General features: G+C 71.6%; 50 protein-coding genes (2 of these 50 only partly in view). 25 read left to right on the top strand and 25 right to left on the bottom strand.

What is annotated here, in order from left to right; all coding sequences use genetic code 11:
• The 5 genes in view from GQQ95_RS19615 to GQQ95_RS07730 are tightly spaced (at most 45 nt apart) and all read right to left on the bottom strand, a layout consistent with a single transcriptional unit that may run on beyond the window.
• A protein-coding gene (locus GQQ95_RS19615) for a hypothetical protein (RefSeq protein WP_157427081.1) crosses the window boundary here: on the bottom strand, positions 1-812 show its beginning. The gene continues 2,320 nt to the left of window position 1, outside the view; only the first 812 of its 3,132 coding nucleotides appear in the window; it begins with the start codon at positions 810-812; its stop codon lies off the left edge, out of view.
• Positions 809-1,381, bottom strand: coding sequence for an orotate phosphoribosyltransferase (pyrE, locus tag GQQ95_RS07715; RefSeq protein WP_157427082.1), 573 nt, complete (start codon positions 1,379-1,381; stop codon positions 809-811). The genes GQQ95_RS19615 and pyrE overlap by 4 nt, the downstream gene beginning before the upstream one ends.
• A gap of 45 nt (positions 1,382-1,426) precedes the next feature.
• Entirely contained in the window at positions 1,427-2,809 is a 1,383-nt protein-coding gene (locus GQQ95_RS07720; protein ID WP_170297007.1) for a threonine/serine exporter family protein, read from the bottom strand.
• Between the two features lie 5 nt (positions 2,810-2,814).
• Positions 2,815-4,173, bottom strand: coding sequence for an anaerobic C4-dicarboxylate transporter family protein (locus GQQ95_RS07725; RefSeq protein ID WP_157427084.1), 1,359 nt, complete (start codon positions 4,171-4,173; stop codon positions 2,815-2,817).
• Positions 4,170-4,910: a Type 1 glutamine amidotransferase-like domain-containing protein gene (locus GQQ95_RS07730; RefSeq protein WP_157427085.1), complete on the bottom strand. Its 741-nt coding sequence runs from the start codon at positions 4,908-4,910 to the stop codon at positions 4,170-4,172. The genes GQQ95_RS07725 and GQQ95_RS07730 overlap by 4 nt, the downstream gene beginning before the upstream one ends.
• Before the next feature lie 438 nt (positions 4,911-5,348).
• On the opposite strand from GQQ95_RS07730, the gene GQQ95_RS07735 reads away from it, so the two are divergent.
• Positions 5,349-6,317 (top strand): LysR family transcriptional regulator, encoded by a 969-nt coding sequence (locus GQQ95_RS07735; RefSeq protein WP_157427086.1) that lies wholly within the window; start codon positions 5,349-5,351, stop codon positions 6,315-6,317.
• A gap of 61 nt (positions 6,318-6,378) precedes the next feature.
• Here GQQ95_RS07735 and GQQ95_RS07740 read toward each other — a convergent pair whose 3' ends face one another.
• A complete protein-coding gene (locus tag GQQ95_RS07740; RefSeq protein ID WP_157427087.1) occupies positions 6,379-6,765 on the bottom strand; it encodes an SHOCT domain-containing protein in 387 nt (128 codons plus the stop codon).
• A 295-nt stretch (positions 6,766-7,060) separates the two neighbouring features.
• Between GQQ95_RS07740 and GQQ95_RS07745 the strand changes: the two genes are divergently transcribed.
• Positions 7,061-9,715, top strand: a complete 2,655-nt coding sequence (locus GQQ95_RS07745) for a winged helix-turn-helix domain-containing protein (RefSeq protein ID WP_170297008.1) — start codon at positions 7,061-7,063, stop codon at positions 9,713-9,715.
• Here the strand turns inward: GQQ95_RS07745 and GQQ95_RS07750 are convergent.
• Positions 9,687-9,905 (bottom strand): hypothetical protein, encoded by a 219-nt coding sequence (locus GQQ95_RS07750; protein WP_157427089.1) that lies wholly within the window; start codon positions 9,903-9,905, stop codon positions 9,687-9,689. The two genes, GQQ95_RS07745 and GQQ95_RS07750, sit on opposite strands and share 29 nt — an antisense overlap.
• A 230-nt stretch (positions 9,906-10,135) precedes the next feature.
• Positions 10,136-10,609, bottom strand: a complete 474-nt coding sequence (locus GQQ95_RS07755; RefSeq protein WP_157427090.1) for a DUF6325 family protein — start codon at positions 10,607-10,609, stop codon at positions 10,136-10,138.
• A gap of 183 nt (positions 10,610-10,792) precedes the next feature.
• Here GQQ95_RS07755 and GQQ95_RS07760 point away from each other — a divergent pair, with 183 nt between their 5' ends.
• The gene (locus GQQ95_RS07760; RefSeq protein ID WP_157427091.1) at positions 10,793-13,162 is read left to right on the top strand and encodes an arylsulfatase; all 2,370 of its coding nucleotides are present in this window, start codon (positions 10,793-10,795) and stop codon (positions 13,160-13,162) included.
• Positions 13,163-13,219: 57 nt separating this feature from the next.
• Positions 13,220-14,005 carry an enoyl-CoA hydratase/isomerase family protein gene (locus tag GQQ95_RS07765; RefSeq protein WP_157427092.1) on the top strand — a complete coding sequence of 262 codons (786 nt, stop codon included), beginning with the start codon at positions 13,220-13,222 and terminating at the stop codon, positions 14,003-14,005.
• Positions 14,006-14,147: 142 nt separating this feature from the next.
• Here GQQ95_RS07765 and GQQ95_RS07770 read toward each other — a convergent pair whose 3' ends face one another.
• From GQQ95_RS07770 to GQQ95_RS07810, 9 genes are all read right to left on the bottom strand, one after another.
• Complete coding sequence (locus GQQ95_RS07770; protein WP_157427093.1) at positions 14,148-15,647, bottom strand: CoA-acylating methylmalonate-semialdehyde dehydrogenase; 1,500 nt, start codon at positions 15,645-15,647, stop codon at positions 14,148-14,150.
• Positions 15,648-15,704: 57 nt separating this feature from the next.
• Positions 15,705-17,027 carry an aspartate aminotransferase family protein gene (locus GQQ95_RS07775; RefSeq protein WP_157427094.1) on the bottom strand — a complete coding sequence of 441 codons (1,323 nt, stop codon included), beginning with the start codon at positions 17,025-17,027 and terminating at the stop codon, positions 15,705-15,707.
• 136 nt (positions 17,028-17,163) lie between these two features.
• Complete coding sequence (locus GQQ95_RS07780; RefSeq protein ID WP_157427095.1) at positions 17,164-18,315, bottom strand: ABC transporter substrate-binding protein; 1,152 nt, start codon at positions 18,313-18,315, stop codon at positions 17,164-17,166.
• A 19-nt stretch (positions 18,316-18,334) separates the two neighbouring features.
• Positions 18,335-19,183: an ABC transporter permease gene (locus tag GQQ95_RS07785; RefSeq protein ID WP_157427096.1), complete on the bottom strand. Its 849-nt coding sequence runs from the start codon at positions 19,181-19,183 to the stop codon at positions 18,335-18,337.
• Entirely contained in the window at positions 19,183-20,115 is a 933-nt protein-coding gene (locus GQQ95_RS07790; RefSeq protein ID WP_157427097.1) for an ABC transporter ATP-binding protein, read from the bottom strand. The genes GQQ95_RS07785 and GQQ95_RS07790 overlap by 1 nt, the downstream gene beginning before the upstream one ends.
• A complete protein-coding gene (locus tag GQQ95_RS07795; RefSeq protein ID WP_157427098.1) occupies positions 20,112-21,005 on the bottom strand; it encodes an ABC transporter permease in 894 nt (297 codons plus the stop codon). The genes GQQ95_RS07790 and GQQ95_RS07795 overlap by 4 nt, the downstream gene beginning before the upstream one ends.
• Entirely contained in the window at positions 21,002-22,018 is a 1,017-nt protein-coding gene (locus GQQ95_RS07800) for a TIGR03842 family LLM class F420-dependent oxidoreductase (protein ID WP_157427099.1), read from the bottom strand. Before GQQ95_RS07800 ends, GQQ95_RS07795 begins: the two co-directional genes overlap by 4 nt.
• Positions 22,019-22,139: 121 nt before the next feature.
• Positions 22,140-23,576: a dihydropyrimidinase gene (gene hydA, locus GQQ95_RS07805; RefSeq protein ID WP_157427100.1), complete on the bottom strand. Its 1,437-nt coding sequence runs from the start codon at positions 23,574-23,576 to the stop codon at positions 22,140-22,142.
• A 99-nt stretch (positions 23,577-23,675) separates the two neighbouring features.
• A complete protein-coding gene (locus tag GQQ95_RS07810) occupies positions 23,676-24,524 on the bottom strand; it encodes a nitrilase-related carbon-nitrogen hydrolase (RefSeq protein WP_157427101.1) in 849 nt (282 codons plus the stop codon).
• A gap of 262 nt (positions 24,525-24,786) precedes the next feature.
• Between GQQ95_RS07810 and GQQ95_RS07815 the strand changes: the two genes are divergently transcribed.
• Positions 24,787-26,181: an aminotransferase-like domain-containing protein gene (locus GQQ95_RS07815; RefSeq protein ID WP_246205260.1), complete on the top strand. Its 1,395-nt coding sequence runs from the start codon at positions 24,787-24,789 to the stop codon at positions 26,179-26,181.
• Here GQQ95_RS07815 and GQQ95_RS07820 read toward each other — a convergent pair.
• Entirely contained in the window at positions 26,175-30,260 is a 4,086-nt protein-coding gene (locus GQQ95_RS07820) for a Calx-beta domain-containing protein (RefSeq protein ID WP_157427103.1), read from the bottom strand. The two genes, GQQ95_RS07815 and GQQ95_RS07820, sit on opposite strands and share 7 nt — an antisense overlap.
• 236 nt (positions 30,261-30,496) lie before the next feature.
• On the opposite strand from GQQ95_RS07820, the gene GQQ95_RS07825 reads away from it, so the two are divergent.
• From GQQ95_RS07825 to GQQ95_RS07835, 3 genes are all read left to right on the top strand, one after another.
• On the top strand, positions 30,497-31,564 hold the full coding sequence (locus GQQ95_RS07825; RefSeq protein WP_246205262.1) for a 2-phospho-L-lactate transferase CofD family protein: 1,068 nt from the start codon (positions 30,497-30,499) through the stop codon (positions 31,562-31,564).
• 106 nt (positions 31,565-31,670) lie between these two features.
• Positions 31,671-34,613 (top strand): PKD domain-containing protein, encoded by a 2,943-nt coding sequence (locus GQQ95_RS19760; protein ID WP_157427105.1) that lies wholly within the window; start codon positions 31,671-31,673, stop codon positions 34,611-34,613.
• Between the two features lie 49 nt (positions 34,614-34,662).
• Positions 34,663-35,136, top strand: coding sequence for a nucleoside/nucleotide kinase family protein (locus GQQ95_RS07835; protein WP_157427106.1), 474 nt, complete (start codon positions 34,663-34,665; stop codon positions 35,134-35,136).
• A gap of 312 nt (positions 35,137-35,448) precedes the next feature.
• Here the strand turns inward: GQQ95_RS07835 and GQQ95_RS19315 are convergent, their stop codons facing one another.
• Entirely contained in the window at positions 35,449-35,592 is a 144-nt protein-coding gene (locus GQQ95_RS19315) for a hypothetical protein (protein WP_170297009.1), read from the bottom strand.
• Between the two features lie 184 nt (positions 35,593-35,776).
• On the opposite strand from GQQ95_RS19315, the gene GQQ95_RS07840 reads away from it, so the two are divergent.
• The 4 genes from GQQ95_RS07840 (at position 35,777) to GQQ95_RS07855 (ending at position 39,760) form a co-directional block, all read left to right on the top strand.
• Positions 35,777-36,793 (top strand): putative F420-0 ABC transporter substrate-binding protein, encoded by a 1,017-nt coding sequence (locus tag GQQ95_RS07840; protein ID WP_157427107.1) that lies wholly within the window; start codon positions 35,777-35,779, stop codon positions 36,791-36,793.
• Positions 36,793-37,887: a putative F420-0 ABC transporter permease subunit gene (locus tag GQQ95_RS07845; protein ID WP_157427108.1), complete on the top strand. Its 1,095-nt coding sequence runs from the start codon at positions 36,793-36,795 to the stop codon at positions 37,885-37,887. Before GQQ95_RS07840 ends, GQQ95_RS07845 begins: the two co-directional genes overlap by 1 nt.
• Positions 37,884-38,852: an ABC transporter ATP-binding protein gene (locus GQQ95_RS07850; RefSeq protein ID WP_157427109.1), complete on the top strand. Its 969-nt coding sequence runs from the start codon at positions 37,884-37,886 to the stop codon at positions 38,850-38,852. The genes GQQ95_RS07845 and GQQ95_RS07850 overlap by 4 nt, the downstream gene beginning before the upstream one ends.
• A 131-nt stretch (positions 38,853-38,983) precedes the next feature.
• Positions 38,984-39,760: a hypothetical protein gene (locus GQQ95_RS07855; RefSeq protein WP_157427110.1), complete on the top strand. Its 777-nt coding sequence runs from the start codon at positions 38,984-38,986 to the stop codon at positions 39,758-39,760.
• A 63-nt stretch (positions 39,761-39,823) separates the two neighbouring features.
• On the opposite strand, the gene fgd is transcribed toward GQQ95_RS07855, so the two are convergent.
• From fgd to cofE, 4 genes are read right to left on the bottom strand one after another with little or no spacing between them, the layout of a single operon-like run.
• Positions 39,824-40,858, bottom strand: a complete 1,035-nt coding sequence (gene fgd / locus GQQ95_RS07860; protein ID WP_246205263.1) for a glucose-6-phosphate dehydrogenase (coenzyme-F420) — start codon at positions 40,856-40,858, stop codon at positions 39,824-39,826.
• Entirely contained in the window at positions 40,855-41,517 is a 663-nt protein-coding gene (gene cofC / locus GQQ95_RS07865; RefSeq protein WP_157427112.1) for a 2-phospho-L-lactate guanylyltransferase, read from the bottom strand. Before cofC ends, fgd begins: the two co-directional genes overlap by 4 nt.
• On the bottom strand, positions 41,514-42,512 hold the full coding sequence (locus GQQ95_RS07870; protein WP_246205267.1) for a TIGR03557 family F420-dependent LLM class oxidoreductase: 999 nt from the start codon (positions 42,510-42,512) through the stop codon (positions 41,514-41,516). The genes cofC and GQQ95_RS07870 overlap by 4 nt, the downstream gene beginning before the upstream one ends.
• Positions 42,513-42,565: 53 nt before the next feature.
• The gene (cofE, locus tag GQQ95_RS07875; protein ID WP_157427113.1) at positions 42,566-43,462 is read right to left on the bottom strand and encodes a coenzyme F420-0:L-glutamate ligase; all 897 of its coding nucleotides are present in this window, start codon (positions 43,460-43,462) and stop codon (positions 42,566-42,568) included.
• A 5-nt stretch (positions 43,463-43,467) separates the two neighbouring features.
• Between cofE and GQQ95_RS07880 the strand changes: the two genes are divergently transcribed.
• From GQQ95_RS07880 to GQQ95_RS07905, 6 genes are all read left to right on the top strand, one after another.
• Positions 43,468-44,001 carry a DUF6328 family protein gene (locus GQQ95_RS07880; RefSeq protein ID WP_157427114.1) on the top strand — a complete coding sequence of 178 codons (534 nt, stop codon included), beginning with the start codon at positions 43,468-43,470 and terminating at the stop codon, positions 43,999-44,001.
• A 42-nt stretch (positions 44,002-44,043) separates the two neighbouring features.
• Positions 44,044-44,880, top strand: a complete 837-nt coding sequence (locus GQQ95_RS07885) for an exodeoxyribonuclease III (RefSeq protein ID WP_157427115.1) — start codon at positions 44,044-44,046, stop codon at positions 44,878-44,880.
• Between the two features lie 28 nt (positions 44,881-44,908).
• Entirely contained in the window at positions 44,909-45,727 is an 819-nt protein-coding gene (locus tag GQQ95_RS07890; RefSeq protein WP_157427116.1) for an alpha/beta fold hydrolase, read from the top strand.
• A gap of 51 nt (positions 45,728-45,778) precedes the next feature.
• On the top strand, positions 45,779-47,152 hold the full coding sequence (locus GQQ95_RS07895; protein ID WP_157427117.1) for a serine/threonine-protein kinase: 1,374 nt from the start codon (positions 45,779-45,781) through the stop codon (positions 47,150-47,152).
• The gene (locus GQQ95_RS07900) at positions 47,149-47,586 is read left to right on the top strand and encodes a hypothetical protein (protein WP_157427118.1); all 438 of its coding nucleotides are present in this window, start codon (positions 47,149-47,151) and stop codon (positions 47,584-47,586) included. The genes GQQ95_RS07895 and GQQ95_RS07900 overlap by 4 nt, the downstream gene beginning before the upstream one ends.
• 273 nt (positions 47,587-47,859) lie before the next feature.
• Positions 47,860-48,012, top strand: a complete 153-nt coding sequence (locus GQQ95_RS07905; RefSeq protein WP_157427119.1) for a hypothetical protein — start codon at positions 47,860-47,862, stop codon at positions 48,010-48,012.
• On the opposite strand, the gene GQQ95_RS07910 is transcribed toward GQQ95_RS07905, so the two are convergent.
• Positions 47,979-48,815: an SDR family oxidoreductase gene (locus GQQ95_RS07910; protein ID WP_157427120.1), complete on the bottom strand. Its 837-nt coding sequence runs from the start codon at positions 48,813-48,815 to the stop codon at positions 47,979-47,981. The genes GQQ95_RS07905 and GQQ95_RS07910 overlap by 34 nt on opposite strands.
• Positions 48,816-49,332: 517 nt before the next feature.
• On the opposite strand from GQQ95_RS07910, the gene GQQ95_RS07915 reads away from it, so the two are divergent.
• The 5 genes from GQQ95_RS07915 (at position 49,333) to GQQ95_RS07935 (ending at position 54,854) form a co-directional block, all read left to right on the top strand.
• On the top strand, positions 49,333-50,307 hold the full coding sequence (locus tag GQQ95_RS07915) for an ABC transporter ATP-binding protein (protein WP_157427121.1): 975 nt from the start codon (positions 49,333-49,335) through the stop codon (positions 50,305-50,307).
• Positions 50,308-50,363: 56 nt separating this feature from the next.
• The gene (locus tag GQQ95_RS07920; RefSeq protein WP_157427122.1) at positions 50,364-51,401 is read left to right on the top strand and encodes an aliphatic sulfonate ABC transporter substrate-binding protein; all 1,038 of its coding nucleotides are present in this window, start codon (positions 50,364-50,366) and stop codon (positions 51,399-51,401) included.
• 12 nt (positions 51,402-51,413) lie between these two features.
• Positions 51,414-52,343 carry an ABC transporter permease gene (locus tag GQQ95_RS07925; protein WP_157427123.1) on the top strand — a complete coding sequence of 310 codons (930 nt, stop codon included), beginning with the start codon at positions 51,414-51,416 and terminating at the stop codon, positions 52,341-52,343.
• Entirely contained in the window at positions 52,340-54,388 is a 2,049-nt protein-coding gene (acs, locus tag GQQ95_RS07930) for an acetate--CoA ligase (RefSeq protein WP_246205274.1), read from the top strand. Before GQQ95_RS07925 ends, acs begins: the two co-directional genes overlap by 4 nt.
• A 169-nt stretch (positions 54,389-54,557) precedes the next feature.
• Entirely contained in the window at positions 54,558-54,854 is a 297-nt protein-coding gene (locus GQQ95_RS07935) for a DUF4190 domain-containing protein (protein WP_157427124.1), read from the top strand.
• 95 nt (positions 54,855-54,949) lie between these two features.
• On the opposite strand, the gene GQQ95_RS07940 is transcribed toward GQQ95_RS07935, so the two are convergent.
• Positions 54,950-56,443, bottom strand: a complete 1,494-nt coding sequence (locus GQQ95_RS07940; RefSeq protein ID WP_157427125.1) for an MFS transporter — start codon at positions 56,441-56,443, stop codon at positions 54,950-54,952.
• A 77-nt stretch (positions 56,444-56,520) separates the two neighbouring features.
• Between GQQ95_RS07940 and GQQ95_RS07945 the strand changes: the two genes are divergently transcribed.
• Positions 56,521-57,138 carry a TetR/AcrR family transcriptional regulator gene (locus GQQ95_RS07945; RefSeq protein ID WP_157427126.1) on the top strand — a complete coding sequence of 206 codons (618 nt, stop codon included), beginning with the start codon at positions 56,521-56,523 and terminating at the stop codon, positions 57,136-57,138.
• A gap of 91 nt (positions 57,139-57,229) precedes the next feature.
• On the top strand, positions 57,230-57,291 hold the 5' portion of the coding sequence (locus GQQ95_RS19320; protein WP_170297010.1) for a GNAT family N-acetyltransferase. 403 nt of this gene lie beyond the right edge of the window; 62 of the gene's 465 nt are visible here — the first part of the coding sequence; it begins with the start codon at positions 57,230-57,232; the stop codon falls past the right edge of the window.

Raw genomic sequence — 57,291 nt, forward strand, 5'->3', positions numbered from 1 at the left:
TCGGGCGCGACCGGCGCGGGAGACGGGACCGGGGCGGCAGGGGCAGCGGCGGCCGGGGCAGCGGCGGCCGGCGTAGCCGCGGGCTGGGCTGGAGCGACGGGCGCGGCCTGCTGCGCCGAGTCGGGCTGCGACAGGCGGCGGAAGGCGTCGCGAAGCGCATCCTCAGCGCTCGGTTCGGGCTGGGCCGGGGCGTCGCCCCAGGTCAGGGCGAACGACGCGGTCGGCGTGGCCGGGCCCGGGATGCCGCGGCGGTCGGGTTCGTGGCCCACGATCGGTGCCTGCGAGCGACCGACGGGCGGCTCGACGCTCAGCGGCGCATGCGCCGCGGCGGGCGGAACGTACGCGCCGGGCGGAGCGAACGCCGGCCCCGAGGGTGAGGCAGGTGCCTGGACCACGGGGATGGAGCGTGCCTCGGTGCGCTCCCACGGCTGGGCGGTCGGCGGGACGACCGGCAGTGCCCGCGTCGCGGTCTGCTCCCAGGACTGTGCCGCCGGGGCCGCGGTCGACGCGGGAGGGGACTGCCGCGGCGGAAGGGCGTCGCCCACGACCGGGAGCGCCCTCGTCGCGGTCTCCTGCGCCGGGGGCTCCGCGAGGGAGAACCAGTCGAGCGACTCCTCGCTCCGGGCGGCGCGCCGGCCTTGCGAGGCTTGGGTGCTCGACTGCGGGTTCGCGTACTGCGGCTGGTCGGACGGCATCGGCTGGGCCCGTGGCACCGGTGTCTGCGAGGGCTGCGACGGCGCAGGGGAACCCCCTGCGGCGAGCTGCGCCAACAGCCAGTCGGCGTCGTTGCCGCCCAGTCGATCCGCCGTCATCCGGCCAGGCCCAGGTCGTCCAGGTCGATCGCCGCGAGGTACTGCACGCCCGCAGCCTCGATGACCTCGCGAGCACCGGTCGCGCGGTCGACGACCACCGCGACGGCCACGACCTCGGCGCCGACCTTGCGGAGCGCCTCGATCGCCTTCAGCGGAGAACCGCCCGTGGTCGACGTGTCCTCGAGCACGACCACGCGCTTGCCCGCGAGGTCGGGTCCTTCGACCTGCTTGCCGCGGCCGTGGTCCTTCGGCTCCTTGCGCACGACGAACGCGTCGTAGGCGAGCCCGCGGGCGGCGCCCTGGTGCAGGATCGCCGATGCGATGGGGTCCGCGCCCATGGTCAGGCCGCCCACCGCCGCGATGTCGGGCAGGTCGGAGATGAGGTCGATCATCACCTGGCCGATGAGCGGGGCCACGCGGTGGTCGAGGCTCACCTTGCGCAGATCCACGTAATAGGTGGCCTTCTTGCCGCTGGTGAGCGTGAAGTCGCCGTGGAACACCGCATCGGCCGAGATGAAGTCGATGAGCTGCTGACGGACGTCTTCGCTATGGGGGTCTGGGAGCGTCACCCGAACACTCTACGACGCAGACGCCTGAGAGGAAGGTCCGGATTCTCAACGGCGACCGGGCGGACGGGCGTCGGGCGCGGCATCCGGTGCCTCCGGCACGCGACGTCCACCCCAGAACGAGCGCGGCGTGCCCGGCAGCATGCGCGCCCAGAACGGCGGCTGCTCCGTCGCCACGAGCGCCGCCGGGACCTCGATGTGGAACTGGGCGAGCTCCTCCGCGCCGTGGTGCGCGAACCGGTAGAGCGCCGTGCCGATGAGCACGCCGAGGGCGATCGACATGACCGACGTCAGCGCGGCGGTGAAGTCGTCCATGCCCTGGCTCGCACCGACCGCCTCGGTGAGCCCGACGAGGCCGGCGGCACCGGGCACGAGCAGCCAGAAGGCCGGGAGGAAGGTCAGCTGCGACGGCACGCCATGGCGCAGGGTCCCGATCCACAGCACGACGGGCGTCATCGCGAGGGCACCGATGAACCCGCTGATCGACGCGCCGATGAGCACCGTGCCGAGCTGCTGGCCGGTGTAGGCGACGACGAGCGCGAGGAGCACCCACCCGAACGTCGAGGCGGGAGCCGAGAAGTGCAGGTAGTTGCCGACCGCGAAGAGCAGGACGCCGACCATCGCCGTCCACCACGGGAACGGTGCCGTCACCTCGAGCGCCGTGTACTCCGAGCTCTCCACGCCGACGACCGTGCCGGCGGCGAGGATCCCGAAGGAGAGGAGTGCGAGCTGCACGAGGCCGAACACGAGCCTCGATGCGCCGGAGATCATCTGGCCGGAGGCGAGCTCCACGGTCGCCGTCGTGAGCGCGCCGCCGGGGAGGAAGGTGACCAGCGGCGCGATGAGCAGGGTGAGCGGGTCGCCGATCTCGATGTACGGCGCGAGGAGGAAGACCGCGAGCGCGCAGACGAATGCCGCGAAGATCGGGAAGACGATCTGCAGCGTCGGCGAGCGCACGAGCTTCGCGAGCCCGATGAACGCGCCGAGGCAGAACGCGACGAGCGCGCCCTGCCAAGTGGGCGCGAGGAGGAGAGCCAGCCCCGTCGTCAGCACCGCATGACCGAACGTCCGGAGGAGCCATCGGTGCGCGGGCTGCATCGCGCCGATCTCGTTGAGCCGGCGGATGCCCTCGGCCGGGTCGACCGCGCCCCGCTTGGCCTCCTCGACGAGCGGGTACAGCGCGGCGATCTGGTCGAAGCGGAACGACGCGTTCACGGCGGACCGGATCGCGACCCGGCCCTCCTCGCCGCGCCCCGTCTCGACGAGGATCACGGTCGGCAGCAGCACGAAGTCGGTGTCCTCGCGACCGTACGCGTGCGCGACGGTGACCATCGTCTCGTGGATGCCGCTCACGGGCTCGCCCGCCGCGTTCATGCCCTCGGCGAGCCCGAGCAGGAAGCGGCGGAGTGCTGCGCTGTCTTCGAACACCATGGGGCTCACGCCACGACGACCAGGGAGAGGAGGCATCCGACCGCGATCGCGACGACGATGTAGACGAGGTTCGGCAACTGGAACGAGTGGTCGAACACGAACCGGCCCATCTTCGTCGTCCCGGTCTGGTCGAACGCGACCGTCGCGACCTGGCTGCCGTTGGCGGGCAGCGTGTAGATGCCCATCGCTGCGGGCCAGAGCCCGACGAGCAGGGATGCGGGCAGCCCGATCGTGATGCCGATCGGCACGATGGCGTTCGTCGCACTCGACTGGCTCGTCGTGAGCATCGCGACGAGGAACAGGGCGAGCGCGAAGAGCAGCGCACCGAGGAACGCCGACGAGCCCGACACCAGCGACCCGAGTCCGTCCACGATGAGCTGGTTGTTCGCGGCGACGAAGGTGTTCGCGAGCCACGCGATGCCGAACAGCGCGATGGCCCCGACCATGCCCGCCGGGAAGGTCGACTGCTTCGGGACATCCGCCGCCTTGACCTTGCAGGTCACGAAGATGAGCGCCGCGATGACGCCCATGACGACCTCGATGATGACGGTGATGCTGACGCGCACGGGGTCGCCCGCGTCATCCGTGCCGATGACGGGTCGGATGCCGTCGAAGAGGCCGAAGAGCACGATGACGCCGACGCCCGCGAGGAAGATCGAGGCGGAGAGCACGGCACTGCGGGGCAGCTTCGTGTCGCCGTCGACGACGACTGCGGGCTTCACGAGGTGCTCGGCGAGGCGCCGCTGGAATTCGGGGTCGTCCTCGAGGTCCTTGCCGTGGCGCACCATGACGAGCGCGGCGACGAGGAGGCCGGCGATCGAGGCGGGCCACATGATCAGCAGGAGCGTGCCGAGGTCGATGCCCTCCGGCGCGAGCAGCACCACCATCGAAGCGGTCGCCGCCGAGACCGGGCTGCAGAGGATGCCGACCTGCGAGGCCACGGCCGAGACCGACAGCGCGCGCTCCGGCCGGATCCTCTGCTGGTAGGAGACGTCGTAGATGACGGGCAGCAGCGGATAGAAGATGTTGCCGGTGCCGGCGCCCACCGTGAACAGGAAGGACATGGCCGGCGCGAGGAACACGACCGACTTCGGTCGACGCTTGATCACCTTCGCCGCGACGGAGACCATCCAGTCGATGCCGCCCGCCGCCTGCATGACGGATGCCGCGGTGATGACGGTGATGACGATGAAGACGGCGTCGACCGGGGCGCTGCCCGGCGCCTCGCCGAAGACGAACACGAGCACGGCGACGCCGACGAGCCCCCAGACGCCGAGGCCGATCCCGCTCGTGCGGGTGCCCATGTAGATCGCCAGGATGACGACGATGAGCTCCGCGACGAGGATCCAGACGTTGTCGTTCACGAGGAGGGACCCCTCGTGATGGAGCCGGTCGCCGCGAGCACCTGCACCGGGAGCGGGGTCTCGACGATGCGGCCGTCGACCGCCTCGACGCGCAGCGCGAGCGAGTCCTCCACCGGACTGACGGCCGTGATGAACTCGGAGCCCTCGAAGTGCAGGGACTGCAGGTTGCCCACCGCGTAGCCGGTCGAGAGCTCGCCGCTGAGCAGCGATGCGTGGAAGAGCGGCCGGCGCTGGTCCTCGGCGTCGTAGTGGGGGCAGAAGCTCCCGTGCAGGAACCCGAGCCCCTCGGGCAGTACCTGCAGGGTGGGACCGTAGCTGTCGGTGGTGCCGCCCTCGAACCAGCAGATGCCGCCGGCGCTGCCGCCCGTGAACACCGTGTTCGACGCCGGGTCCTCCCACATCTCGCGCATGATCTCGTCGAGGCCCTGGCGCTTCCAGACATCGAGCATGTTCGCGGTGTTGCCTCCGCCGACGTGGATCACGTCGAAGCCCCTCACGAAGCCGGCGAGGTCGTCGACCGAGCGATGGAAGAGCGGGAGGTGGTGCGGCGCGCACCGATCGGAGTCGTAGGTCGCGTAGAAGCTGACGACGTACGCGGGGTCATCGCCGGTCGCCGTGCCCACGAAGAGCACGCGCGGGCGCTCCTTGCCCGTGAGTCTCAGGATGTATTCGTGCGTCGGGTCGTTCCGCCGCTCCATCATGGCCTTGCCGGCCCCGGTCGCCACCACGTGCGCCATCGATCCCCCTCGTGTCGCGTACGGGGCTCACGGTAGCGAACGGGCCGACGGGCGGGAAGGTCGAACACGCCGGGGACGGCGAACGGCGAACGGCGCCCGGAGACGATGAAGGGCCGCCCGACGGAGTGTCCCTCTCCACGGGCGGCCCTTGATCCCGGCGATGCCGGGTGATTCGCGCGACTAGAAGGTGCGCGCGAAGGTCTGCCGCGGCTGGCGGCGGTAGCCGTCGCGGGCGGTGAGCACGATCGTGCCGACGAGACCGGCGACGGAGGCTGCGAGAACGAAGATGAGCGTGGCCATGATGGCTCCTTCACGAAAGATGGTTGGCGGGGACCGAACGGGTGATGCGCCATTGCATGCCTTCGACACCTCTATGATCCTCTCCAAAACCATTCAGCACAAGCTCACAAAACTACACTCACTGTGTAGGCTGGCTACATGGACGTGAACCGGCTCGACCTCCTGCGCGAACTCTCCGAACGCGGCAGCGTCACGGCCGTCGCGGAGGCCACCGGTCGCACGCCCTCGGCCGTCTCCCAGCAGTTGAAGGTGCTCGAACGCGAGGCCGGCATGCCCCTCACCGAGCGCAGCGGCCGCGGCCTCGTCCTCACGAGCGCGGGCCACGCCCTGGCCCGCAGTGCGACCGAGGTGGCCATCGCCCTCGAGCGGGCGAACGCCCTCTGGGACCAGTTCCGCAATCACCCGAGCGGCGAGGTCTCCCTCGCCACCTTTCCGACCGTGGGCGCGGCCCTGCTCCCCGGCGTCCTCGCCGACCTCTCCCAGGTCGCCGGGCTCGTCGTGCACTGCACCGACCTCGACCCCGACCTCGCGGGGTTCGCCGACCTGACCTCCGAGTACGACATCGTGCTCGCGCACACCATGCCGGGCGTGCTGCCCTGGGGTGGCCGCGGCCTGACCGTCGTGCCGCTGCTCACCGAGCCGCTCGACGTGGGCGTGCCGATCGGCCATCGGCTGGCGGGCCGCTCGAGCGTGACGAGCGCCGACCTCGTCGACGAGACCTGGCTCGGCGTGCCGCCCGGCTTCCCGTTCGAGCGCATCCTGCACGTCATCGAGCAGCAGGGCGGCAAGCGGGTGCACGTCGCGCAGCGGTTCAGCGACATGCGCATCATCGAGGCGTTCATCGCGGCCGGCCAGGGCGTCGCCTTCGTGCCCCGGTTCACCTCCGGCACGGTTCCGGCCGACGTCGTGCTGAAGCCGATCCGCGGCGTGGCGTCGGCGCGTCAGATCGTCGCCCTCGTCCGGCCCGACGTCGCCGAGCGCCTGGCGGTACGCACGGTGCTCGACGTGCTCACGACGCGGGCGGCACGCCTCGAGCAGGCGCACGACCATCCGTCACGCGGCAGCTCGGCCGCGCACACCCCGGAGGACTCCGCCGAGCGGTCCTGACTCGGGCACGACGATGGGCGGCGACATCCGCCCTCCGGATGCCACCGCCCATCCGAGGCGATCAGGCGTTGGCCAGCGCCTTCGCCTTCAGCGTCTCGAACTCCGCGGCGGTGATGGCGCCGGAGTCGAGGAGGCGCTTGCCGGACTCGATCTCGGATGCCGCCGAAGCGGGCGAGGTCGCGACCGACCTGATGTAGTCGTCGTTCTGCGCCCTCGTCGCCTGCACCTCGGCGACCCGCCGCTCGGTCATGCTGCGCCCGCGGGCGATGAGGTAGATCAGCGCGGCCAGGAAGGGCAGGAAGACGAGGAAGATCACCCACAGCGCCTTCGCCCACCCGTTGAGGGTCGGGTCACGGAAGATGTCGATGAACACCGTGATGAAGATCCAGATGCACGTGACGACGATGTAGAACCAGAAGAGCCAGACGAAGAAATCCCAGACGTTCACGATGATCCTCTCGACCGGGTCGTGCCCATCACGCCCGCTGGCACGAAGGTACTGACCTCGCGGTCCGCACCGCATCACCCCGAACGGATGACTCCGGGAGGCCCCGGCCGGGGGCCCGCCCCGCCGAGTCCGCCGGCGGGGCGGAATCGGGCCCTGCCATGCCCCCCGATCGGGGGGTCTGCACCCCGGAGCGCCGCGGCATCCCGGTGCCATACTGGCCGGGAGCCGATCGGCACTCGCCTGACTGGGGGGCGAGCGGTCCCGACCGGCAGGTTGGTCGTGCATGGTCGAACACGTGTCATCGGAGGTCCTCGTCGACCGGCCAGCCCTGGTCGGACGGCTCGCCGAGGTGCTCGGATACCCGCTCACGATGATCGTCGCCCAGGCCGGCGCCGGGAAGACCGTGCTCCTCCAGCAATGGGCCGACACGGTCCCCGACCTGCCGATGGCGTGGATCGACGTCGAGCCCGAGGACGACGACCCGATGCGGTTCTCACGGCGTCTCCTCATGGCGCTCTCCTCGATCAGGCCCGAGGTCGCCGGGCTGGCGCACATGTCCGCGCTCGGCGGGGGCGGCCTCGGCGGCCCGCTGCTCGAACGGCTCGGGACCGCGTTCGCGGCCTTCCCCGAGAGCGTCATCGTCCTCGACGACCTGCATCACCTCTCCAACGGGGCGCTCATGGCAGACCTCGGCCGACTCGCCGCGGTGCTTCCCCCGCAGGTGCATCTCGTGATCTCGACACGGGCCGATCCACCGATCGCCTGGAGCCGCCTCCGGCTGCGCCACCGCATCCTCGAGCTCCGTCAGGCCGACCTGACCATGACTCGCGCGGAATCCGCGACCCTCCTCGCCAAGATCACGGGGCGCGAGTTCGAGTCCGACCTGGTCGACACGATCGTCACGCGGACCGAGGGGTGGGCGGCGGGCCTGCAACTGGCCGCCCTCACCCTGAAGTTCCAGGAGTCGCCCGCCGAGTTCGTCGCCGAGCTCAGCGGGAGCGAACGGCTCATCGCCGAGTACCTCGCCGAGGAGGTCCTCGACGCACTCCCCGAACGGGGCCGGATGCTGCTGCTCCGAATGGCGCCCCTCGACGTGATGACGGCTGAGCTCGTCGACCACGTGCTCGAACGCAGCGACGCCCGGCAGGTCTTCGAGCGGCTCGAGCACGAATCGCTGTTCCTCGTCGCGATCGACCCGCAGCGCACCAGCTTCCGATTCCACCACCTGTTCCGTGACCTCCTCCGCTACCGGCTCCGCTCCGAGGATCCGGCTGAGAAGCGGAGGCTGCTCGGCCGCGCCGCCGATTTCCACCTCGCACGCGGCGAGCTGACGCCGGCGATCGAGTACCTCCTGCGCGCGGCCGACTGGGATCGCGCGCTCGACGCGATCATGACGCGCGGCAGCGACATCTTCGAGCGCGGCGAGATGCGCACGGTGATCCGCTGGATCACGAGCGTTCCCGAGCACGTGCGGGCCGGACGGCTCGACGTGCAGCTGGAGCTCGGCATCCTCGTCGGCATGGCGGGCGAGACCGTCCGAGCGGTCGATGCGCTCGACCGGGTGGCCAGGCACCCGAACGCGACGAGCGGCGAGCGGGTGACCGCCGACGCGTGGATCTCCGCGACGGCGCAGTGGAGTGCGCGACCCGAGTCGACGCTCCGGGCCGCGGAACGCGCGCTCGCCGGGCTCGACGCCGAGCCGGGGATCGTCCTTCCCGACCTGATGCGGCTCACGACGCCCGCGCTCATGCGGACCCTCGCGACCGGCTCCGGGGGGCGCTCGCAGTTCCTGCTCGGCGACCTCGCCGAGGCCGAGGCCTGGATGGACCGCGCGCTCGCCACCGACGGCATGAGCTATCCGCCGTTCCGGGTGGGCATGCTCGGATCGCTGGCGCTGCTGCATGCCTGGTCGGGCCGCACCGTCGAGGCGGAACTGCTCGCGGTCGAGGCGATCGGATGCGCCCGTGCCACCTCGCTCCTGTCGCATCCGATCATCGCCGATGCGCACCTCGCCCAGGCGATGACCGCCTACGAACGAGGGCGATCGGATGTCGCCGGCCCTCCCCTCGAGTACGGCGTCATCAGCGCAGAGGGGAACGGCCGCACCCAGATGTCCTGGATCGCGCGCCTCGTGGCGGCCCATCTCGCCGGGCTGGAGGGGCGGTTCGACGACGCCCTCGAACTCACGGACCTCTCCTCGACCGACGCCGCCTCGGCGCCGGCTCCGGCGGTCCGCGGCCGCATCGTCGCCGCCCGCATGAGCGCGCTGCGCCGAAGCGGGCGCGCCGAGTCGGCGCTGCGCCTCCACGAGGTCGAGCGCGGCACGCTCCGCGTGGCGCCATCCGTGGTGCTGGAGGCGGCGGCCGCGGCCCTCGCGGCAGGGCGACCGGACGCCGCGAAGCTGCTGCTCTCGGACCCCGCAGAGCGGTTCCGCGGCGAGCGGCCGCGCGGGGAGGCGCATCGACTCGTCCTCCGCGGGTGGATCGCGGCGCTCGAGGGTGCGCGGCCGTCCGCGCTCGACCTCGTCGGGGCCGCGCTCGGCCAGGCGGAGCCGCACGGGCTCGTCGCACTGTTCCTCGAATCCGACCCCGTCGTGCTCGATCTCGTGCAGGAGCACGCGAAAGGTCACGCCGGGTTCGCCGAACAGGTGCTTCACGCACGCGGCACGGCCGATCCGGCCGGCGCGACCGGGGCCGGGGTGAGGAACGAGGCCAACCACGGGCTCACGGACCCGCTCACCGAACGCGAGCTCGAGATCCTCGCGTTCCTGCCCGACCACTCAACCACGGCCGAACTCGCGCGGATGTGCTTCGTCTCGGTCAACACGATGAAGACCCACACGGCGCACATCTACCGCAAGCTCGAGGTGAGCGGGCGGAGCGCGGCGGTCGCCAGGGCCCGCGAGCTGGGCCTGCTCCCGCTCAGCCGGTCGGATCCGGTACGTGCGTGACGGCCTCGATCTCGACGTTCAGTCCGCGGAGCAGGTCGAGCAGCCCCATGAGGCGCGCCTGATCGGGCACCTCGCCACGGAGCCTGGTCGACCCCGGCCCGCTCGCGACGACCTCGAAGCCGACCAGTTCGTCGGTGATCATGGGTCCGAGCTCCCCGCGCACGAGGATGTCGAACGTCTCGGTGCCCATTCACCCTCCGGCCTCGCGCGACGGTTCCCGCCGAACGTCCTCGCTTCGAACCAGCCCGGAGGCGGGCCTAGATCCGGCGGCGGCGCCCCGGAGTGATGGCGGCGCCGACCACGGCGGCCTTCGCCACCGGGGCGGGGCCGGGTCGAACCGCGGCGGACACCACCGCGGCCTTGGCGACTGGTGCGCGGACCACGCCGACGCGTCCGATTCGTGCAGGCCTCAACGGCATGTCACACTCCTGTCTTCTCGGCGGCTTCGGCCGCATCGGCTTCATCGGCCTCGATCGAGGCGATGATGGCCTGGATCGGGATCCGCCCGTTGGCGATGAGCTGCCCGCCCGCTCGCCGCGCGGCCGCCGCGAACGGCCCGGCCCAGACGTTCTCGTAGACCAGGACGCCGGCGACGCTGCCCGGCTCCATGGCGTAGGCCAGGTTCACGACGTCGTCGGCAGCGAGCAGTTCGGCGAGGTCCGCCTCGAGCTGCACGAGCGGGCCGAGGTCGCCCGCGTCGGAGAGCTCCACCGCGTCGACCTCCCCGTTCGCGTCCTTCGTCAGGACGATCGCATCGATGAGCCGGATCGTGCCCGCATCGACCAGCCGGACGATCTCCTCGGCGATCTCGCCCGTGAAGGTCTGGTGACCCGCCGGGAACTCGATGACGAGATAGTCGACCGGTCCGAGGTCGTCCAATTCGTGCTCGGCCATCTGAACCGTCCTCTGCTCCGTGGTTCGATCGATGCGGTCTCGCATCCGGGCTCACCCTCCTCGCGCCGCCGGTCACCCGCATCACCCCATCCGGATGATTCGGGCCGCAGCGCAGTTGGCTACCGTGGCCACGCCGGGCGCGACGCGCTACGGCGACCACCGAGCCTGACCCTGGGGGAGATCATGAGACCGGATCGACACGCCCGCACGATGCTGCCGATCCCCGACCGGCCCGCACCCGGCCTGACCACGTACGACGCGAAGGACCCCCAGACGGCGTACCCGCCGATCGAGACCCTGCTCCCGCCCGAGGGAGCACCGAACGTCCTCGTCGTGCTGATCGACGACGTCGGGTTCGGCGCGTCGAGCGCCTTCGGCGGGCCATGCCGCACCCCGAACTTCGAGAAGCTCGCCGCCGGCGGCCTGAAGTACAACCGCTTCCACACCACGGCGCTCTGCGCGCCGACGCGACAGGCGATGCTCACGGGCCGCAACCACCACTCCGTCGGCATGGGGAGCATCACCGAGACCGCGACCTCCGCTCCCGGCAACAGCTCGCTGCGCCCGAACACCAAGGCCCCGCTGCCGATGACCCTGAAGCTCAACGGGTATTCCACCGCCCAGTTCGGCAAGTGCCATGAGGTGCCCGTCTGGCAGAGCTCCCCGATCGGCCCGTTCGACGCGTGGCCCTCCGCGGGCGGCGGATTCGAGACGTTCTACGGCTTCATCGGCGGCGAGAACAACCAATGGGACCCGGCGCTCTACGAGGGCACCACCCCGGTCGAGCCGCCGAAGACCCCGGCCGAGGGATACCACCTCACCGAGGACCTCGCCGATCACGCGATCGGCTGGATCCGGACGCAGAAGGCCCTCGCGCCCGAGAAGCCGTTCTTCGTCTACTTCGCGCCGGGCGCGACCCACGCACCGCATCACGTGCCGAAGGAATGGCCGGACCGGTATGCCGGCGAGTTCGCCGACGGCTGGGACGCCCAGCGCGAGAAGACCTTCGCGCGCCAGAAGGAGCTCGGCGTCATCCCCGCCGACGCGGAGCTCACGCCGCGGCACGCCGAGATCCCGGCCTGGGAGGACATGCCCGCCGAGCTCAAGCCCGTGCTGGAGCGCGAGATGGAAGTCTACGCCGGCTTCCTCGAGCACACCGACCACCACGTCGGCCGAGTGCTCGACGCCATCGAGGGCCTCGGCATCATGGAGGACACGCTCATCTACGTGATCATCGGCGACAACGGGGCATCCGCGGAGGGCACCGTCAACGGCGCGTTCAACGAGATGGCCAACTTCAACGGCATGGCCGCGCTCGAGACCCCCGAGTTCATGATGTCCAAGCTCGACGAGCTGGGCGGGGAGTCCTCGTACAACCACTACGCCGTCGGCTGGGCCTGGGCCATGGACACCCCGTTCCAGTGGACCAAGCAGGTCGCCTCGCACTGGGGCGGAACCCGCAACGGCACGATCGTGCACTGGCCGAACGGCATCAGCGAGCCGGGCGGACTGCGATCGCAGTTCACGCACTGCATCGACGTCGCCCCGACCATCCTCGAGGCCGCCGGACTGCCGGAACCCACCATGGTCAACGGCGTGCTGCAGTCGCCCATGGAGGGCACCTCGATGCTGTACTCCTTCGGCGACGCGGATGCCGCGGAACGCCACGACCTGCAGTACTTCGAGATGTTCGGCAATCGGGGCATCTACCACAAGGGCTGGAGCGCGGTGACGAAGCACCGCACCCCGTGGGAGATGGTCGGCGGCACGCTCGCCGCGTTCGATGACGACGTGTGGGAGCTCTACGACGGTGCCGCGGGCGACTTCAGCCAGGCTCGCGACCTCTCCGGCGAGCAGCCCGGGCGCCTGCACGAGCTCCAGCGGCTGTGGCTGATCGAGGCGGTCAAGTACAACGTGCTGCCGATCGACGACCGAGGCGGCGAGCGCCTGAACCCGGAGCTCGCCGGCCGGCCCACGCTGGTCCGCGGGACGTCGCAGCAGTTCTTCCCCGGCATGGGCCGTCTCTCCGAGAACAGCGTCGTCAGCATCAAGAACAAGTCCTGGTCGGTCACCGCCGAGGTCGACGTGCCGGAGGGTGGCGCCAACGGCGTGCTCATCGCACAGGGCGGCCGCTTCGGCGGCTGGACGCTGTACCTGCACGAGGGTCGCCCGGTGTTCTCGTACAACCTGCTCGGGATCACCTCCTTTACGACGCGTGCGGACGAGGTCGTGCCCTCCGGCACCCACCAGGTGCGCATGGAGTTCGCGTACGACGGCGGCGGGCTGGCGAAGGGCGGCGGCATCACGCTGTACCTCGACGGCGCCGCGATCGGCAGCGGCCGGGTCGAGGCGACCCAGGCCATGGTCTTCTCGGCCGACGAGACGACCGACATCGGCTACGAGTCCGGCACGACCGTCAGCCCCGACTACACGGCGGCCACGAGCCGCTTCACCGGACGTATCGAGTGGGTGCAGATCGACCTCGGCGACGACGACCACGACCACTTCATCGATCCCGACGAGCGCCTGCGCGTCGCCATGGCCCGCCAGTAGTCGGACATCGACAACTCACCCGGGCGGCCTGAGCCGCCCGGGCTAGACTCCCCAACCATGAGCGACGACGCCCTCCTGTTCGACGTGCGCGACGGACTCGCGCACCTCACCCTCAACCGCCCCGAGCGCCTGAACGCCGTCGGCCCCGACGCGATCGCGCTGTGGCACCGCTACGCCGGCGAGATCGCGGCGAGCGACGACATCCGCGCGGTGCTCTTCGACGCCAACGGGCGGGCGTTCTGCGCGGGCGGCGACGTGCGGGCGATGTCCGAGCTCGGCGGCGAGGGCGCCTCGGCCGGCCAGGTCGTCACCGAGCTCGCCGACATGATCCACGACGGCCACCGGATGCTGCGCGAGAGCGCCAAGCCGATCGTCGCCGCCGTGCAGGGCCCGGTCGCCGGCGGCGGCCTCGGCTTCATGCTCGTCGCCGACCTCATCGTCGCCTCCGACCGCGCGACGTTCGCGAGCCGGTACGCCGACATCGGCCTGACGCCCGACTGCGGCGTGAGTACGCTGCTGCCGGAGGCCGTCGGCACGCGTCGCGCCCTCGAGCTCACGCTCACCTCGCGCACGCTGACCGCGGCCGAGGCGCTCGACTGGGGTCTCGTGACCGAGGTCGTGCCGCCCGACGAGGTCGCCACGCGGGCGCGTGCCATCGCCGAGGTGTGGCTCTCCGGGGCATCCGCCGCGTACGGGCAGGCCAAGCGCCTCGTGCGCTCGGGGCTCACGCGGGACTTCCAGGTCGCGCTCGACGACGAGGCCCGCACGATCGGAGCGGCGTTCGACACCCCCGAGGCGGCCGCACGCGTCGCCGCGTTCGCCGGTCGCAGCGCGCGGGGCTGACCCGCCTCGGCGCCGTGCCCACGGCCGACGGCACCCGCCTGGCCGCACGCAGCTCAGGCGAACGCACGCTGCTCAGGCCGGGTCCGCGGGAAACGTCCTGAGCAGCGGGCGAACGCCTGAATTTCGGTCGCGCGACCGACGCTCAGTCGTGCTGCGGGAAGCCCAGGTTCAGGCCGCCGTGGCTCGGGTCCAGCCACCGCGAGGTGATCGCCTTCTCCTGGAGGAAGAAGTCGAACCCCTTCGGGCCGTACGCCTTGGCGTCGCCGAAGAGCGAGTCCTTCCAGCCGCCGAACGAGTGGTACGCCACGGGCACCGGGATCGGCACGTTGATGCCGACCATGCCGACCGTGACCTCCCGCTGGAAGCGCCGCGCGGCCCCGCCGTCGTTCGTGAAGATCGCCGTGCCGTTGCCGTACGGCGACCCGTTGATGATCTCGAGCCCCTGCTCGTACCCCTCGACGCGCACGATCGAGAGCACCGGGCCGAAGATCTCGTCGCGGTACGCGACCGAGGTCGTCGGCACCCGGTCGATGAGGGTCGGTCCAAGCCAGAACCCGTCGGGCTCGCCGTCGATCTCGGGGTCGCGTCCGTCGACGACGAGCGTCGCCCCGTCGTCGACCGCGACGTCGAGGTATCCGGCGACCTTGTCGCGGTGCTCGCGCGTGATGAGCGGGCCCATGTCGCAGCCGCGCGTGCCGTCGCCGGTCGTGAGCCGCGACATCCGCTCGCTCACCTTCGCGACGAGCTCGTCGGCGACCGAGTCGACCGCGAGCACGACGGACACCGCCATGCAGCGCTCGCCGGCCGAGCCGAAGCCCGCGTTCACGGCGGCATCGGCGGCGAGGTCGAGGTCGGCGTCGGGCAGCACGAGCATGTGGTTCTTGGCGCCGCCGAGGGCCTGCACGCGCTTGCCGTTCGACGAGGCCGTCTGGTAGATGTACTGCGCGATCGGCGTCGAGCCCACGAACGAGATCGAGCGCACGACCGGATGCTCCAGCAGGGCGTCGACCGCCACCTTGTCGCCGTGCACCACGTTCAGCACGCCGTCGGGCAGTCCCGCCTCCTTCATGAGCTCGGCCATCCAGACGGCCGCCGACGGGTCCTTCTCGGACGGCTTGAGCACCACCGCGTTGCCCGCGGCGATCGCGAGCGGGAAGAACCACAGCGGCACCATCGCCGGGAAGTTGAACGGGCTGATGATGCCCACGACCCCGACCGGCTGCTTGAGCGTGTAGACGTCCACGCCCGTCGACACGTTCTCGGAGTACTCGCCCTTCGTGTAGCCGGGCATCGCGCAGGCGAGCTCGACGACCTCGAGGCCACGGGCGATCTCGCCCGCGGCATCCGAGGTGACCTTGCCGTGCTCGCTCGTGAGGATCGCCGCGAGCTCGCCGCTGCGGGCATTCAGCAGCTCCCGGAAGGAGAACATCACCTGCTGCCGCCTCGCGATGGACGTGTCGCGCCAGCCGGGGAAGGCACGGGCCGCGGCCTGGACCGCGACGTCGACGTCCTCGGTCGACGCGAGCCGCACCCGCTTCTGCTCGACGCCGCGCGCCGGGTCGTACACGGGCCCGGTGCGCTCGGATGCCCCGGCGGCGGATGCCCCGTCGATCCAGTGCTCGATCATCGTCGTGGTGCTCATAATCCCTGCTCCCCTGTCACTTCTCGGTCTCGATACGCTTCGCTGCTCGACCGCCGGTCAGCTGCCCGACACGGTGGAGAGCACCTCGTCGTAGACGGCCACCGCTTCGGCGACCTCCTCCGCGGTGACCACGCACGGCGGCACCACGTGGATCCGGTTGTCCTGCACGAACGGCAGCAGTCCGCGCTCGAGCATCCCCGCCTTCAGTCGCCCCATCTCGGCCGCGGGGAGCGGCTCGCGCGTCTCGCGGTCGGCGACGAGCTCCATCGCCCAGAACACGCCCTCGCCGCGCACCTCGCCGATGACGGCGTGCCGCTCGGCGAGGTCGGCGAGCGCCGGCCCGATCTCGGTCTCGCCGATGGCCCTGGCATTGGCCACGATGCCCTCGGACTCCATGGCGTCGAGGGTCGCGACGATCGACGCCATCGCGAGCGGATGCCCCGAGTAGGTGAGTCCGCCCGGGAAGACGCGCTCGTCGAAGGTCTCGGCGATCGGGTCGGAGATGATCACGCCGCCGGCCGGGACGTAGCCCGAGTTCACGCCCTTCGCGAAGGTGATGAGGTCGGGCCGGACGTCGTAGCCGTCGAACGCGAACCAGCGGCCGCTGCGCCCGAACCCGCACATCACCTCGTCGAGGATGAGGAGGATGCCGTGCCGGTCGCAGAGCTCGCGCACGCCGGCGAGGTAGCCGGGCGGGGGCGGCATGACCCCCGCGGTGCCGGGGATCGACTCGAGCAGCACGGCCGCGATCGACGCCGGTCCCTCCGCCTCGATCACGCGGCGCAGGTGCTGCAGCGCCCGCTCGGACTCCTGCTCGGGGGTCGTCGCCCAGAACTCGGAGCGGTAGAGGTACGGGCCGAAGAAGTGCACGTGCCCACGGGCGAACTCGTTCGGGATGCGACGCCAGTCGCCCGTCGCCACGACCGCGGCACCCGTGTTGCCGTGGTACGACCGGTACGTCGAGAGCACCTTGTCCCGGCCCGTGTGCAGGCGCGCCATCCGGATCGCGTTCTCGTTGGCATCGGCCCCGCCGTTGGTGAAGAACACCCTGCGGAATCCCTCGGGCGCACGGTCGACGATGCGCTTCGCCGCCTGGCCGCGCGCGAAGTTCACCGTCGACGGCGCGATCGTCGTGAGGAGCTCGGCCTGCTCGCGGATCGCCTCGACGACGACCGGATGCTGGTGGCCGATGTTGACGTTCACGAGCTGACTCGAGAAGTCGAGGTACTCGCGCCCGGAGTGGTCCCACACGCGACATCCGCGGCCGCTCGCGATGACGAGTTGCGGCGACTGGGCCTGCGCCGACCATGAGTGGAAGACGTGCTCGCGGTCGAGGTCGCGGGCGATGCGGTCGAGGTCGTCGGCGAGGGTGTCGTTCATGGCTTCGGTGCCTTTCGGTGCGGTGGTGGATGTGCGACCGGTGGTCGAGGAGCGAGCCTGCGAGCGTCTCGAGACCAGCAATGGTCTCGATACGCGCTTCGCGCTCCTCGACCACCGGCATGCGGCATCCGGTCGGCTAGTTGCCGCCCTCCTCGAGGGTGACGTCGATGGGCGACCAGTCGGCGCCGGTGAGGTCGAGGTCTTCGCCCTCGAGCTCGTCGAGCGCCTTCTGGATGTACTCGTTCGAGAAGGCGGATGCGGGCGGCTCCTCGGTGATGAGGCGGTCGCCCGCCTCGTTCACCGCGGCGAGCGCACCGGCGACCGTCTTGTCCCAGGCGGATTCGTCGATGATGCCGATGCCCGACTCGGACGGCCAGATGAGCTTGTTCGTCTCGTTGACCATCCAGAGCTCGTGGCTCGGACCCCAGCCGGATCCCGCTCCGATCGTGATGTCAGCGGCCTCCTCGGGGTTGGCCGCCGCATAGGCCCAGCCCTTGATGACGGCCTTCAGGAAGCTGACCGTGGTGTCCTGGTACTCCGTGTCGCTCTCGAGCTTCTCCGTGTCGGCCCAGATCGCGTCCTGGAGCATGGCGCCCTCGGTGTCCTCGTAGCTGATGACGTTGAAGTCGTCCTCGGTGTAGAGCTCGCCGGTGTCGGGGTTCACCGTCTCGAGCAGCTGCGCGTACTCGTTGTAGGTCATGGCCTGCGCCGCGTCGATGTCTCCCTGCAGGAACGCGTTCATGTTGAAGTCCTGCGTGATGATCTCGACGGTCGACGCGTCGAGTCCCTCGGCGGCCATCGCCGCGAAGATCTCCCACTCGTTGCCGAAGCCCCACGAGCCGATCTTCTTGCCCTCGAAGTCGGCGACCGTCTCGATGCCCGAGTCCGCCCACGACACCTGGAGGGTGCCCGACCGCTGGAAGATCTGCGCGATGTCGGTGAGGTTGGCGCCCTGCTCGATCGAGCCGAGCACCTTGGGCACCCAGGCGATCGCGTAGTCGACGTCGCCGTTCGCGAGCGCGTCCTGCGGGACGATGTCGCCGCCCGACGGGATGATCTCGACGTCCAGGCCCTCCTCCTCGAAGAAGCCCTGGTCGACGGCGGCGAAGTAGCCGGCGAACTGGCCCTGCGGGAGCCACTGGAGCTGGAGCTTCACCGGCGTCAGGTCGCCGGCGTCGCCGCCCCCGTCTCCGGAGTCGCCGTCGCCGGAGGAGCAGGCGGCGAGGAGGAACGCGGCCGTGACGGCGAACGCTCCGGCCGCGATTCCGCGGCGTGTGCTGTGCTTCATGTCAGTCCTTCCCAGGTTCTCAGTGCGAAACGGTGCTGCTGGTGCTGGCGGTGCTGCTGGTGCTGGTGCTGGTGCTGGTCGTCATGGTGCTGGTGATGCCGGCGGTGGTGCGGGTCCGGAGCACGAGGCGCTCGAGGGCGAGCGTCGCGAGGTAGAAGAGCAGGCCGAGGGCGATGGATGCCACGACGTAGGCCCAGGCACGGGCGTACGCGCTCGACGCGGCCGAGGTCGAGATGAGGCTGCCCAGGCCGCCGCGCGGTCCGCCGAAGTACTCGGCGACGAGCGCGGAGATGACCGCGAGCGAGGAGGCGATGCGGATGCCGGTGAGGATGAACGGACGCGCGGTGGGCAGCGTGAGCGTGCGCAGCACCTGCGACGGCGTGGCCGCGTACGCGCGCATGAGCTCGCGGTGCACGGGCGTGGTCTGCCGGAACCCGCGCAGGGTGTTGATGAACACGGGCACGAAGGAGGCGAGGGCGGCGATCGCCTGACGCCCGAACTGGCTGTCGGCGCCGAACATCGAGTTGAGCACGGGCGCGAGGGCCACGATCGGCACGACCGCGAGCGAGGCGATGACCGGGGCGCTCATGCGGTCGACGGCCTTCCACCGTGCGGCGAGCGCGGCGAGTGCGATGCCGAGCAGCGACCCGACGATGAGGCCCACGAGCGCGTTGGTGCCCGTGATGATCGTCGCAGAGACGATCGAGTTCCAGGAGGCGACGAACGCCTCGGCGATCGAGGCCGGGCTCGGGAGCAGGTAGTCGGAGACCCCGACCACGCTCACGAGGAACTGCCACGCGCCGAGCACGAGGAGCCCCACCGCGATGGGTGCCACGACGCGCCGCGTCGCCTCGGTGCGCGGGCTCATCAGCGAGTCTCCACTCCGCGTGCGCCGGGGGCCACGGGGGCGCCGTGCAGCGCCTCGCGGACGGCGGTGACCATGTCGAAGAAGGAGCGGTCCTCGCGCAGTCCTTCGGTACGCCGGGCGCGAGCCGCGGTATCCGCCCCTCCGGTTGCACCGGGGCCCGCCGCGCCCGCATCGTCCGCGGCAGTGCCGGCACCCGCGAAGCGCATGGGCACGATCTCGCGGATGCGGCCCGGCCGGGGCGACATCACGACCACCCGGTCGCTGAGGAACACGGCCTCGGGGATCGAGTGGGTCACGAACACGACGGCGGCGCCGGTCTCGGCCGAGATGCGCACGAGGTCGGACTGCATCTTCTCGCGCGTCATCTCGTCGAGGGCGCCGAACGGCTCGTCCATGAGCAGCAGGCGGGGCTGCTCGGCGAGCGAGCGGGCGATCGCGACGCGCTGCTGCATGCCGCCCGACAGCTGGTCGGGGTAGCGGTCGGCGAAGTCGGCGAGGCCGACCATCTCGAGCAGCTCGGCGACCTTCGCCTTCCGATCGGCGGATGTCGCGCCGTGCAGCTCGAGCGGCAGCGCGACGTTCGCGGCGACCGTGCGCCACGGCAGCAGGCCGGCCTGCTGGAACGCGATGCCGTACTCCTGGTCGAGTCTGGCCCGAGCGGGGGTCTTGCCGAACACCGTGATGGTGCCGGCCGACGGGGCGTCGAGGTCGGCGACGAGGCGCATGAGCGTCGACTTGCCGCATCCGCTCGGCCCGATGAGGGAGACGAACTCGCCCGCGGCGACGGTGAGGTCGATCCCCTCGAGCGCGTGCACGAGGCCGCCGCGCGTCTCGAACACCTTGTCGACGGCCGCCACCTCGACGGCGGCCACGGTCTCGACGGCGGGCGCGGACAGGGTCTCGGGAGCGGCAGCGTTCTCTGGAGCGCTCATGCGGCTTCCTCCGTTCGTCGGTAGTTCTTGAGGATGACGCCGAGCAGGGCGACCGAGCCGGCCGCGACGAGCCCGAGGACCACGGCCCCGAAGATCGGGCCCCAGGCCTTGGCGGGGTCGCCGGAGGCCTGGCCGGCGAACTGGATCAGCAGTCGGCCGATGCCGCCCTGGAGCCCGGTCGACACCTCGGCGACGACGGCGCCGACGACCGCGTTCGCGGCGCCGAGGCGCAGCGCCGGCAGCAGGTAGGGCACCGCGGCCGGGAAGCGCAGCTTCGCGAGCGTCGACCAGTAGCCGGCGGCATAGGTCTGCATGAGCTCCTCGTGGATGCGGTCGGGCGACTGCAGTCCCTTCAGTGCGCCGATGGCGATGGGGAAGAACGCGAGGTAGCTCGCGATGAGCGCGACCGACATCCAGTCCTGCCATTCGAACGACCCGATCTCGACGCGCGAGCCCCAGCTCTTCACGATCGGCGCGAACGCGATGAGCGGCACGGTCTGGCTGAGCACGATCCACGGGAGGAGGCCCCACTCGGCGAGGCGCCAGCGCTGCATGACGAGCGCCAGGCCGATGCCGACGACGACGCCGACGAGCCATCCGGCCGCGGCGATGCCGAGGGTGGTGAGCGCCGCGAGGGCGATCACGAGCCAGAGCGGCTGCGCCGACGGCGAGCGCGTGACGGGCTCGGCGAGGCGGCCGAGCATCTCCCACACGTGCGGCATCGCGAGGTCGGTCGTGCGCGGGAGCACCCGGGTCTCTCCGATGAGCACGCCGTCGGCGGGCGCGAGGAACTTGTACGCCTCCCACAGGACGACGAGCAGCAGGACGCCGAACGCGCCCCAGCCGACGACGGCCAGCCGCCGGCTCCTCCTCGTGCCCGCCTCGGTCATGCCTTCGCCGTGATGTGCTCGGAGAGCGCGGGGATCACGGTCTCGCCGTAGACCCGCAGCGTCTCCTCCTTGTTGTCGTGCTGGAGGTACCCGGCGAACTGGTCGACGCCGAGCTCGGCGAGCTCCTTCAGCTTCGCGATGTGCTCCTCGGCCGTGCCGAGGATGCAGAACCGGTCGACGATCTCGTCGGGCACGAACGAGGTGTGCGTGTTGCCCGCACGCCCGTGCTCGTTGTAGTCGTAGCCCTCACGGCCCGCGATGTAGTCGGTCAGCGCCTCGGGCACGTCGCCGTGCATGCCGTACTTCGCGACGATGTCGGCGACGTGGTTGCCGACCATTCCGCCGAACCACCGGCACTGGTCGCGCATGTGCTCGAGGTCGTCGCCGATGTACATGGGCGCGGCGACGCAGAACGTGATCGACATGGGGTCGCGGCCCGCGGCCTCGGCGGCATCGCGCACCGTCTTGATCATCCACTTGGCGATGTCGACATCCGCCAGCTGCAGGATGAAGCCGTCGCCGACCTCGCCCGTGAGCTTCAGCGCCATGGGACCGTATGCGGCGACCCAGACCTCGAGTTCGGAGCCCTTCGACCACGGGAACTGCAGTTGCGCGCCCTTGTACTCGACAGACCGGGAGTTCGCGAGCTCGCGGATCACGTGGATCGACTCGCGGAGCTCGGACATGGTCACCGGCTTGCCGTTCGTGACGCGCACCGCCGAGTCGCCGCGGCCGATGCCGCAGATCGTGCGGTTGCCGTACATCTCGTTGAGCGTCGCGAAGATCGACGCCGTCACGGTCCAGTCGCGGGTGGCCGGGTTGGTGACGAAGGGGCCCACCTTGATGCGGTGGGTCTCGCTGAGGATCTTGCTGTAGATGACGTACGGCTCCTGCCAGAGCAGGTGCGAGTCGAAGGTCCAGGCGGTGCTGAATCCGTACTGCTCGGCGAGCTTGGCGAGGTGCACCGTTCGCGAGGCGGGCGGGTTGGTCTGCAGGACGACGCCGAAATCCATGTCGGTCCTTTCTGTCGGTCGAGGAGGCCGGAGGCCGTCTCGAGACCAGTGCGGGTGAGTGTTCGGTTGTGACATCCGCTGGTCTCGATGCGCGCTTCGCGCTCCTCGACCGTCGGATGGCTCAGATGAGGTACTGGCTGAGGCCGCGCTTGAGGAAGCGGCCGTCGCCCTTGGCGCCGAGGTACTCGTCGCCGTCGACGATGACCTTGCCGCGAGAGAGCACGGTGTCGACCTTGCCGTCGATCTCGTAGCCCTCCCACGCCGAGTAGTCCATGTTCATGTGGTGGGTCTTGCCGAGGCCGATCGACGTGTGGCCGTTCGGGTCGTAGACGACGATGTCGGCATCCGCGCCCGGCTGGATGACGCCCTTGCGGCCGTACAGGCCGAACATCCGCGCCGGCGTCGTGCTCGTGAGCTCGACCCACCGCTCGAGCGTGATCTCGCCGGTCACGACGCCCTGGTACATGAGGTCCATGCGGTGCTCGATCGAGCCGATGCCGTTCGGGATCTTGCGGAAGTCGCCGAGCCCGAGCTCCTTCTGGTCCTTCATGCAGAACGGGCAGTGGTCGGTCGAGACCATCTGCAGGTCGTTCGTGCGCAGCGCCTGCCACATCGAGTGCTGGTGCCCCTCGGCGCGGCTGCGGAGCGGCGTCGAGCACACCCACTTGGCACCCTCGAAGGAGCCCCATTCGGGTCCGGATGCCCCGAGCTGGTCTTCGAGCGAGAGGTAGAGGTACTGCGGACAGGTCTCCCCGAACACGTTCTGGCCCTTGTCGCGCGCCCACGCGAGCTGCTCGACCGCCTGCTTCGCCGACACGTGCACCACGTAGAGCGGTGCGCCGGTGAGCTTGGCGAGCATGATCGCGCGGTGCGTCGCCTCCTCCTCCATCTCCCACGCGCGGGCGATGCCGTGGTAGTACGGGTCGGTGTTGCCGGCGTCGACGAGCTGCTGGGCGAGCACGTCGATCGCGGGGCCGTTCTCGGCGTGCATCATCGTGAGCATGCCGGTGTCGCGCGAGACCTGCATGGCCTTCAGGATCTGCGCGTCATCCGAGTAGAAGACGCCCGGGTAGGCCATGAACATCTTGAAGCTCGTGATGCCCTCGTCGGGCAGCTTCCGCAGCGTCGCGAGCGAGGCCTCGTTCACGTCGCCGACGATCTGGTGGAAGGCGTAGTCGATCGCGCAGTTGCCCGCGGCCTTCTCATGCCAGGCGGCGAGGCCGTCCTCGATCCGCTGCCCGTAGGTCTGCACGGCGAAGTCGATGATCGACGTCGTGCCGCCGTGGGCGGCGGCCCGGGTTCCGGTCTCGAAGGTGTCGGAGGCCTCGGTGCCGCCGAAGGGCAACTGCATGTGCGTGTGCGCGTCGATGCCGCCGGGGATGACGTACTTGCCCGTGGCGTCGACGACGCGGTCGACGGAGGCCGCGACATCCGTGCCGAGCAGGTGGCTGCCCGGTTCGAGCACCGCCCGGATGGTCTCGCCGTCGATGAGTACGTCGGCCGCTGCGCGGCCCGTGGCGCTGACGACCGTGCCGCCGGTGATGAGGGTGGTGGACATGCTGGCTCCTCTCTTCGGTGATCGAGTAGGCCGCTTGCGGCCGTATCGAGATCTCGGGTGCGGGTCTCGATACGCTTCGCTACTCGACCGACGGTGGGTCTACGGCTTGGCGATCGCGGTGTAGGAGTCGGGCCGACGGTCGCGGTAGAACTGCCAGTCGTCGCGCATCTGCTGCACCATGTCGAGGTCGAGGTCGCGGACGAGCAGTTCCTCGTGCTCGCTCGAGCCCCGGTCGCCGACGAAGTTGCCGCGCGGGTCGATCACCTGGCTGGTGCCGTAGAAGTCGACGGCGAGGTCGCCGTACTCGTTGTCTTCGCGGCCGACGCGGTTCGGCTGCAGCACGAAGTACCCGTTCGCGACGGCGGCGCACGGTCCCTCGACCTCCCACAGGCGATTCGAGAGCCCGGGCTTCGTGGCGTTCGGGTTGAAGACCATGTGCGCGTCGTTCAGCCCGAGCTCGCGCCAGCCCTCGGGGAAGTGCCGGTCGTAGCAGATGTACATGCCGACCCGGCCGACGGCGGTGTCGAAGACGGGGTAGCCGAGGTTGCCGGGGCGGAAGTAGAACTTCTCCCAGAAGCGGTCGAGATGCGGCAGGTGGTGCTTGCGGTACTTGCCGAGGATCGTGCCGTCGGCGTCGACGAGCACCGAGGTGTTGTAGTAGACGCCCGTCTGCGCCTCCTCGTAGATCGGCAGCACCATGACGGTGCCGAGCTCCTTCGCGAGGTCGGCGAAGCGCTGCACGATCGGGCCCTCGGACGACTCGGCGAAGCGGTAGTACTTCTGGTCCTGCGTGATGCCGAAGTACGGGCCGTAGAACAGCTCCTGGAAGCAGAGGACCTCGGCGCCCTGGGCCTTGGCGTCCCTGGCGAACTGCTCGTGCTTGTCGAGCATCGACTCCTTGTCGCCGGTCCAGGTCGTCTGGGTGATGGCCGCTCTGACGATCGTCATGAATGTCTCCTGAGTCGGTCGGCGTCGTTGCCGTGCCCGCGAGAATCGCCTGAGTGGTGCTCGAGTCAGGTCTTCGCCGGGTGCTGCTGCGACGCCGAGATGTACCGATTGGACTGCCGGTGGAACTGCCGAACCAGGGGCTCGTGGCCCGTTCTGTTATTGTTCGGCTTGAACATTTCTCTTCTGTTTCACTCTGTGACGCTGTGGTTAAACATCCTGTCCCTTGCACCGTGTGGAGGCAATGGTGGTGTCAGGTATTCGAGTGGATGCCGTTCGACTGATCGACCTCGCCGACTTCGCCGACGCCTCACCGCGTTCCATCGCCGGAGAGGTCGCGCGACTCGTGAACGCCGGCGACCTCGCGGCCGGCGACCGCCTGCCGACGGTGCGCGAACTCGCCGCCGCGATCGGCGTGAGTCCCGCGACCATCAGCCAGGCGTGGCAGGCCCTCGCCCGGGCGGGCCTCATCGAGAGCCGCGGTCGCGCCGGGAGCTTCGTGCGCGGCGCGGCATCCGCTCGCCTCGCCCCGCGCATGCGCGGCATGGGACTGCCGGATGACCCGGTGCGCCTCGACCTCTCCCGCGGCACGCCCGACCCGCTGCTGCTCCCCGCGCTCGGCCCGGCCCTCTCGCGCGTCTCGGCGAAGGCCGAGACCGGCAGCTACCAGGCCGAGCCCGTGATCCCGCCGCTCGCGCGGGTGCTGCGGGACTCCTGGCCCAGCGAGGCCGAGCAGATCATGGTGGTCGACGGCGCACTCGACGCCATCTCGCGGACGCTCGAGCAGGTCGTGCGCTTCGGCGACCGCGTCGTCGTCGAGAGCCCCGGCTTCCCGCCGTTCCTCGACCTGCTCGAAGTCCTCGGCGCCGTCGCCGTGCCCGTGCGGCTCGACGAGCACGGGATCCGGCCCGAGGCGCTCGCCGCCGCCCTCCGCAAGCGACCAGTCGCCGTGCTCCTGCAGCCCCGCGCGCAGAATCCCACCGGCGCCTCGATGACACGGGCGCGGGCGCAGGCGCTCGCCCGCACGATCGAGGCCGCCGAGCGGGTCGAGGACCTCGTCGTCATCGAGGACGACCACTCGGGCCTCATCTCGATCGAGGGCGACGTCACGCTCGGCACCTGGCTGCCTGGGCGCGTCGTGCACGTGCGCAGCTTCTCGAAGTCGCACGGTCCCGACCTGCGCATCGCGGCGCTCGGCGGACCCCGCGACCTCGTCGAGCACATCGCCGGCCGGCGCATGCTCGGGCCGGGCTGGACCTCGCGCATGCTGCAGACGATCCTGCTCGACCTGCTCACCGACGGCAGCTCGATCGACGCCGTCGCCGAGGCCCGTCGGGCCTACTTCACGCGCCAGCGCTCGCTCGGCGACGCACTCCGGGCCAGGGATGTCGCCGTCGCTCCCGCCGACGGCATCAACCTGTGGATGCCGGTGCTCGGCGAGCGATCGGCTCTCGTGCAGCTCGCCGCGGCGGGCATCCGCGTGGCCGCAGGGACGCCGTTCCTCGCGGCCTCCGATGCGACGGATGCCGCGAACGGCATGCGTCAGCGCGCCGGCGGCGACTACGTGCGCGTCACGGTCGGCGCCGTGCGCGAGCAGGCCGACGCGGTCGCCGACGACCTCGCGTCCGCGGCATCCCACCTCGTGGCCGGGGGCTACTGAGGGCTCCGGCCGGCGCGACGCGCGGCGGCGGTCGCGGCGCTGGCGCCCGCTCCCACGAGCAGCAGCAGTGCGGCGATGGCGATCCAGCCTGAGAGGTCGACGCCGGTGGAGGCGATGGTCCCGCCGCTACCTGTGCCGGCGCTGCCGCCGCCCGCCGTGCCGCCGCCGGGCGTGCCGCCGGTGCCGGGGTCGCCGGGGTCGGTGGCGGGTGGCGTGACGGGCGGGGTCGTCGGCGGGTCGTCGCCCTCGGTCACGGTGATCGTGAACGAGTCGGAGACCACCGCGAAGAGCACGACCTCCTCCGGCGGTGCCGAGTCCGTCGCGGTGCAGGTGACCGTCGTGACGCCGATCGGGTAGAGGTCGCCGGAGGCATGGTCGCAGGCGATCGTGATCGGGTCCACGCCGCCGGTGGTCGTCACCGCCGGGTAGTCCACGTTCGCGCCGGGCTCGCCGGGCTCGGCCTCGACGACGAGGTCGTCGGGCACCTGGATCGCGAGCGGGTCGGGCGCGACGAGCTCGTCGAGGATCGTCACGGTCGCCTCGTCGTCGGTGGACCCGAGGTCGTATCCCGGCGGGTCGACCACGGGCGGCTCCAGCGTCACCGCGAGCTGCTCGGCCGGGTCGGCGACCAGGTCGGCGAGCGCCTCGATCGGGATGTCGACGGATGTCGCGTTCGCCGGGATCGCGATCGCCTCGTCCACGAGGGCGGTGTAGTCGGTGCCGCTCGTCGTCCCGCCGAGCGGCGCGGTCGAGACCGTCACCTCGAACGCCGGATGCACGGCGGGTGAGATCTCGATCGGCACGGTGCCGGTGGAGCCCTCGGCGACTGCCGCATCGTCGGGCAGCGTCACGTCCACGTCCACGTCCTCTGGCGGCAGCTCGTCGTCGGTGATCGTGATGGTCGCCGAGGCATCCGACACCACGATCGAGTAGCCGATGGGCGCGGAGGCCGGAGCCGTCACCGTCACCGTGTACTGCTCGCCCGGATCGAGGATGAGGTCCTGCAGTGCGTCGACGGCCACGTCGACCGAGCTCGCATCCGCCGGGATCGTGACGGTGAGGTCCGTGAGCGGGCTGTAATCGGTCCCACTCGTCGTGCCGCCGAGGGGAGCCGTGGCGACCGTCACGTCGAAGGCCGGGTGCACGCCCGGCGACACGGTGATCGGCACCGTCGTCGCGGCGCCCTCGGCGACCGTGGCATCCGTCGGCATGCCGAGCGCGATCGTCGTCGGCACGGGCGGCACGTCCGTGATCGTCACCGACGCGAGGTCGTCTGAAGAGCCGAGGTCGAAGCCGGGCGGGCCGGCGGCGGGCAGGGTCAGCATGACCGTGTATGTCTCACCCGGGTCGAGGTCGGCGTCGGTCAGCGCGTCGATCGGCACCGTCACCGACGTCGCATCTTCCGGGATGATGACGACCTCGTCGACCGATTCGGTGAAATCCACCCCGCCGACCGATGCGGGCCCGTCGATCGTCGACACCGTCACCTCGAAGGACGGATGCTCCGCAGGCGAGATCTCGATCGGAATGGTGCTCGTCGTGCCCTCGACGACGTTCGCGTCGACGGGCAGCGTCACGTCGACCTCGACGTCGTCGGGCGGCACGTCGGTGATGGTGACCGTCGCCGATGCGTCCGACACCGCGAAGGCATAGCCCGACGGAGGCGTCGCCGGCGGCGTGACCGTGACCGTGTACTGCTCGCCGTCGTCGGCGGTCAGGTCGGCGAGCGCGTCGACGGGCACGTCCACCGACGCGGCGTCGGCCGGCACGGCGATCGTGGAGGAGGCGAGCGCGCTGTAGTCGGTGCCGCTCGTCGTGCCGCCGACCGGTGCCGTGCTGACCGTGACGTCGAAGGCCGGGTGCACGGCGGGCGAGATCGTGATCGGCACGGTCGTCGCGGCGCCCTCGGCGACCGTCGCATCCGTCGGCATGCCGAGCGTGAGGGTCGTCGCGTCGGGCGGGACGTCGGTGATCGTCACCGAGGCCAGGTCGTCGGAGGAGCCCAGCGCGAAGCCCGGCGGATCGACCGCGGGCAGCGTCAGCATGAGCGCGTACGTCTCGCCCGGGTCGACGTCGGCGTCGGCCAGCGCGTCGATCGGCACGTCGACGGAGGTCGCGTCCGCCGGAATCGTGATGACCGCGTCGGTCAGCTCGGTGAAGTCCACGCCGCCGACCGACGCCGGTCCGTCTGCCGTCGAGACCGTGACCTCGAAGGCGGGGTGCGTCGCCGGCGAGATCTCGATCGGGATCGTCCCCGCCGCGCCCTCGGACACGACGCCGTCGTCGGGCAGCGTCACGTCCACCGCGGTCGGCGCGACCTCGTCGTCGGTGATCGAGACGAGCGCGGCCGGGTCCGACGACGTGATCGAGAAGCCCGGCGGGGCCGCGGCGGGCAGCGTCACCACGACCGAGTAGGACTCCCCCGGATCGAGGTCCAGGTCCTGCAGTGCGTCGACGGGGATCGAGGCATCCGTCGCGTCCTCGGGGATCGACAGGGTCACGCCCGAGATGGAGGTGTAGTCGACATCGGCGGTCGTGCCGGGCGTCGGCGCCGTCGAGACGGTCAGGTCGAACGCCGGGTGGGTCGCGGGCGAGATGACGACGGGCACCACGTCGGCGCCACCCTCGGGCACCGAGACATCCGTCGGCAGCGCGACCTCGATCTCCGTGCCCTCGCCGACCTCGACGACGACCTTCTCGGTCGTCGGGAAGTCGTTCGTGTCGAGGTCGAACCCGAAGAACGGCACCTGGATGCCGTACGGCGGATCGCCGAGGTACTGCAGCGGCAGTCCGTTGTTGCCGAGGTCGCTGACCATGAAGCGCACGGTGCAGGTCACGTCGGTGAGCCCCGTCGCCTGGAACTCGACCTGGTCGAGGGCGTAATTGAGGCTGTCGAGCGCGTTCGACCCGCTCACCACACCCGCGAAGGCGCTGTGCGGATCGCTCGGGTTGCCGGTCGCGAAGGGCAGGTTCTTGACCTCGTCGGGCAGCGCCGCCATCGCGGCATCGATCAGCGCCGTCTTGTTCGTCTGGTACTCGGCGTACTCGGGGTCGGCCGGGTCGGGCTCGAGTCCGAGGTCGAGCGCGTCCTCGAACAACTGCTCGAGGTCGTCGTAGATCGTGAACGGCGACGCGGGCATCGCGAAGGCGCCGCAGTCGGCCCACGCGATGAGCAGCCACTCGTCGCCCGGCCCGTCGATCGTGTCGTTGTCGTCCTGCTCGTCGTTGTCCTCGTCGAGGACGTTCCAGTCCTCCTCGTCGGGCTCGCCGGTGTCGTCGCCGGCGTCGCCGAGGAAGCCGGTGCCGCCCGAGGGCACCTGGAACACCTCGTCGGGCACCTCGACCTCGGGGAACTCGTTGATCCGCTGCACGCGGATCTCGACGTCGATCGAGGCATTGCCGATCGCCGGGTCGCCGGCGGCGAGCGTGATGTCGAGCGTCTCGGGGTTCGAGCCGTTGTAGGAATAGGGGTCGTCCTCGGTCCCGTCGTCGTCCTCATCGGGGTCGGGGAGGTAGACGAGCGTCGCGAGCGCGGCGTTCACCTGTGCGGTCGTGCCGATGATCGCGACCGCCGGAGCGGGCAGGTCGCCCAGCTCGTCCTTGTCGCGCTCGAGCGCGCCGTCGGCGAACTTCAGGACGTCGAACGGGCTGTCGCCGTCGTCCTCCTGGGTCGGCAGCGGGTCGAAGGTGAGAGTGCCGTGCGAGACCGACAGCTGCACCGCGGTGCATCCGCCCTGGTTCCAGTCGGGCGCGGCCATCGCGCAGCCGACCTCGCCCGACTCGACCTCGATGGTCCGGACGTCCTGCGAGATGAGGTCGGTCGCGCCGTCGAAGGGCAGGGCGCCCTCGGGGATGATGGTCGGGAAGCCGTCGGGGATGCTCACCGGCAGCGACCCGGCCGGCGCCATGTAGAGACGGGTCGGCGGCTCGACGAACGAGGGCGGTGCCGCGTGCGCCGGCGCGACGACCGAGAACAGCACGAGGGCGGATGCCGCGACGACGGCGCCGGCCGCCCCCACGATCGAGCGGATGCCGCGCGAAGGCTCGCCACGAGTCCCGCCGATGTCGGTCGTGGGCATGCGTCGTGCGAACATCCGGACCTCCCGAGGGTCTGGCTGTGCGGGGAACCCATCCGAAGACAAGCAGTCGGATGCGCGACCGTCAAGAGCATTCCTCAGGTTCTGGGTGCGGGGGGGTGTACCCAGTTCGGGGGGCCACTCCCTCGACGTCACGCCGGAGCGCTGTGCGAGCGGCGGACGGACGGGCGGGCGGGCGGCGGCGTGGCGGGCGGCGGACGGACGGTAGCGTGTGGTGCGTGCGGATCACAGTGCTCGCGGGCGGCGTCGGAGGTTCGCGCTTCGTGCGCGGCGTGCGCGAGGAGTGCGCCAGGCGCTGGCCCGACGGCAGCGGCGGCACCGCGGCATCCATGACCGTCGTCGTGAACACGGGCGACGACATCTGGCTCTCGGGCGTGCGACTGATGCCCGACTTCGACTCGCTGCTGTACTCGCTCGCGGGCGTCAACGACACCGAGCGCGGCTGGGGTCGCGCCGGCGAGACCGAGCGGGTCTCGGCCGAGCTCCGCGAGTGGGGCGTCGGCTGGCCCTGGTTCACCCTCGGCGACCTCGACCTCGGCACGCACCTCGCCCGCACGGCATGGCTGCGCGAGGGCCTGACGCCCTCGCAGGTCGGCGAGCGCCTGCAATTGCGGTGGCCGCTCGGGGTCCGGCTCATCCCGGCGACCGACACCGAGGTCGACACGCACGTGCGCGTCGCCGACGTCGAGGCTGCGCAGGAGGACGGCCGATCGGGCCTCGAACACGGTGCGGTCGCCGCCCCCGAAGCTCCCCGCGAACGCGAGATGCACTTCCAGGAGTGGTGGACGAGGTATCGCGCGGCGCTGCCCGCCCTCGGGTTCCGCCAGCAGAACCTCGCCGACGCGCGCCCCGCGCCGGGCGTGGTCGAGGCGATCGCCGAAGCCGACGTCGTGCTCGTCGCACCGTCGAACCCGGTCGTCTCGATCGGCACGATCCTCGGCGTGCCCGGCATCCTCGAGGCCCTCACCGCCATGCCCGCGCCCGTCGTCGGCGTCTCGCCGATCATCGGCGGCCGAGTCGTCCGCGGCATGGCCGACGCCTGCCTCGCCGCGATCGGCGTCGAGACGAGTGCCGACGGCGTCGGCCGCCACTACGGATCGCGCTCCCAGGGCGGCCTGCTCGATGCCTGGCTGGTCGACGACGCGGATGCCGCGGCAGCCGCCGCACTGACCGCGGAGGGCCTGCCCGCGGCATCCGCCCCGCTGTGGATGCACGACCTCGACACGTCGGCGGCACTGGCCGGCGCGGCGATCGACCTCGGCCTCGGGAGCGCCGCGCGGGACTGAGCGCGACGCGCACGGCGCGACCCCTCCATTGGGACCTTGACGCCGCCGGGCCGACGGAGAAGACTCCGCCCCAACCCGACGCGCGACCCCGGAAGGGGGCTGAGTGATGCGCTTGCAGTCGTCCTCGATGAAGGGCGGGCGGCTGACCCGGGCCGTCGCGCTCGGAGCGCTCGCGGCCCTCGTCATCGGCGCCCTTCCCACTGCGGCGGCGATCGCCGCGGCACCGGCCGCCGCGGTGCTCGTCGCCCCGGCCGACGGCAGCACCACGCCCACCACCGCGCCGACGCTGCAGGTCACCGCATCCGATCCCGACGGGGGCGGCCAGCTCTCCGTCGAGTTCGAGGGGCGCGTGAAGGGGGCGACCGTGCCCGTGCCCGGGGGCGCCGACCCGTTCACGATCGTCGCGATCCCCGACACCCAGAACTACACCTACCTCAATCGGCAGGGCACCATCCTCCAGCAGTCGCAGTGGGTCGTGAACACGGAGGCCCAACTCGGCACGGCCTTCGCCGTGCACCTCGGCGATCTCGTCAGCGAGTACACCAACCCCACCCAGTGGGGTCACGTGTCGGCCGGCCTCGCGCCGCTCGACGCGGCGGTGCCGAACAGCATCGTCCCCGGCAACCACGACTTCGACAACGCCAGCGGCGCCGTGGGTCCCTACGACACCTGGTTCCCGCCCCAGCGGTACGCGAACGCCGCATGGAACACGGCGACGTCGCGGTACGGCGGATACCTCGGCCAGAACCAGTTCGGCCCGGACCCGATCGATCGCCGCAACATGGACAACTACGCGCTGTTCACCGCCGGCGGCCGGGACTTCCTCGTGTTGAACCTCGAATGGGAGGCGCCCCAGTACGCGCTCGACTGGGCCCACCGCGTGCTCGCCGCGCACCCCGACCGCATCGTCGTCATGGCGACGCACAGCTTCATCAACGTCAACGGCAACCGCAAGTCCACGGCGGAACGGCCGGGAGGCACCTCGACCGCGAAGCTGTGGACCGACTTCGTCAGCACGCACTGCCAGATCCGGCTCGTGCTGAGCGGGCACGAGCACAACGGCGAAGCCGGCGAAGCCCGGCGCACCGACGCGAACACGTGCGGCCAGCCGGTGCTCCAGGTGCTCACCGACTACCAGGATCGCGCCAACGGCGGCGACGGCTGGCTCCGCACGTACCGGTTCGATCCTGCGGCGGGCACGGTGACCGCGGCGACCTACTCGCCGAAGCTCGATCGGTACGAGACGGACGCGGATTCCGCGTTCACCGAACCCTTCCCACTCGCCGGGACGCAACCGGCGCCGTTCGCCTCGATCGGCATGACCACGGTCGCCGCCGGCTCCCAGGCCTCGACGACCTGGCCCGGCCTGACCGCCGACACCGCCTACGAATGGCGGGCGGTCGTGAACGACGGAGTCTCATCGACCGTCTCCGACACGTGGACCCTGCGGACCCCGCCGCCTCCGCCGCCGGCCGAACTCGCGCGGGACGCCTTCACCCGCACCACGACCACCGGATTCGGCACCGCCACCGTCGGCGGGAACTGGATCATCGGCGGCACCACCGCGGACACCTCCGTCGACGGCAACGCCGCCGTGTTCCGCTCACCCACCGCCGGCCGCGGCCAACACGCCTACCTCTCCAACGTCTCCAGCACCGACACCGACCTCCGCACCAGCGTCAGGATCGACCGCACCCCAGGCGGAACCGGCCTCTACCTCCTGATCATCGGCCGCCAACTCACCCTCAACAACGACTACCGCGCCAAACTCCGCATCAACGCCGACGGATCCACCGCCCTCTACCTCACCCGCCTCGTCGCCGGCACCGAGACCACCCTGCCCTGGACCACCCTGCCCGGCACCTACCAACCCGGCACCAGCCTCAACATCCGACTCCAGGTCACCGGCACCGCACCCACCACCATCCGCGCCAAGGTCTGGCCCACCACCCAGACCGAACCCACCACCTGGAACATCCAGACCACCGACACCACCACCGCACTCCAAGGCCCAGGCACCATCGGCCTCGCCCACTACACCTCCAGCTCCACCCCCACCACCAGCCTCCCCATCACCATCTCCTGGAACGACATCACCGCCATGCCGACGACGGTGACGCCACCACCGCCGCCACCCGTGAACACGCCTCCCGTCGCGGCATTCACGAGCGCGCCGACCGGGCTCGACGTGCGCGTCGACGCAAGCACGTCGAGCGACGCCGAGGGCGCCATCGCCTCCTATTCATGGGCCTGGGGCGATGGCGCGGCACCGGGCAACGGCGCCGTGGCGAACCACACGTACGCCCAGGGCGGCACCTACCCCGTGACCCTGACGGTCACGGATGGACAGGGCCTGACCGGCCGGGTCACCCGGAACGTGACGGTCGCCCCGCCGCCGCCTCCGCCGGCCGAACTCGCGCGGGACACCTTCACCCGCACCACGACCACCGGATTCGGCACCGCCACCGTCGGCGGGAACTGGATCATCGGCGGCACCACCGCGAACACCTCCGTCGACGGCAACGCCGCCGTGTTCCGCTCACCCACCGCCGGCCGCGGCCAACACGCCTACCTCTCCAACGTCTCCAGCACCGACACCGACCTCCGCACCAGCGTCAAGATCGACCGCACCCCAGGCGGAACCGGCCTCTACCTCCTGATCATCGGCCGCCAACTCACCCTCAACAACGACTACCGCGCCAAACTCCGCATCAACGCCGACGGATCCACCGCCCTCTACCTCACCCGCCTCGTCGCCGGCACCGAGACCACCCTGCCCTGGACCACCCTGCCCGGCACCTACCAACCCGGCACCAGCCTCAACATCCGACTCCAGGTCACCGGCACCGCACCCACCACCATCCGCGCCAAGGTCTGGCCCACCACCCAGACCGAACCCACCACCTGGAACATCCAGACCACCGACACCACCACCGCACTCCAAGGCCCAGGCACCATCGGCCTCGCCCACTACACCTCCAGCTCCACCCCCACCACCAGCCTCCCCATCACCATCTCCTGGAACGACATCACCGCCATGCGGCCCTGACGGACTGCCGCCCTTCATCTCGATGTCGAGGGCGGATAACGTTGCCCGCATGGCGTACTTCTCCGAAACCCGCCACGACCTGCTCGACGGGGTCGCCCGGGAGTTCCTGCACCTGACCCCCAGCGGTCGACGACTCATCGCGATCGAGGGCGCCGACGCCATCCGAGCCACGCGGTTCGCCGACGACCTCGCCTCGGCCCTCGAGGCCCAGGGCCAGCCGGTCGCGCGACGATCCCTCGGCGACGTCGACGAGGCGACGCTCCGGGCCGAGACGATCGCGCCGTTCCGGGCGGGCGCGCTCGACGGCGCCGGCGATGCCGACACCGTGCTCGTCGTCGACGGGCGGCGGCTGCTCAACGAGAAGGTGCGGGGCATCTGGCACTTCACCGTATGGGTGCTCGCCGGGGAGGAGCTGCCGCACGCCGGCGTCAACGTCATCGTCGACGCGACGCTCGAGTCGGCGCCCAAGCGCTTCTTCTACGACTACTGCGCGCTCCCGCCCAGCGTCGGCGAGCTGCGCTGACCGGATGCCGCGCCGCCGGCCGCGGCACCTCCCGTGGCGCCGGCCGCGGCACCTCCCGTGCCGCCTCGCAGCCCGCGCACCCGCACACCCGCGCAGGCATTCGCACGCGGGTCAGCATGTTTCCCTCGAGAACGGCCTGAGCAGCGGCCGATCGCCTGAGCTGCGGCCGATGCCCGGCCCCGCGCCGCGGCCGGCGGCCGATCGGCGACCCCGGGCACCCACGCACCAGGCCGGCCCGCGGCATCCGGCGCCGGGACAGCGAGAGCCCCCGCCGGAACGCATGTCGGCAGGGGCTCGTCGAGTGTCGTCGGACTACTTCTTGCGGTTCGTGGCCTCGGTGATGTCGCTGCCGGAGGAACGTCCGGCCACCTTCGACTTCTTGTCGGCCCGCTTCTCCTTGAGCGTGCGGGAGGCCGCGGTCTTCGATGAGGACTTCTTGGGGGACTTGTCGGACATGATGACGACCTTTGATCGGGAGCTCGAACGGCCCCGTGCGCGCAACCCTACGCGGTCGCGCCCCCGCGGGCGTCATAAGATGGAGACGACCGCCGATCCGCTCTGATCGGTCGTGATGGCCCGGGATTGGGCCGTGAGTCCTCGACAGCTGTCGACGTCCGCACCGAACCGTCCCGGAGGAACCATGCCCAATCCCCGCCGTCGCCCCAGCCATCGCGCCCGCCTCGCGGTCGCCATCGTCCTGCCGGCCGCCGCGCTGCTGCTCGCCGGATGCGCGAGCCCGACCGCGGCTTCCCCCGAGGCGTCGCCCGCTGACGCGTCCGCCGGATTCCCGCTCACGCTCGACAACTGCGGCACCGAGGTCACCCTCGAGGCCGCGCCAGAGCGCGTCCTGACCGTCAAGTCCTCCACGCTCGAGCTCATGCTGTCGCTCGGCCTGGCCGACCGCGTGATCGGCTCGGCGTTCAGCGACGGGCCGCTGCCCGACGACCTCGACGACGCGGCATCCGACATCGAGGTCGTCTCCGACAAGGTGCCCTCGCAGGAGGCGACGCTCGCGCTCGAGCCCGACCTCGTCTTCGCAGGCTGGGAGTCCAACCTCTCGGCCGAGGGCGCCGGCGAGCGCGATGCCCTGGCGAAGCTCGGCGTGGCCAGCTACGTCGCACCCGCCGCGTGCAAGGGCGAGGGCTACATGCCGGACCCGCTCACGTTCGACGAGGTGTTCCGCGAGTTCGAGGAGGCCGGCGACCTCTTCGGGGTTCCGGATGCCGCGGCCGACCTCGTCGCCGAGCAGCGGGCCGAACTCGACGCGATCGAGCCGAACGACGACGGTCTCACCGCCCTCTGGTACAGCTCGGGCGACGACACCCCGTACGTCGGAGCCGGCATCGGCGCACCGCAGATGATCATGGGCGCCGCCGGCCTCGACAACGTCGCGAAGGACGTGCACGACACCTGGACCTCGATGAGCTGGGAGGCGATCGTCGATGCGAACCCCGACGTGATCGTGCTCGTCGACGCTGCATGGAACACCGCCGACGCGAAGATCGCCCAGCTCGAGGCGAACCCGGCGACCGCGGCCCTGCCCGCCGTGCAGGAGCAGCGCTACGTCGTGCTCGACTTCCCGTCGACCGAGGCCGGCGTCCGCAACGTCGGCGCCGTCGCCTCGACCGTCGAGCAGCTCGGAGCCCTGGGGTACTGATGACCATCGCACCGGGTACAGGCACCGACGGGGCTTCCACCCCGGAGACCGGCGCGGCACCGGCGCGGCGCTCGTCGGCGCCTGTCCCCGGGCGTGCTGCGCTGGCGTGGGGCGTGCTCCTCGCCGTGCTGCTCGTCGCATCCGTGGTCCTGGCCGTCACGATCGGCCCGGCGGGGCTCGCCCCGTCCGACGTGTTCGCGAGCGTCGTCGCCCACCTCGGCTTCGGCGACGCGACCCTCTCGACCATCCGCGACGGCATCGTCTGGGAACTCCGGATGCCCCGCGTGCTGACCGCCGCCGTCGTCGGCGCCGGCCTCGCGCTCTGCGGCGCGGTGATGCAGGCGCTCACGCGCAACCCGCTCGCCGACCCGTACCTGCTGGGACTCTCGTCGGGGGCGTCGGTCGGCGCCGTCGTGGTCATCGTGCTCGGCGCGTCGATTCTGCTCCCGGCGGCGGCCTTCGCGGGAGCCCTGGCGGCCCTCGTCGCCACGCTCGGGCTCGCCCGCGCCGCAGGCGCCCTGACCCCGACGCGGACGGTGCTCGCCGGACTCGCGGTGTCGAGCGTCTTCGGCGCCGTCACGAGCCTCGTCATCTTCTGGAGTGCGACGGGCGACAGCTACCGTGAGATCCTCAACTGGCTGCTCGGCTCCCTCGCCGGCACCGATTGGAACTCGGTCTGGCTCGCCGGCGGCGCGCTCGTCGTCGTCGGCATCCCGCTGCTCGCGAGCGCGCGCACGCTCGACGGGTTCGCGTTCGGCGACACCGCCGCCGCGGCCCTCGGCATCGACGTCGGCCGCAGCCGGGCCCTGCTGCTGACCGGCACCGCCCTACTGACCGGGGCGCTCGTCGCCGTGAGCGGATCGATCGGCTTCGTCGGGCTCATCCTGCCGCACGCCGTGCGGCTGCTCGTCGGCGCCAGGCATCGCGCGCTGCTGCCGCTGTCGGCGCTCGCCGGCGCCCTCTTCCTCCTCTGGGCCGACACCGCCGCCCGCACCCTGTTCGATCCGCGCGAACTGCCCGTCGGCATCCTGACGGCGCTCATCGGCGGGCCCGTCTTCGCCGTGCTGCTCCTCCGCTCGAGGAGCATCGCATGACCCGCGTCGACCTCGCGGGCGGTTCGACCCGGACCGGGCGGCCTGCGACGGGCGCGGGCTCCGGCGGGGCATCCGCTTATGGCGAGGGCCCGAACGGGCTGGACGCGTCGCGACTCCAATTCACGCGCGGCGGGCGACTCGTGGTCGACGGCGTCGACATCACCGCCCCGCCCGGCTCGGTCAGCGCCCTGCTCGGCCCGAACGGCGCCGGCAAGAGCACGCTCCTGCATCTGATCGCCGGACTCGAGCGAGCGGATGCCGGTACCGTCGCCCTCGGCGGCCGCGATGTCGGCGCGCTCCGGCGCCGCGACCGGGCCCGCCGCATCGCCATCGCCGAGCAGGAGGTCCGCGACGCCCCGAACCTCACCGTGCGCGAGGTCGTCGCGCTCGGCCGCACGCCCCACCTCGGGCTCTGGGGCGTGCCGGGCGACGCCGACCACGACGTCGTCGAGCGCTGCCTGGCCGAGACCGGGCTCGCCGCCTTCGCGCGGCGCGGGTACGACACGCTCTCGGGCGGCGAGCGCCAGCGCGCGAACCTCGCCCGAGCCCTCGCCCAGGAGCCAGACCTGCTGCTGCTCGACGAACCGACAAACCACCTCGACCTGCGCGCCCAGCTCGGGACGCTGACACTGCTGAGGCGCCTCGTCGCGGGGGAACCCGCGGTCGATGGCGCCAGAACGGATGCCTCCGGCGCGGCCGCCGGCAAGGCGCCGTCCACGAGGTCGGGCGCCGGCGCCGCTCGGCGCCCGACCGTGCTCGCCGCGCTGCACGACCTCAACCTCGCGGCGGCCTTCGCCGATCACGTCGTGGTGCTCGCCGAGGGCCGCGTCGTGACCTCCGGCGCCCCCGACGCGGTGCTGACCGCCGGGCTCATCGCGTCGGTCTGGGGCGTGGACGCGGAGGTGCTCGCGCACCCCGTGACCGGTCGCCCCGTCATCGCCTTCACGTCGCTCACCGCCGACTGACGCGGAGGCTCGACCACGGGCCGCCGTCCACTGACCGACCAGGCGGGCAGACCCGGCGGGATCTGGCGGGACCTGGCGGAGGAGCATTCCGCCCCTTGTCCCCGCACGCCGCCTCTGCCACGATCGGGCGGGTGACCCGATCCGATCGGCGCCTCGGCGTCGCCGGGTGCCTCGCCCTGGCCGCGGCATCCGTCATCCTCCTGAGTTCGTGCGCGGCAGTGACGACGGCCTCCGGGCCGGCCGGTTCCTCCGCTCCGCCGACACCGACGACGCCGAGCGAGGTCGCCGCCTCGCTCGTCACGATCGACGTGCCCGAGCTCGCTCCGTATCCGGATCCGAGCCCTCCGCTCACCGAGGCGGAGTCCGAGGCGAAGCGCGTCGCTGATGCCGACGCCCAGTGGCAGGGCCTGCTCAGCACGTATCCGAACGCCGTGCGACCGCCCGATCCGTTCGCGGGCTACCTCACGGAGGAGGAACGCAAGGAGCCGTTGCGCGCCTGCCTCGAGGCGGCGGGGGTCGCCATCGACGAGGGACGCTCATTGAACCCCGACGATCCGCCCTCGATCGGATGGTCGACGAGCACGGAGGCGCAGACCATCGCCGCCTTCACCTGCAGCGCCACCCATCCCACGAAGATCACGCGATCCGGCCCCAACGACGCCGAGCTCGGCTGGATCTACGACTACATGGTGGCCTTCTTCGCTCCCTGCTACGAGGCCAACGGCATCGACGTGCCCCCACCGCCCGGCCGCGAGGTGTGGGTCGAGACGTGGCCGGGCTACGTGTGGTTCCCGAGCTATCACGAGGACCCGCGATTCCGCGACATGACGTTCGAGCTCGAGACCGCCATCCGCGAGGCGTGCCCCGACCCCGACACCTACCTGCAGGCGCACCCCGAGCTGCACTGACGGCGCGACAGGGCACCCGGCGCGCCGAGCAACCCCGTCAGCCAGCCGGGCAGCGCCGCCGCGTCAGCCCGCCGCGCGGGCCCGCAGTCGCGGCGCGAGGTCCCGCTCGAACAGCTGCAGGAACCGCCGCTGGTCGTGCCCGGGCGCGTGGAACACGAGGTGGTTGAAGCCCCAGTCCATGTACTGCCCGATCTGCTCGACGACCTCGTCGGGGTCGGTGCCCACGATCCAGCGCTTGGCGATCTGCTCGATCGGCAGCGCGTCGGCGGCCTTCTCCATCTCGACGGGATCGGTGATGTCGTGCTTCTGCTCCTTCGAGAGCGAGAGCGGCGACCAGAACCGGGTGTTGTCGAGCGCGGCCTCCTCGGTCTCCTCGTACGAGAGCTTGATCTCGATCATGCGGTCGTACTCGTCGAAGGTACGGCCGTCGCTTCGGGCGTCCAGGCCCTCGCGGACGGCGGGCATGAGCTGGTCGGCGTAGAGCTCGGCGCCCTTGCCCGAGGTGCAGATGAAGCCGTCGCCCGCGCGCCCGGCGTACTTCGCGACCTGCGGTCCGCCCGCGGCGATGTAGATGGGGATGCCACCGTCGGGCCGGTCGTAGATCGACGCGTCGTGGGTCGAGTAGTACTCGCCGTCGAAGCTGACCTGGTCCTCATCGCTCCAGAGGGCGCGCATGAGGCGCACGGACTCGCGCAGGCGCGCATAGCGCTCGCGGAACTCGGGCCAGTTCTGCTCGCCGGCCCCCTGGAAGCCCGTGGCGATCTCGTTGAGCGCCTCGCCCGTGCCGACGCCGAGGATGACGCGGCCCGGGTAGAGCACGCCCATGGTCGCGAACGCCTGGGCGAGCACCGCCGGGTTGTAGCGGAAGGTGGGCGTGAGCACCGAGGTGCCGATGCGGATCTTCGAGGTGCGCTCGCCGACGGCCGCCATCCAGGCCAGCGAGAACGGCGCGTGGCCACCGGTGTGACGCCAGGGCTGGAAGTGATCGCTCGTGAAGACCGACTCCATGCCGTGCGCTTCGGCGGCGACCGCGATCTCGACGAGCTCGCGCGGGTCGAACTGCTCGGCGCTGGCCTTGTATCCGAGGGTGAGGGTCATGATGCGTCCTTCCGGTCGGCGAGGCGCGCGACGGCCTCGGCGGTGTGCACGCCGACACCGAGGTGCAGCGCGGTCTCGAGGGCGTCGACGGTGTCGACGTCGTGGGTGATGCCGGGCAGTGCCGAGGCGTCGAGCTCGACGAAGCCGGCCCCGGCGTGGCGTTCGGCGGATGCCGCGCCGAAGCGGGGCTCGAACCCGCCGACGGTCGCCGCGGCGAAGGTGGTGCCGGCGCCGTCGGCGTCGCTGATGAAGGACAGCGGATGCCGCGCCGCGGCGTCCAGCGCCAGGTCGAGCTCGTCGGGGCGGAGGGCCGGCAGGTCGCCGAGCAGCACGGCGACGCGGACCGGAGACGGCCCGCCCGCGGCATCCGCCGGGCCGACCGGGACGATCTGCGCCCTCGCGATGCCGTGGCGGATGGCGACGTCGAGGCCGCGGTCGGGACTCGTGGGCTCGGGCAGGAACTCCGCCGAACCGGCGAGGGAGGGGTCGTCGCCGACGACGATGACCCGGCCGACCGTGCGAGCGGCGAGGGCGGCCTCGATCGTGTCGAGGGCGAATGCGCGGGCGAGCTCGGCCCGCCCGGCATCGGCGATGTCGGGCCCGAGCCGCGTCTTGGCCGCGGGCGCACGTCGCACGGGGATCACGACGGTCCAGCTCATCGCACGAGCCTCGGCAGGACCTCGCGCCCGAAGACCTCGAGCCATTCGCGCTGGTTGCGCCCCACGTTGTGCAGGTAGATGCGGTCGAAGCCGAGGTCGATGCAGCGCTGGATGTGCGCGCGGTGCACGTCGGGATCGCTCGAGACCGTGAGCCGCCCGGTGAAGTCCTCGGGCCGCACCGAACGGGCGAGCTGCTCGAACTCGAAGGGCGAGCGGATGTCGCCGCGGGCGAAGCGCATGCCCGCGATGGGCCACTCGGTCAGGGCGTTCGCCATGGCCTCCTCGTCGGTCGGCGCCCAGGAGAGGTGCAACTGCAGCACGCGCGTGAGCTTCGACCGGTCGCGGCCCCCCTCGCGCGCACCCTCGTCGAACCTGGCGAGGAGCATCCGGAGGCGTTCGTCATCGGCTCCCGTCGTGATGATGCCGTCGACCTGGCGGCCGGCGCGCTTGGCGGTGACCGGGCCCTGGGTGGCGACGTAGATCTCGGGCGCGACGGGCGGCATGGTCCAGAGCCGCGTGGTCTCGAGCCGGAAGTGGGGGCCCGAGTGACGCACCTCGCGCCCCGCGATCGAGGCCGTGAAGAGCTTCTTGATGACGTCGACGGCCTCGAACATGCGGTTGATGCGCTCGTGCGCCTCGGGCCAGTAGGTGCCGACGACGTGCTCGTTCAGGGCCTCGCCCGAGCCGATGCCGAGCCAGTGCCTGCCCGGGTACATCGAGGCGAGCGTCGCGCTCGCCTGGGCGACCATCGCCGGGTGCCAGCGGAAGGTCGGCGTCGTGACGCCGGGGCCGAGGTCGCCGGTCGTGCGCTCGCCGAGCGCGGCGAGCACGCTCCAGACGAAGGAGGACTCGCCCTGCTGCGGCAGCCAGGGCTGGAAGTGGTCGGAGGCCATGACGCCCGTGAAGCCGTGCTGCTCGGCGAGCGCGGCGAGGGCGACCGCCTCGGTGGGCGGGAACTGCTCGAGCATGGCGGCGTATCCGATGTGCACTGACACCCCTCCATCCTCCCGTGTCCTGGGAGGCGCTGGGGCAGGTTGCGCCGAATGCGCTACGAGTCGCGCCGCAGCGAGCCCTCGCTCTGCGACTCCTCGAAGCCGTCGCGGTAGCCGTTGTCGTACGCCTCGTCGGCCCCGACGCGGAACAGGTCGCGGTCGGCCGGACGCTGGATGCTCCTGGCACCCGGCAGGTCGAGTTCGCCCACGTACCGGCCGAGCCCGCGCACCACGGCCACGGGCACGCCGGCCGACTTGCCCTTGACGAGCTCGGCCGCGCCGGCGATCTCGTCGGCCACGCATGGCATCGTCACGGCGAGCGGCTTGCCCGAGGCATCCGTGCCGCCCCTGAGATCGTCGAAGACGTGGACGCCGGCCGCACCGATCGCGATGTCGGTCTGGCCCTCGCGCCACGGGCGCCCGAGCGTGTCGGAGAGGATGACCCCGATGGCGTGACCGGTGAGCGAGCGGATGCCGGTGGCGAGCGCCCGAGCGGACGCGTCGGGGTCGACGGGCAGCAGCAGCACCGTGCCGTCTGGCGCGTTCGACGCGTCGACGCCGGCGGCCGCACCGATGATGCCCTGGCGGTTCTCCACGATGCGCGTGACGCCGCCCTCGTACTCGCGCGTCGCGATGACCCGTACGGTCTCGTCGGTGATCGCCTGCTCGCGATCGGCCGCGGCGACGACGCGCCCCTCGGCCTTCGAGACGATCTTCGAGGTGACAACGAGGATGTCGCCGTCCTCGAGTGCGGTGGACCCGACGATGAGCGCCGCGAGGTCGGCGCCGTGCTCGACTTCGGGCATTCCCTCGATGCCTTCGATGCTGTACCCCACGCCCACCCCGATCTTCCGCGCCTCGATCGATCTTGGCAGGTCGGCGGCCCGGCGGCCACCGGCCGCGGCATCCGGGGGCAAGGGGGTTGATTCCACGGCCACCCGTCCGCCTACCATCGAGCATGGAAGCCCACCACGACGTCGTGCCCGACGATGGCCGCGACGAGACCCCCAACGAGCGCAGCGACCGCAACTGGAACGAGATCCTCCAGGAACTCCGGGTCGCGCTCACCGGGACGCAGCTGATCGGCGGCTTCCTCATCGCCGTGGCATTCCAGCCGAGGTTCGACGACCTCGACGAGTACCAGCTCGTGCTCTACCTGGTCCTGGTCACCCTGGCCGGGCTCGCGACCGTCATCGGGCTCGCCCCCGTGACCCTGCACCGCGCCCTGTTCCGGCGACGGGTCAAGGAGCGCCTCGTGCTCACGGGCAATCGGCTCCTGATGGCGCATCTCACGGTCGTCGGGCTGCTGCTCGTCGGGGTGACCTCGCTCGTGTTCGACGTGGCCGTCTCGAGGCCGGCCGGGTGGTGGGCGCTCGGCGTGGGCACGGTGGTGGTCGTGGTCATGTGGATCGTGATGCCGATCATGCGGGCGAACGTCGACGATGACGACGGGCCGGCCGGCGCGAACAGCCCGGGCGGTCGCCACCGCTGAGCGCGTGCATCGAGGTGGGATGCCGACCGTAGGCTTGAACCCATGCGCATCGCCACCTGGAACGTCAACTCGATCCGCACCCGCGTCGACCGCACGGTCGACTGGATGGTGCGTGAAGACGTCGACGTACTGGCCATGCAGGAGATCAAGTGCAAGCCCGAGCAGTTCCCGCTCGAGGCCTTCGAGGCTGCGGGCTACGAGGTCGCGATCCACGGCCTCAACCAGTGGAACGGCGTGGCGATCGCCAGCCGCGCGCCCCTCGAGGACGTCGAGACGACCTTCCCCGGCATGCCCGGCTTCCTCAAGGGCCACGAGGGCCCCGACCTGCCCAAGGAGGCCCGTGCCCTCGGCGCCACGGTCGACGGCGTCCGCCTCTGGAGCCTGTACGTGCCGAACGGGCGCTCCCTCGACGACCCGCACTACGTCTACAAGCTCGACTGGCTCGCCGCCCTGGCCGAGCACACGCGCGCCGAGACCTCGGCCCACCCCTCGCGACCGTTCGCGCTCATGGGCGACTTCAACATCGTGCCGTTCGACCACGACAACGGGGACCCCACGGTCATCGAGGGCGTGACGACGCATGTCTCCCCGGCCGAGCGCGAGGCCTTCTTCGCCTTCGAGTCCGCCGGGGTCACCGACGTCGTGCGGCCGCTCGTGCCCGAGGGCTTCACCTACTGGGACTACAAGCAGCTGCGCTTCCCCCGCAACGAGGGCCTGCGCATCGACTTCATCCTCGGTTCGGCGGCCTTCGCCGCCGCCGTGACGGATGCCTCGATCCATCGCAACGAGCGCAAGGGCACGGCCCCGAGCGACCACGTGCCCGTGCTCGTCGACGTCGACCTCGGCGGCGACGACGAGGACCGCCCCATGATCTTCTGAGCGGCGCGCGAGGGCCTACCCTCTGAGCATGCCCCACCTCGAACTCCCCGGCGCCGAGCTGCACTACGAGACGACCGGCCGCGCCTCCGCCCCGGTGCTCCTGCTCATCCCGGCCGGCATCGCGACGCTGCACATGTGGGACGAGCACGTTCCCGCACTCGCCGAATCCCACCTCGTCGTTCGCTACGACCCCCGCGGCTTCGGCGCCACGCGCCATGACGCGGCCGTGCCGTTCGCGAACCACGCTGACGCGCTCGCCCTGCTCGACCACCTGGGGCTCGCCTCGGCGACGGTCATCGGAGCCAGCCGGGGCGGCGGCATCGCCATCGACACGGCCCTCACGGCGCCCGACCGCGTCGACGGGCTCGTCGCCGTCTCCGCCCGCGTCGGCGGGCACCCCGACGTGGAGCCGACGCCAGCCGAGCAGCACCGCTTCGACGCGGTCGAGGCCATCGACCCGCTCGTCGATCCCGTGCGATACATCGCCGAGGAGACCGCGCTCTTCGCCGTCGGTACCGGTCGCGATGCGAGCGAGGTCGACCCGGCGTTCCTCCGGCGCGCGCACGAGCTCGCCGCCCCCAACGTCTCGCACGCGGCCGACGACGGCGAGATCCTCCCGCTCGAGCCGGCGGCACACGACCGGCTCGCCGGCCTCGATCGGCCGGCGCTCGTCCTGGTCGGGGAGCACGACCTCTCGCCGTTCCTCGCACAGTACGAGACGCTCGTCACGGCGCTCCCCGATGCCGCCGGGGTTCGCATCTCCGACGCCGCCCACCTGCCGAGCGTCGAGCGACCCGAGGAGTTCCGCGGCATCCTGCTGGAGTGGCTCGCCGAGCACGACCTCTAGCACACGCTCCTCGCCCGAGCGACCCCGGGGCAGTCGGGCTACCCTCGAAGGGTGACGAATGCTCCCGAACCCGTCGCAGGCGATCCCCTGATCGGAACGACCCTCGACGCGCGCTACCGCCTCGACGGCCTCATCGGCCGGGGCGGCATGGCGAGCGTGTACCGCGGGGAGGACCTCGCGCTCGGCCGCCCGGTGGCCGTCAAGGTGTTCACCGCCGCCGCGGACGGGATCGACGACGACGAGCGCCGCAAGTCCGAGACGGCGCTGCTCGCGAGCCTCTCCCACCGCGCCCTCGTCCGCCTCTACGACGCCTCGCGCGATGCGGACACCGGGCGCGAGTTCCTGGTGATGGAACTCGTCGAAGGACGCGACCTGCGCCAGGCGCTGCGACTCGGCCCGATCTCCCCGGCGGATGCCGCGCGCATGCTGGCCGACCTCGCGGAGGCGCTGCACGTGATCCACGACCGCGGCATCGTGCACCGCGACGTCAAGCCGGCGAACGTGCTCCTCGAGCCCGCCCACCTGCCGTCGCACAGCTGGAACGCCAAGCTGGCCGACTTCGGCATCGCAAGGCTCATCGATGACGCGAGGCTCACCAGCACCGGCCTGCTCGTCGGCACGCCGGGCTACGTGAGCCCCGAGCAGGTCACCGGCGCGACGCCGGCCGCACCGGCCGACGTCTACGCGCTCGGGCTGCTCATGCTCGAGGCCAGGACGGGCCGGGCGGCCTTCCCCGGGCCGGCGGTCGAGTCGGCGAGCGCGCGTCTCGTGCGAGACCCCGAGGTGCCGCCCTCGCTCGGCGACGACTGGGCGGCACTGCTGCGCTCGATGACCGCCCGGGAGGCCGGCGACCGGCCGACGGCGATCGAGGTCGCCGTCGCGGCATCCGCCCTCGAGACCGCGGCGCACCCTGGGCTCGCCGCAGGTGATGACATCGCCCGCGCCGCCGCCGCGGGCGCCGTGGGCGCCGACTCGGCGGCCGGCACGGGCACCACGGTCGCGTTCGGCGCGTCGACGCATGCCGCGACGGATGCCGCGACCGAGGCGATGGCGCCACCGGGGGCCGAAGACGAGGCGTCCCCCGCCCCCGACATCGACGGCCGAACCGGCCACATCGCCGACGGCGAGGCCACCGGCGCGACGAAGGTCCTGCCGGCTTCCGCGCCCCCGAGCGCGGCGGACTCGGCGGACTCGGCGGACTCGGCCGGCTCGGCGGGCTCGGCCGGCACGCGGCGCCGGCCGCGGTGGGTGCCGGCCGCCGTGGCCGCAGGCGTCCTTCTCCTGGTCGGTGCGGTCGTCGCCGTCGTCGTGTACGCCACGTCCACGGCTCCCGGGAAGGCGGACCCGACCCCCGAGCCGCTCCCGGTCGTGCCCGGCGAACTCGGCGTGCACCTCGAGCAGCTCGACGAGGCGGTGACCGGATGACCCGCCGTCGATCCACCGCCCTGGCCGCTGCCGCCGTGACGTTCGCGCTGGCCACCGGCCTCTCGGCATGCGCCCCGCAGGGCGAGGATGCGTCCGCCGAGTTGCACGCATCGGTCGTGCAGGTGGCCGAACGTGCGGCTTCGGGCGACTACGCCGGAGCCATCGCCGAGCTCGACCTGCTCGAGGCCGAGGTCGCCGACGCGGCCGAGGACGGCAGCCTCGACGCCGCGCGCGAGCAGGAGATCCTCGATGCCATGGGTCTCGTGCGCACCGACCTGGAGGCCGCCGAGGCGGCGACCACGCCGGCGCCGAGCGAACCGGCCGACGAGTCCGAGGACTCCGGCGACGAGGGGCCCGGCAACAGCGGCGAGAACAACGGCGACGACAAGGGCAAGGGGAAGGGCAACGACAAGGGCAAAGGCAAGGACGACTGAGCACGGGGCAGGGCCTGCGCCATCCGCTCAGCACTGCGAGGCCCGGCCGCGGCATCCGCACGGCCCTGTGAGGCCCGGCCGCGGCATCCGGTCAGCACTGCGAGGCCCGGCCGCGGCATCCGCACGGCCCTGTGAGGCCCGGCCGCGGCATCCGGTCAGCCCTGCGAGGCCCGGCCCGGCGCATCCGCTCGGGCCCCGCCCGCACCCGCCACGCGGCATCCGCTCGACTCCGATTCGCGGCCCGCGTTCAGGCTGCGGGCCTACGGTCGTCGCATGAACCCGGATTCCTGGCTCGCCGTCATCTGCATCTCGGGCGTCGTCGCTCCGATGCTGCTCGGGCTCGTCGCCCTGCGCCGTCGGCCGCAGCCCGTTCGCGTGCGCTCGACGGACGATCAGCGCCCGGTGAACCGCTCCATCGAGCGGTAGACGCCGAAGCCGTCACCCACGACCCGGTCGAAAAGCCGGGTCGGCAGGATTCCGCGAAGCGCGCGTGAGAGTCCGACGCTCCAGGGCAGTTCGAGCAACGGCTTGCCGGCGAGCATCGCCCGCCAGACCCGTTCGACCACGAACTCGGGCTCGAGGATCGGCGCGAGCACCGGACCGCGGGCCCCCGCGAACATGCCGGTCGAGATGTAGCTCGGCGTCACCGTGGTGACCTTCACGTTGGTGTGGTCGGCCTGCTCGAGCTCGAGCCGGAGCGACTCGCTCCAGCCGATGAGCGCGGCCTTGGACGCGGCGTACGTCGCCATGCGCGGGTTCGCGAGCGTTCCGGCCGCCGAGGCGATGTTGACGATGCGCGCCGGACGGTACGCGTCGCCGATCATGCCGGGCAGGAACTCGCGCGTCACGTACATGGGCGCGAGCGCGTTGACCTGCATGGTCGGGCGGGTGTCCTCGCCGTTGTCGGTCTGCCAGAAGTAGCGGTTGCCGCGCACGATGCCCGCATTGTTGATCAGCACGTCGGGGTTGCCGACCTCCTTGCGCACCTTCTGCGCGTGCTTGGCGATCGAGCCGAGGTCGGCGAGGTCCACGACGTAGGAGTGGATGCGCGTGCGCCCCTGCGAGGCGGCCGCGAGCTCCTCGACGGTGCGCGCGAGCGCGGGGGCGTCGCGGTCCCAGAGGGTGACGGATGCCGCGTGCTCGGCCACGGCGCGTTCGGCGTACATGCGCCCCATGCCGCCCGCCGCACCCGTGATCAGCAGGTTCGCGCCGCGCACCGTTCTCGTCATCCACCTATTCTCGCGCAGGCGCCCGGCCGCCCCGCCCGGTTGGCCCGAGCGGTTTGCTCGCTGGCCGGCCCCCACGGTTGGCCCGCTTGGTTGGCCCGGCGGCTGGCCGGCTTGGCTGGCCCGCTTGGTTGGCGCGCTGGCCGGCCCCGCCTCCCACGCACGACCGAAAACAGGCAACCGCACCGCGCGCGCCGTCACGGCGCCTGTCCCCGCGACCACCGCGCCACTTCCGCCTGTTCTCGCGCAGCGACGGGTCGGCAGCTCGCGCCGCGGGCGGGCGGGCCTGCCGGGCCGCGGGCGGGCGGGCCCGCCGGGCCCGGGTCAGACGCCCGGTCGATGGTCGGCACGCCGGCCGACGCCGGCTCCCGACCGGCGCCGATCGAAGGATGTTCGAGCATTCCGGTCATCGGGCGCGGATCTCGCGTGTTACGCCGCGGGTCGGGCCCGCCTGACAGCAGGCTCTGCGATGGGTACCGTCGAGACACCCCCACCAGCCCCTGTCCGTCGAGGAGACGCCATGACCGCGGCATCCGCCATCGCTCGCGACGCATCCGCGGCCGGTCGCGCGAACGCGGAGACGGCGGCCAAGAGCAGCTCGACGGCGGCCACGCGCACGTCGGCGGCCGACGCGGCAACGGCGGCCACGGGCACCACGACGGCGGCGAGCAGCTCGGCCGCCGCGGCCCCGGTCTCACTGCGCGGCATCGGGCGCGCGTTCGCGTCGCAGTCGGGCGACCGGCAGGTGCTGCGCGACATCGACCTGGAGATCGCGGCCGGCGAGATCGTCGCGATCCTCGGTCCGAGCGGATGCGGCAAGTCGACGCTCCTGCGCATCGCCGGCGGCCTCGACCAGCCCACGCAGGGCGAGGCCCTCATCGACGGCGAGGCCGTGAAGCCCTTCGACCCGCGCTCGGCCGTCGGCTTCCAGGAGCCGCGCCTGCTGCCCTGGCGCACCATCGCCGACAACGTCGCACTGGGCCTGCCACGCTCGACGTCGCGCGCCGCCGGACGCGAGCAGGTCGCACGCCTGCTCGACCTCGTCGGGCTCGCCGAGTTCGCCGGCCACCGGCCGCGCGAGGTCTCCGGCGGCATGGCGCAGCGCACGTCGCTGGCCAGGGCGCTCGCCCGCAACCCAGCCGTACTGCTGCTTGACGAGCCGTTCGGCGCGCTCGACGCGCTCACCCGCCTCAAGATGCAGGACCTCCTGCTCGACGTGCACGCGGCCGAGCCGGCCACCGTGCTGCTCGTCACCCACGACGTCGATGAGGCGCTGCAGCTCGCCGACCGCGTGATCCTGCTCGGGCACGAGCCCGAGACGCCGGGCGCCGTCGTCACGCAGACCATCGTCGTCCCCGGCCACCGCCCGCGCGACCGTGGGTCGGCCGAACTCGCCGAGCTCCGCGCACGGCTGCTCGACGGTCTCGGCATCGACCGCCACGGCTCGGCCCGGGGCATCGAGACCACCACGACCATCCCGCACTACCCCTACTGACGCACCACCCGCTTCGACGCGCCACCGCATCCACGCGTCATCCCAGAGGAGAACCCATGCCCCGCACCACTCCGTTCCTCCGCTCCGCGCTCGTCGCCGGCGCCGCCGCATCCGCGCTGCTGCTCTCGGGCTGCGTCGCGGGCGAGGGCCAGGCCGCCGAGCCCGAGCCCTCGACCTCCGGCGAGGCCGTCTCGCTCGAGGGCCAGACGCTGAACATCGACTTCGCCACGTACAACCCGCTGAGCCTCGTGATCAAGGACCAGGGCTGGCTCGAGGATGCCGGCCTGACGGTCAACTGGGTGCAGTCGGCCGGCTCGAACAAGGCCAACGAGGCGCTCCGCGCCGGCGCCGTCGACGTGGGCTCGACGGCCGGCTCGGCCGCGCTGCTCGCCCGCTCGAACGGCTCGCCGATCCAGGTCATCGACATCTACTCGCAGCCCGAGTGGTCGGCGCTGGTCACGGTCGACGGCACGGGCATCGACTCGGTCGAGGGCCTCAAGGGCAAGCAGGTCGCCGCCACCAAGGGAACCGACCCGTACTTCTTCCTGCTGCAGTCGCTCGAGGCCGAGGGCCTCACGGCCGGCGACATCACCGTGCAGAACCTCCAGCACGCCGACGGTTGGGCGGCGCTGCAGAACGGCTCGGTCGACGCCTGGGCCGGCCTCGACCCGATCATGGCCGGCGCCGAGGAAGACGGCGCGAGCCTCTTCTACCGCAACGTCGACTTCAACAGCTACGGCTTCCTGAACGCCACCGAGGAGTTCATCGAGGGCAAGCCCGAGGTCGCGCAGGCCGTCGTCGACGCCTATGAGCACGCCCGCGCCTGGGCCGAGGAGAACCCCGAGGAGACCGCGGCCATCCTCGCCGAGGTCGCCGGCCTCGACGAGGCCGTCGCCACCAAGGTCATCGACGAGCGCACGAACCTCGACGTCGACAACGTCCCCGGTGACGCGCAGGTCGCGGTGCTCGAGAAGATCGGCCCGATCTTCGTCGAGCTGGGCGACGTCGCCTCGCAGCAGCAGGTCGACGACGCGCTCGACACCCTCATCAACGACGAGTTCGCGACCGCCGCGGACCCGTCGCGCTTCGAGTAGGAGTTCCCCGAGATGACGGATGCCTCGCACGGCCCGGTGATCACCACCGGTGCGCTGGTCCACGAGAGCGACGCGATCCGCGTCGCCGTGAACGGCGCGACCACCTCGGTCGCCGCCGGCCGAGGGGCATCCGTCACCCCTGCTCCACCCGCCGGACCCGCCGGCACCGGCGCCCGCCGGCGCCTCGTCGACCGGCGCTGGTTCGTGATCGTCGGCGGCGCGATCATCCCGGTCGCCCTCCTCCTCACCTGGCAGCTCGTCTCGACGAGCGGGCTGGTGCCCGTCTCGATGCTGCCGAGCCCCGAGATGGTGTGGCTCGCGGCGGTCGACCTGGCCCAGCGCGGCCTGCTCGGCCTCTACGTGGCGATCTCGACCCAGCGCGTCTTCATCGGCTTCGCGATCGGCGCCGCGTTCGGGCTCGCAGTCGGCGCCCTCGTCGGGCTCTCGCGCCTCGGCGACATCCTGCTCTCCCCGACGCTCGGCGCGATCCGCGCGGTGCCCTCGCTCGCCTGGGTGCCGCTGCTCATCCTCTGGTTCGGCATCGCGGAGGACTCCAAGATCATCCTCATCGCGATCGGCGCGTTCTTCCCCGTCTACACGATCGTCGCGGCCGCCCTGCGGCATGTCGACCCGCACCTGCTCGAGGCCGGACGCGCGTTCGGCCTGCGCGGCTTCCGCCTCTTCACTGCGGTGCAGCTGCCCGCCGTCGTGCCGTCGGTCATCTCGGCGCTGCGCCTCGCGCTCGCCCAGGCCTGGCTCTTCCTCGTCGCCGCCGAACTCATCGCCAGCTCGATGGGCCTCGGCTTCCTCCTCGTCGACTCCGGCAACAACGGCCGCATCGACCGCATCTTCCTCGCGATCATCCTGCTCGCGATCCTCGGCAAGCTGACCGACGCGCTCGTCGGGCTCTTCGAGCGCTGGGCGGTGCGCAAGTGGGCGTGACGGATGCGACGGATGCCGCAGCCGACGCCACCCCGACCATCTCGGGCCTGCTCGAGGAGCGCCGCCGGTTCCCGGCGCCGGCCGCGTTCGCGGCGCAGGCCAACGTCGACGCCGCCTGGATCCAGGATGCGCCCGCCGACCCGATCGAGTTCTGGTCGCGGCAGGCCGAGCGCCTCGACTGGGCGGAGCCATGGCACACCGCCCACACGTGGCATCCGGCCGTTCCCGATGCGACCACGGGCGAGCTGAGCGTGCCGCGCGCCGAGTGGTTCGCGGGCGGCCGCCTCAATGCGAGCGTCAACGCCGTCGACCGCCACGTCGCGGCCGGACGCGGCGACAAGGTCGCCTTCCACTTCGAGGGCGAGCGCGGCGACCGCCGATCGCTCACCTACGCCGAGCTGCAGCACGAGGTCGCGAAGGCCGCGCACGCGCTCACCGAGCTCGGCATCGTCGCGGGCGACCGGGTCGTCGTCTACCTGCCCGTCCTGCTCGAGACGGTCATCGCGACCCTGGCGATCACGCGCATCGGCGCCGTGCACTCGCTCGTGTTCGGGGGATTCTCGGCCGAGGCCCTGCGCTTCCGCGTCGAGGACACCGGGGCGAAACTCGTCATCACGACCGACGGGCAGTTCCGCCGCGGCACGGCCGTGCCCGTGAAGGCCGCCGTGGACGAGGCCGTCGCGGGCGTGGCATCCGTCGAGCACGTGCTCGTGATCCGGCGCACCGGAGACGAGACGCCCGACCTGCCGTGGACCTCTGGGCGCGACGTGTGGTGGCACGACCTCGTCGACCGGCAGCCCGACACGCACGACGCCGAGAGCTTCGACGCGGAGCATCCGCTCTTCATCATCTACACGAGCGGCACGACCGGGAAGCCCAAGGGACTCGTGCACACGACCGGCGGCTACCTCACCCACGTGGCGTACAGCTACTGGGCGGTCTTCGACGCCAAGCCCGACGACGTCTACTGGTGCACGGCCGACCTCGCGTGGGTCACGGCGCACAGCTACGTGCACTACGGGCCGCTGCTGTCCGGCGCGACGAGCGTGATCTACGAGGGCACGCCGAACACCCCGCATCCGGGCCGGCACTTCGAGATCATCGAGCGCTACGGCGTCACGACCTACTACACGGCGCCCACCCTCATCCGCTCGCTCATGACGTGGTTCCCCGACGGCGTGCCCGGGCCGGCCGAGGGCGGCCACGACCTGTCCTCGATCCGCCTGCTCGGATCGGTCGGCGAGGCCATCAACCCCGAGGCGTGGATCTGGTTCCGCGAGCAGGTCGGCGCCGGCACGGCGCCCATCGTCGACACCTGGTGGCAGTCCGAGACCGGGGCGGCCGTCATGGCACCGCTGCCCGGCGTCTCGACGCTGAAGCCCGGCTCATCGCTTCGGGCCCTGCCCGGGCTCGCGACCCGCGTCGTCGACGAGCAGGGTGCGGATGTCGCGCGGGGCCATGGCGGCTACCTCGTGATCGACGGCACGTGGCCGGGCATGGCCCGCACCGTGTGGGGCGACCCCGAGCGCTACCGCGACTCGTATTGGGCGCGCTTCGCCGACCGCGGCTACTTCTTCTCGGGCGACGGCGCGAAGGTCGACGCCGACGGCGACATCTGGCTGCTCGGCCGGGTCGACGACGTCATCAACGTCTCCGGCCACCGCCTCTCGACGATCGAGATCGAGTCGGCGCTCGTCGCCCACCCGTCGGTCGGCGAGGCCGGCGTCGTCGGCGTCTCGGATGCCACGACCGGCGAGGCGATCGCGGCATTCGTCGTGGCATCCGACGCCCTGACCGGCGCAGCCGGATCCTCGCCGCTCGCGGCCGACCGGGCCGCGGCGCTGCGCGCGCACGTCGCGACGGCCATCGGCCCCATCGCGAAGCCGCGCGAGGTGGTGTTCGTCGCCGACCTGCCGAAGACCCGCTCGGGCAAGATCATGCGTCGCCTGCTCGTCGACCTCGCCGAGGGGCGCCCGCTCGGCGACACGACCTCGCTGCAGGACGACCGGGTGCCCGGCGCGATCGCCGCGGTGCTGGCCGGCTGATCACCCGGCGCCCCCGGCTTCGGGCTGGGCGGCCGGCCGGCACGAGGCGCGCGTGACCTCGCGGGTCACGCCGTGACGCGCGGGAGGCGCTGCCCATTGACGAGGAACGCTCGACCTGCCACGCTGCATCCGGCGGTCGTCCGCCGCCACCACACAGAAGGAAACCCGAATGACCAACCTGCCTCCCGCCCCCGTTCCCGCCGCCGCTCCGGCCGCGCCGTCCGAGAAGTGGAACGTGCTGTCGATCGTCGGCTTCGTGCTCTCGCTCCTCGGCTTCAACGTCGTCGCGATCGTCCTGGGCTTCATCGGCCTCAACCAGGTCAAGAAGACCGGCGAGCGCGGCCGCGGACTGGCCCTCGCCGCCGTCATCATCGGCTTCGTGTCGATCGCGATCATCATCATCGCGATCATCGTGTCGGTCTCGCTCGTCGCCGCAGCCGGCTCGCTCAGCACCACCTCGTACTGACCTGCTGACCCCGCGAATCCCCCGCTCCGGACCATCCGGGCGGGGGATTCGTCGTGTTCGGCCTGCTGCGCATCCCGCGCCAGGGCCGAAGGGCGTCAGTGGGCTGCGGCGGGCGCACCCGCGGACCGTCCGGCGGGCAGCAGCAGCGCGACGAGCGCGGTGGCCAGGACCACGGCCCCGCCCACCACGACGGCGGGCTGGGCGCCGACCGCGTAGAGGTCGGGAAGGAGCTCGCCTCCGGCGCCGGTGAACACGGCGGTCGAGACGGCGATGCCGAGTGCGACGCCGACCTCGCGGACCATGGAGTTGGTGCCACTTGCCTTGGCGTGGTCGTCGGGGGCCATGGTGGCCAGCACGGCGGTCGCCGATGGCGCGAACACGAGTCCCATGCCGACGCCGGCGACGAGGAACGGCACGACGTACGACTCGTACGCCACGCCGGGCTCGAGCAACGTCGTGAGCCAGATCAGGGCGCCGCCGAGCAGCGTGAGTCCGGCGACGATGAGCGTGCGGGTGCCGATCCGCGAGGCGAAGATGCCGGCGAGCGGGGCGACGACCATCGGGGCGAGGGTCCACGGCGAGGTCTGCAGTGCGGCCTCGAACGGGCTGGCCCCCTGCACGACCTGCAGGAACTGGATGAGGATGAAGATCGACCCGAACGCGCCGAAGCTGAACCCGAAGCCCACGACGTTCGCGATCGAGAAGCTGCGATCGCGGAAGAGCCGCAGCGGGAGCAGCGGCGCCGTGGCGCGGCGCTCCCAGGCGAGGAAGGCGAGCAACAGGATGCCGCCGCCCACGAGGCCCGCGAGCACCTCCGCGCTGGACCATCCCGCCTCGTTGCCACGGACGATGCCGTAGACCAGCGCCAGCAGGCCGAGGCCCGAGAGCACGAGCCCGATGAGGTCGGCCCGCAGCCTGGCTCCGAATCCGTTGGGCAGTGCGGCGAGCGCGAGGACGACCGAGACGATGCCGACCGGCACGTTGATCCAGAAGATCGCCTGCCAGGACAGTCCCTCGATCACGGCGCCGCCGACGAGCGGTCCGACGGCCACGCCGAGCCCGGCGACGCCGCCCCAGATTCCGATGGCGAGCGGGCGACGTGCGAGCGAGACGGAGCCTGCCAGGAGGGTGAGGGAGAGCGGCATGATCGCTGCGGCACCGAAGCCCTGCAGGGCTCGAGCCGCGATGAGCTGGCCGGGGTCGGTCGCGAGCGCCGCGAACGCGGAACTGAGGGTGAAGACGACGATGCCGAGCACGAAGACCGTGCGCCGTCCGTAGCGGTCGCCGAGGGCGACGGCCATCAGGATCGTGCTCGCGAAGGCGAGCGTGTAGGCGTTCATGAACCACTGCAGCTCCTCGACGGATGCCCCGAACTCGGTGTGCAGCACCGGCAGCGCGTTCGTCATGACGAGGTTGTCGAGCGTGGCCATGAACATCGGCAGCGCGGAGGCGAGGAGCACGAGCCAGAGGGCCCGAGGCGCCCGGCGCCCGGTGGGAGCGCCGACGACGGATGCCTCGATCGGCCGGGACGCCTCGGCCCGGATCGATCCGGGCCCGGCGTCCGACGGTTCGTGGAGGGTGGTGGACATGGTCGCTCCCGAGGTTGTTATCGAATGATTACTAGGTCTGGGATGCACTGTAGTAATCGACTGATAACCTGTCAACCATGAGCACCGACGTCTCCGCTCCGGCATCCGCACCTCGCATGAGCGCCGTCGACCGGCGCGAGCAGATCCTCGTCGCGGCCACCGCCGTGTTCGGCGCGAAGACGTACGTCGGCACGACCACCGACGAGGTCGCCCGTGCCGCCGGCGTGAGCCAGCCCTACGTGGTGCGCCTGTTCGGCACCAAGGAGAAGCTCTACATCGAGGTCATCCAGCGCGCCTACGCCCACGTGCTCGAGGCCTTCCGAACGGCGCTTCCCGGCCCGGTCGAGAACCGCGGCGAGCGCCTCGGCGCCGCCTACACGGGCCTGCTCGTCGAGCGCGGCATGCTCCCCCTGATCGCGGGCTCGACCTCGATGGGCGGCGAGGCCGAGATCGGCCGGGTGGCCCGCGACGGCTTCAGCAGCCTGTGGCGCTTCGCCCGCGACGAGGCCGGGTTCACCGCCGATGAGGCCCGCACCTTCTTCGCGATCGGCATGCTCATCAACACCGTCGTCGGCCTGCGGCTCACGGGCGACTACGGCAGCGAGGTCACCGCGACCGAGGTGCTCGACGAGTGCTTCCCCGACGCCGTCGAGAAGGTGCGCGCCCTCCTTCCGCGCGCCGACGAGCCCTGGTGACGGGCACGTCGCCGGCCTGACGCGGTCATCGCATCCGTGCTCTCGCGTCCGGGTCCTCGCATCCGGGCCCGCTCGATGCGAGCATGAAGGCATGCCCATCGAATACGTGCGCATGTCCGATGAGGACATCGAACTCTGGCTCCCCGAGTCCAT

The organism is Agromyces salentinus (assembly GCF_009749395.1).
Lineage (GTDB): Bacteria > Actinomycetota > Actinomycetes > Actinomycetales > Microbacteriaceae > Agromyces > Agromyces salentinus.

Bases quoted from the DNA above. Each gene is read 5' to 3' on its own strand.
- fgd (WP_246205263.1), bottom strand. From the start codon at position 40,858: ATGACCCTCACCCTCGGATACAAGGCCAGCGCCGAGCAGTTCGACCCG.
- GQQ95_RS07800 (WP_157427099.1), bottom strand. From the start codon at position 22,018: ATGGATTTCGGCGTCGTCCTGCAGACCAACCCGCCCGCCTCGCGAACG.
- GQQ95_RS07790 (WP_157427097.1), bottom strand. From the start codon at position 20,115: ATGAGCGCTCCAGAGAACGCTGCCGCTCCCGAGACCCTGTCCGCGCCC.
- cofE (WP_157427113.1), bottom strand. From the start codon at position 43,462: ATGGTAGGCGGACGGGTGGCCGTGGAATCAACCCCCTTGCCCCCGGAT.
- GQQ95_RS19315 (WP_170297009.1), bottom strand. From the start codon at position 35,592: ATGTCCGACAAGTCCCCCAAGAAGTCCTCATCGAAGACCGCGGCCTCC.
- GQQ95_RS07920 (WP_157427122.1), top strand. From the start codon at position 50,364: ATGCCCCGCACCACTCCGTTCCTCCGCTCCGCGCTCGTCGCCGGCGCC.
- GQQ95_RS07770 (WP_157427093.1), bottom strand. From the start codon at position 15,647: ATGAGCACCACGACGATGATCGAGCACTGGATCGACGGGGCATCCGCC.
- GQQ95_RS07775 (WP_157427094.1), bottom strand. From the start codon at position 17,027: ATGAACGACACCCTCGCCGACGACCTCGACCGCATCGCCCGCGACCTC.
- GQQ95_RS07760 (WP_157427091.1), top strand. From the start codon at position 10,793: ATGAGACCGGATCGACACGCCCGCACGATGCTGCCGATCCCCGACCGG.
- GQQ95_RS19760 (WP_157427105.1), top strand. From the start codon at position 31,671: ATGCGCTTGCAGTCGTCCTCGATGAAGGGCGGGCGGCTGACCCGGGCC.
- GQQ95_RS07750 (WP_157427089.1), bottom strand. From the start codon at position 9,905: ATGGGCACCGAGACGTTCGACATCCTCGTGCGCGGGGAGCTCGGACCC.
- cofC (WP_157427112.1), bottom strand. From the start codon at position 41,517: ATGAGCTGGACCGTCGTGATCCCCGTGCGACGTGCGCCCGCGGCCAAG.
- GQQ95_RS07840 (WP_157427107.1), top strand. From the start codon at position 35,777: ATGCCCAATCCCCGCCGTCGCCCCAGCCATCGCGCCCGCCTCGCGGTC.
- GQQ95_RS07935 (WP_157427124.1), top strand. From the start codon at position 54,558: ATGACCAACCTGCCTCCCGCCCCCGTTCCCGCCGCCGCTCCGGCCGCG.
- GQQ95_RS07765 (WP_157427092.1), top strand. From the start codon at position 13,220: ATGAGCGACGACGCCCTCCTGTTCGACGTGCGCGACGGACTCGCGCAC.
- GQQ95_RS07890 (WP_157427116.1), top strand. From the start codon at position 44,909: ATGCCCCACCTCGAACTCCCCGGCGCCGAGCTGCACTACGAGACGACC.
- GQQ95_RS07925 (WP_157427123.1), top strand. From the start codon at position 51,414: ATGACGGATGCCTCGCACGGCCCGGTGATCACCACCGGTGCGCTGGTC.
- GQQ95_RS07885 (WP_157427115.1), top strand. From the start codon at position 44,044: ATGCGCATCGCCACCTGGAACGTCAACTCGATCCGCACCCGCGTCGAC.
- GQQ95_RS07845 (WP_157427108.1), top strand. From the start codon at position 36,793: ATGACCATCGCACCGGGTACAGGCACCGACGGGGCTTCCACCCCGGAG.
- GQQ95_RS07940 (WP_157427125.1), bottom strand. From the start codon at position 56,443: ATGTCCACCACCCTCCACGAACCGTCGGACGCCGGGCCCGGATCGATC.
- GQQ95_RS07915 (WP_157427121.1), top strand. From the start codon at position 49,333: ATGACCGCGGCATCCGCCATCGCTCGCGACGCATCCGCGGCCGGTCGC.
- GQQ95_RS07835 (WP_157427106.1), top strand. From the start codon at position 34,663: ATGGCGTACTTCTCCGAAACCCGCCACGACCTGCTCGACGGGGTCGCC.
- GQQ95_RS07795 (WP_157427098.1), bottom strand. From the start codon at position 21,005: ATGACCGAGGCGGGCACGAGGAGGAGCCGGCGGCTGGCCGTCGTCGGC.
- hydA (WP_157427100.1), bottom strand. From the start codon at position 23,576: ATGTCCACCACCCTCATCACCGGCGGCACGGTCGTCAGCGCCACGGGC.
- GQQ95_RS07880 (WP_157427114.1), top strand. From the start codon at position 43,468: ATGGAAGCCCACCACGACGTCGTGCCCGACGATGGCCGCGACGAGACC.
- GQQ95_RS07730 (WP_157427085.1), bottom strand. From the start codon at position 4,910: ATGGCGCACGTGGTGGCGACCGGGGCCGGCAAGGCCATGATGGAGCGG.
- GQQ95_RS07780 (WP_157427095.1), bottom strand. From the start codon at position 18,315: ATGAAGCACAGCACACGCCGCGGAATCGCGGCCGGAGCGTTCGCCGTC.
- GQQ95_RS07810 (WP_157427101.1), bottom strand. From the start codon at position 24,524: ATGACGATCGTCAGAGCGGCCATCACCCAGACGACCTGGACCGGCGAC.
- GQQ95_RS07945 (WP_157427126.1), top strand. From the start codon at position 56,521: ATGAGCACCGACGTCTCCGCTCCGGCATCCGCACCTCGCATGAGCGCC.
- GQQ95_RS07905 (WP_157427119.1), top strand. From the start codon at position 47,860: ATGAACCCGGATTCCTGGCTCGCCGTCATCTGCATCTCGGGCGTCGTC.
- GQQ95_RS07720 (WP_170297007.1), bottom strand. From the start codon at position 2,809: ATGGTGTTCGAAGACAGCGCAGCACTCCGCCGCTTCCTGCTCGGGCTC.
- GQQ95_RS07910 (WP_157427120.1), bottom strand. From the start codon at position 48,815: ATGACGAGAACGGTGCGCGGCGCGAACCTGCTGATCACGGGTGCGGCG.
- GQQ95_RS07785 (WP_157427096.1), bottom strand. From the start codon at position 19,183: ATGAGCCCGCGCACCGAGGCGACGCGGCGCGTCGTGGCACCCATCGCG.
- GQQ95_RS07755 (WP_157427090.1), bottom strand. From the start codon at position 10,609: ATGGCCGAGCACGAATTGGACGACCTCGGACCGGTCGACTATCTCGTC.
- GQQ95_RS07850 (WP_157427109.1), top strand. From the start codon at position 37,884: ATGACCCGCGTCGACCTCGCGGGCGGTTCGACCCGGACCGGGCGGCCT.
- GQQ95_RS07735 (WP_157427086.1), top strand. From the start codon at position 5,349: ATGGACGTGAACCGGCTCGACCTCCTGCGCGAACTCTCCGAACGCGGC.
- GQQ95_RS07820 (WP_157427103.1), bottom strand. From the start codon at position 30,260: ATGCCCACGACCGACATCGGCGGGACTCGTGGCGAGCCTTCGCGCGGC.
- GQQ95_RS07900 (WP_157427118.1), top strand. From the start codon at position 47,149: ATGACCCGCCGTCGATCCACCGCCCTGGCCGCTGCCGCCGTGACGTTC.